At 57.0% G+C, this 46,922-nt stretch carries 37 protein-coding genes; 24 read left to right on the top strand and 13 right to left on the bottom strand.

Annotation, left to right across the window (positions count from 1 at the left end; all coding sequences use genetic code 11):
* Positions 1-252 precede the first annotated feature (252 nt).
* From GBB18_RS10115 to GBB18_RS10015, 21 genes are all read left to right on the top strand, one after another.
* The gene (locus tag GBB18_RS10115) at positions 253-696 is read left to right on the top strand and encodes a hypothetical protein (RefSeq protein ID WP_151550487.1); all 444 of its coding nucleotides are present in this window, start codon (positions 253-255) and stop codon (positions 694-696) included.
* A gap of 20 nt (positions 697-716) precedes the next feature.
* A complete protein-coding gene (locus GBB18_RS10895; RefSeq protein ID WP_151550175.1) occupies positions 717-1,169 on the top strand; it encodes a WhiB family transcriptional regulator in 453 nt (150 codons plus the stop codon).
* 219 nt (positions 1,170-1,388) lie between these two features.
* Positions 1,389-2,447 carry a hypothetical protein gene (locus GBB18_RS10105; RefSeq protein WP_151550176.1) on the top strand — a complete coding sequence of 353 codons (1,059 nt, stop codon included), beginning with the start codon at positions 1,389-1,391 and terminating at the stop codon, positions 2,445-2,447.
* Positions 2,448-2,824: 377 nt separating this feature from the next.
* Entirely contained in the window at positions 2,825-3,229 is a 405-nt protein-coding gene (locus tag GBB18_RS10100; RefSeq protein WP_151550177.1) for a hypothetical protein, read from the top strand.
* Positions 3,230-3,266: 37 nt separating this feature from the next.
* Positions 3,267-5,150, top strand: coding sequence for a cutinase family protein (locus GBB18_RS10095; RefSeq protein ID WP_151550178.1), 1,884 nt, complete (start codon positions 3,267-3,269; stop codon positions 5,148-5,150).
* A gap of 7 nt (positions 5,151-5,157) precedes the next feature.
* A complete protein-coding gene (locus GBB18_RS10090) occupies positions 5,158-5,793 on the top strand; it encodes a DUF6668 family protein (protein ID WP_151550179.1) in 636 nt (211 codons plus the stop codon).
* Between the two features lie 14 nt (positions 5,794-5,807).
* The gene (locus GBB18_RS10085; protein ID WP_151550180.1) at positions 5,808-6,107 is read left to right on the top strand and encodes a TrbC/VirB2 family protein; all 300 of its coding nucleotides are present in this window, start codon (positions 5,808-5,810) and stop codon (positions 6,105-6,107) included.
* An 83-nt stretch (positions 6,108-6,190) separates the two neighbouring features.
* The gene (locus tag GBB18_RS10080) at positions 6,191-6,376 is read left to right on the top strand and encodes a hypothetical protein (RefSeq protein ID WP_225979280.1); all 186 of its coding nucleotides are present in this window, start codon (positions 6,191-6,193) and stop codon (positions 6,374-6,376) included.
* Positions 6,377-6,463: 87 nt separating this feature from the next.
* Positions 6,464-7,087: a hypothetical protein gene (locus GBB18_RS10075; protein WP_151550181.1), complete on the top strand. Its 624-nt coding sequence runs from the start codon at positions 6,464-6,466 to the stop codon at positions 7,085-7,087.
* Positions 7,080-7,856 carry a hypothetical protein gene (locus GBB18_RS10070; protein ID WP_151641578.1) on the top strand — a complete coding sequence of 259 codons (777 nt, stop codon included), beginning with the start codon at positions 7,080-7,082 and terminating at the stop codon, positions 7,854-7,856. The genes GBB18_RS10075 and GBB18_RS10070 overlap by 8 nt, the downstream gene beginning before the upstream one ends.
* Entirely contained in the window at positions 7,844-9,520 is a 1,677-nt protein-coding gene (locus tag GBB18_RS10065; RefSeq protein ID WP_151641577.1) for a hypothetical protein, read from the top strand. The genes GBB18_RS10070 and GBB18_RS10065 overlap by 13 nt, the downstream gene beginning before the upstream one ends.
* A 3-nt stretch (positions 9,521-9,523) precedes the next feature.
* Complete coding sequence (locus GBB18_RS10060; protein WP_151550184.1) at positions 9,524-10,996, top strand: SCO6880 family protein; 1,473 nt, start codon at positions 9,524-9,526, stop codon at positions 10,994-10,996.
* Positions 10,997-11,025: 29 nt separating this feature from the next.
* On the top strand, positions 11,026-11,892 hold the full coding sequence (locus GBB18_RS10055; protein WP_151550185.1) for a hypothetical protein: 867 nt from the start codon (positions 11,026-11,028) through the stop codon (positions 11,890-11,892).
* Entirely contained in the window at positions 11,893-13,596 is a 1,704-nt protein-coding gene (locus GBB18_RS10050; RefSeq protein ID WP_225979283.1) for an ATP/GTP-binding protein, read from the top strand. It abuts the gene before it with no gap.
* Positions 13,593-13,865: a transposase gene (locus GBB18_RS10890; RefSeq protein WP_151550186.1), complete on the top strand. Its 273-nt coding sequence runs from the start codon at positions 13,593-13,595 to the stop codon at positions 13,863-13,865. The genes GBB18_RS10050 and GBB18_RS10890 overlap by 4 nt, the downstream gene beginning before the upstream one ends.
* Positions 13,865-15,499 (top strand): peptidoglycan DD-metalloendopeptidase family protein, encoded by a 1,635-nt coding sequence (locus tag GBB18_RS10040; protein WP_151550187.1) that lies wholly within the window; start codon positions 13,865-13,867, stop codon positions 15,497-15,499. Before GBB18_RS10890 ends, GBB18_RS10040 begins: the two co-directional genes overlap by 1 nt.
* A gap of 18 nt (positions 15,500-15,517) precedes the next feature.
* Positions 15,518-16,066: a hypothetical protein gene (locus tag GBB18_RS10035; protein ID WP_151550188.1), complete on the top strand. Its 549-nt coding sequence runs from the start codon at positions 15,518-15,520 to the stop codon at positions 16,064-16,066.
* Complete coding sequence (locus tag GBB18_RS10030; protein ID WP_151550189.1) at positions 16,063-17,070, top strand: permease; 1,008 nt, start codon at positions 16,063-16,065, stop codon at positions 17,068-17,070. Before GBB18_RS10035 ends, GBB18_RS10030 begins: the two co-directional genes overlap by 4 nt.
* Before the next feature lie 721 nt (positions 17,071-17,791).
* Positions 17,792-18,463, top strand: coding sequence for a hypothetical protein (locus GBB18_RS10025; protein WP_151550191.1), 672 nt, complete (start codon positions 17,792-17,794; stop codon positions 18,461-18,463).
* Positions 18,464-20,209, top strand: a complete 1,746-nt coding sequence (locus GBB18_RS10020) for a type IV secretory system conjugative DNA transfer family protein (protein WP_225979285.1) — start codon at positions 18,464-18,466, stop codon at positions 20,207-20,209.
* The gene (locus GBB18_RS10015; protein ID WP_151550192.1) at positions 20,206-20,652 is read left to right on the top strand and encodes a DUF4913 domain-containing protein; all 447 of its coding nucleotides are present in this window, start codon (positions 20,206-20,208) and stop codon (positions 20,650-20,652) included. Before GBB18_RS10020 ends, GBB18_RS10015 begins: the two co-directional genes overlap by 4 nt.
* Before the next feature lie 659 nt (positions 20,653-21,311).
* Here the strand turns inward: GBB18_RS10015 and mobF are convergent.
* Entirely contained in the window at positions 21,312-24,842 is a 3,531-nt protein-coding gene (mobF, locus tag GBB18_RS10010) for a MobF family relaxase (RefSeq protein ID WP_151550490.1), read from the bottom strand.
* Positions 24,843-25,018: 176 nt separating this feature from the next.
* On the opposite strand from mobF, the gene GBB18_RS10005 reads away from it, so the two are divergent.
* Positions 25,019-25,342, top strand: a complete 324-nt coding sequence (locus GBB18_RS10005) for a hypothetical protein (protein WP_151550491.1) — start codon at positions 25,019-25,021, stop codon at positions 25,340-25,342.
* 2,149 nt (positions 25,343-27,491) lie between these two features.
* On the opposite strand, the gene GBB18_RS10705 is transcribed toward GBB18_RS10005, so the two are convergent.
* From GBB18_RS10705 to GBB18_RS09980, 6 genes are all read right to left on the bottom strand, one after another.
* Positions 27,492-27,632: a hypothetical protein gene (locus GBB18_RS10705; protein ID WP_192796020.1), complete on the bottom strand. Its 141-nt coding sequence runs from the start codon at positions 27,630-27,632 to the stop codon at positions 27,492-27,494.
* Positions 27,633-27,780: 148 nt separating this feature from the next.
* Positions 27,781-33,252, bottom strand: a complete 5,472-nt coding sequence (locus GBB18_RS10000) for a helicase-related protein (RefSeq protein ID WP_151641576.1) — start codon at positions 33,250-33,252, stop codon at positions 27,781-27,783.
* Between the two features lie 41 nt (positions 33,253-33,293).
* Positions 33,294-33,716 (bottom strand): hypothetical protein, encoded by a 423-nt coding sequence (locus GBB18_RS09995; protein ID WP_151550493.1) that lies wholly within the window; start codon positions 33,714-33,716, stop codon positions 33,294-33,296.
* A 267-nt stretch (positions 33,717-33,983) separates the two neighbouring features.
* On the bottom strand, positions 33,984-34,202 hold the full coding sequence (locus GBB18_RS09990) for a ribbon-helix-helix protein, CopG family (RefSeq protein ID WP_151550198.1): 219 nt from the start codon (positions 34,200-34,202) through the stop codon (positions 33,984-33,986).
* Positions 34,202-34,795, bottom strand: a complete 594-nt coding sequence (locus GBB18_RS09985) for a ParA family protein (protein ID WP_151550199.1) — start codon at positions 34,793-34,795, stop codon at positions 34,202-34,204. Before GBB18_RS09985 ends, GBB18_RS09990 begins: the two co-directional genes overlap by 1 nt.
* Positions 34,764-35,654: a site-specific integrase gene (locus tag GBB18_RS09980; RefSeq protein WP_151550494.1), complete on the bottom strand. Its 891-nt coding sequence runs from the start codon at positions 35,652-35,654 to the stop codon at positions 34,764-34,766. The genes GBB18_RS09985 and GBB18_RS09980 overlap by 32 nt, the downstream gene beginning before the upstream one ends.
* Positions 35,655-37,321: 1,667 nt before the next feature.
* Here GBB18_RS09980 and GBB18_RS09975 point away from each other — a divergent pair.
* Positions 37,322-38,212, top strand: coding sequence for a CPBP family intramembrane glutamic endopeptidase (locus GBB18_RS09975; RefSeq protein WP_192796019.1), 891 nt, complete (start codon positions 37,322-37,324; stop codon positions 38,210-38,212).
* 254 nt (positions 38,213-38,466) lie between these two features.
* Here GBB18_RS09975 and GBB18_RS09970 read toward each other — a convergent pair whose 3' ends face one another.
* From GBB18_RS09970 to GBB18_RS09945, 6 genes are all read right to left on the bottom strand, one after another.
* The gene (locus tag GBB18_RS09970; protein WP_370513278.1) at positions 38,467-40,152 is read right to left on the bottom strand and encodes an ABC transporter ATP-binding protein; all 1,686 of its coding nucleotides are present in this window, start codon (positions 40,150-40,152) and stop codon (positions 38,467-38,469) included.
* An 86-nt stretch (positions 40,153-40,238) separates the two neighbouring features.
* A complete protein-coding gene (locus GBB18_RS09965; RefSeq protein WP_151641574.1) occupies positions 40,239-41,951 on the bottom strand; it encodes an ABC transporter ATP-binding protein in 1,713 nt (570 codons plus the stop codon).
* Positions 41,944-43,374, bottom strand: a complete 1,431-nt coding sequence (locus GBB18_RS09960) for an ABC transporter ATP-binding protein (protein ID WP_151641573.1) — start codon at positions 43,372-43,374, stop codon at positions 41,944-41,946. Before GBB18_RS09960 ends, GBB18_RS09965 begins: the two co-directional genes overlap by 8 nt.
* Positions 43,371-44,096 carry an energy-coupling factor transporter transmembrane component T gene (locus GBB18_RS09955; protein ID WP_151641572.1) on the bottom strand — a complete coding sequence of 242 codons (726 nt, stop codon included), beginning with the start codon at positions 44,094-44,096 and terminating at the stop codon, positions 43,371-43,373. The genes GBB18_RS09960 and GBB18_RS09955 overlap by 4 nt, the downstream gene beginning before the upstream one ends.
* Entirely contained in the window at positions 44,093-44,650 is a 558-nt protein-coding gene (locus GBB18_RS09950) for an MptD family putative ECF transporter S component (RefSeq protein ID WP_151641571.1), read from the bottom strand. Before GBB18_RS09950 ends, GBB18_RS09955 begins: the two co-directional genes overlap by 4 nt.
* Entirely contained in the window at positions 44,650-45,207 is a 558-nt protein-coding gene (locus tag GBB18_RS09945; RefSeq protein WP_192796018.1) for an MptD family putative ECF transporter S component, read from the bottom strand. The genes GBB18_RS09950 and GBB18_RS09945 overlap by 1 nt, the downstream gene beginning before the upstream one ends.
* 541 nt (positions 45,208-45,748) lie before the next feature.
* Here GBB18_RS09945 and GBB18_RS09940 point away from each other — a divergent pair.
* Positions 45,749-46,351 (top strand): nitroreductase family protein, encoded by a 603-nt coding sequence (locus GBB18_RS09940; RefSeq protein WP_151641569.1) that lies wholly within the window; start codon positions 45,749-45,751, stop codon positions 46,349-46,351.
* The last annotated feature ends 571 nt before the right edge of the window (positions 46,352-46,922 follow it).

The following is a 46,922-nucleotide window of genomic DNA, read 5'->3' as shown; positions in this document are numbered from 1 at the left end:
GGCGGGGCTGGCGCCCCTGAGGGGGTTGATCCTTCGTCGTTTTCCGGCGAGGCTTCGCCTGCCGAGGGTGGACCCGCTGAGGCGCCGTCTGGCGTGTCGTCTGGCCCTGGCGGGGCTTCACTCGTCGACGGCCGACCCGCTGAGGCGCCGTCTGGCGCGTCGAGCTACCCGCTTGAGGGTTCGGGTACGGAAAGTGTGCGTTCGTCCGCTGAAGGCGCACCTGGACGCATTTTAGGGTCTGTTTCGCGGCCTGTGGCCGATGAAGCGGATTGGGATGTGGTTTTTGAGTGTCTGCCGTCCCGTATGGCGGAGCAGTTGCCGCCGAGCAAGATTTCCCAGATCGCGGGATATCTGGGTGAGCGTTTAGCGGCTGGGTGGCAGCCGGGTCGGATCCGGGAGGTGTTGGATGGTCGGGCTCTGCCGGATCAGGTGAGCAACATGACTGGGCTGGTGATCGCTCGTTTGCGTGATGATGTGCCGGTTGATGCCGCCCCGCCTAGTAGGGATGAGCTGCGCAAACGTCGTCTAGAGCGTCGTGATGCTTTGCTCTCGGAGCGAGAGCAGGAAAGCGAGGTGGTGGCTGCGGAAAGCGAGCGTTCCGCAGAAGAACGGCTAGCGGCAGCTAAGCGCCGTCGTGAGTTGCTTGCCGAGCATGGGATTGTTCTCGGTTCTAAGACTCGACGAGGTGGGCGATGAGCGCGGTCAGTGTTGTCTGAATGTTGGTTTTCACTAGGTCGGAAGTGAGAAAAATGAAGTATCAAAATAGCCCGGGGTCGGATGTGCGGCTGCTACGTACCGTGTATCTCGCGTTGACGGTCGGGATGTGTGCTAGCGGGGATTATCCGCCGTATCTGTGGGATGCGGCCTCAGCCGCTGAGACGAGGAAGCAAGCGCGTGCACGACAAGCTAGGGCGGTTGCCATATGCGAAAAGTGTCCCGTGCGGGATTTGTGTGGGTTGTTTGCTGACATGCTGCCAGAAACTTCAGGTGTTTGGGGTGGCGAGGTCTATGAGGATGCTTCAAAGCGTCCGTATGAGTCTCGACGTGTTTTGCATGAACGAATGTCCGTGGCGCGCCCTGAATTGAAGCGGTTGGTGCGACAGGCAGTTGGGACGAAGGGACCCGCTGCTTTCGCGGTCGGGCAAGAGCAGCGGGTCCACGCTGAATGATACATCGTTCGGTTGAGTCCCCTCCATCGGGGGCGTCGCCTTAATAGTTTCTTAGATCGATCGTTGAATAACAGCGTCGTCATTTGACGGTGAAAACCCCGCCCTCAGCAGGGGTTGCAGTCCATCGCTGAGGGCGGGGCCCTTATCAGGGGATGGTCTGTATGGGCTGGATAGCCGGTACGGACCGTCTCCATCCTTTCATGAAATGGAGATTTGTAGATGAAAATGCCTAAGCGTGTCAGTGGAGTGGTAGCGGGTATCACAATCGGGCTGTTTGTGGGGGCGCCGCTAGCGATGGCGGAAGATGCTGCTTCTGAGCCTGTTGTTCAGCCGGGTACGGAGACTTCGGTGGCACAGCCCGGCACTGAAACCGAGGCCCCGGAGGCCGAGGCCGACAGTGACGCTGTTCAGCCTGGTACTGAAACTGAGGTGCCGGAGCCGTCGGCTGGGAATGTTGAGCCGGTGGCACAGCCCGGCACTGAAACCGAGGCCCCGGAGGCCGAGGCCGACAGTGACGCTGTTCAGCCTGGTACTGAAACTGAGGTGCCGGAGCCGTCGGCTGAGAATGTTGAGCCGGTGGCACAGCCCGGCACGGAGACTGCAGCGCCAGCACCGTCGGTGGAAAATACTGAGCTGACTGAGGGGGTGGCGCCGGTTGCTCAGGAGACGCAACCGGCTGTTGAGCCTTCGGCGCCGGTAGCTCCGGTGACGGAGGTTTCCGAGGAGACTGTAACTGACCCTGAGGCCCCCGCTGTCGCTGACGAGGGGGATGTGGCTGAGATCGAGGTTGCTGCCCCTGCCCCTGCTCCTGTTGAGGCTGTTGAGAAGCCTGTGGGGTTGACTGGAAAGGTTTCGGCTGCGGCTGCTGCCGGTCAGGGGCGTGCTGAAGTGAGCGTTGACCCGAATTGGAATGTGCGGAAGGCCTCTGCCGAGGTAGGGGATAGCTCTGTGGTGGTCGATGTTCCTGCTGAGTCGCTGCACGTTCGTGGCAAAGGTTTTGACGTGGCTGTAAGTGGCCGTGATTTTGAACCGGTTGTTCAGGCGCGGGCGGCTTTTGATTCGGAAGTTGCCCGCATCACTGGACACATCGCTGGGATGGTCCCTGCGGAGGTTCGTGAACTGAATAGCGTGGCTGCTGGTGTTGATCAGCAGGTGCGGTCTCAGGCGTTCGATGCTGCTGTTGCGGCTGCACCTGGTTCGGGGCAGGCGGACGTTGCTGGGGTCAGTGTGGACGCTTCCTTTGATGTGGATACCGCGTCTGAAGGCTCGCAGGTGTAGCGCGCATGGGGGATAACTGGCTTGAACAGGCATCGAAGCGTAAAAGCTCTGCCGTTGAAGATCATGATGACGATCGTGATCCCGTTGAGGGGTCTAAGGCTGAGGATGCGGAATCGACGACACCGCTGAGGCCAGTCACCGATGATGGTGAGCCGGTATCCCCACGGGCACTGCCTCCGAAAAAGGATAAGAAGCGGGCTGGTAAGCCTAAGAAACGCAAAACGGAAACTTCGGATCATGATCGTCGTTGGGCGTCGTTGAGAACGTTAGCTCTAGTAATCGGTGGACTCTCATTAGGTACTGCGGCCGTGGTGGGTTCGGTGATAGCGCTGACTACTCGTGGTGGTGACACTGAGCTTCCGCCCACTGCGACTTCGATGACGCAACCTAGCTTAGATACCGCCGATGAGGTGGGGTATGCGGGCCAGTGCTCTTCAGGTGAGGAGGGCACGGTTGTTAAGGCGTCTCGTGAGGGACTGCGGGAGACGATCGTTGCTTTCGAGACTGCCTATTACGAGCGTGATGTTGATGCGCTTTTGGCGACCGTGTCTGCGAATTCTGGGCTTGCGGCTACTGAGTGGGAAGAAGTTCTGCCCGAGGCTGCCCCTGATGACACTTCGTGGTGCGTGGTTATGCAGCCGGAGGTTGATGGGGTGGTCGATATCGATTTGGAGGTGACTTCGCCGGACGGTGAGGTCACTACCTTCCGTCAGAGAGTCGCTGGCGAGAAAGTCCCAGGGTCCTCGCAGTGGCGGATCAAGAAAATAGATGCCCAGCCCTAGCGGGCGGGGCTTGGAATTTAAGTAAGGCGTAAAGAGTATGAGAGCTTTTTCAACGCTGGTCGCGAGCTTATCTGCGACTGCCTTGGTCACAGCTGTGACGCCGCTGGCGGCGGCGGAGCCGGATGTGACGGTATCAAAGAATGATGTTGCTGCGAGCGAGCAGTGTCCTGCAATTCAGATGGTCCTAATCAACTCAAGTTTCGATTCTGTTGCTGATGCGGACACGGATACTGGATTCTTCTCCGGCGTGTCGGAGAAAGTGATGGCTTCGAACGACGGTGATGTGAAGGATAAATCCGCTGGGTTTGGGGCTTTTCTTTCTGATGACTCGGTTGAGCCTACCGAGGAGAGTGGTTCCTCGACTGGCAGTGGTCTTGATAGCGACAGCTTGTGGACCTCTGGGCAGGATGGATCAGATGATGCAGTGAAGGACTCTTCCTCGTCGTTGAGTCGTGCTGGTGATTCACTATGGGGTGAGAGTGCATCTGAATCTGAGACTTTGGCATCGGAGGAAGGGGAGGAAGTAACCGCCGAGAATTCTCGGCAGACTACGTTAGCAGCGGAGTCGTCGGTGTCTTCTTCTCCTTCTTCTGCTCAAGATGCAGGTGACAGTGCTCAGAAGGTTGGGCGTATCTATGTGAATTTTGATGATTCGGGTGGGTATATCCCGGGTGTGAACGGCGAAGAGCGGGCTGAATACTCGGAGGCTGTCAGTGTCGCTGTTGACCGCGTGAACAGTGTCCTCGGTGAGATTCATCAGCAGTGTCCTAGTACACGCGTTGTGTTGATGGGGTACTCGGAGGGCGCGCAGGTTGGAAACGAGGTTGCGAAGCAGATTGGTTCGGGGTCCTCGAGTTTCCCGGCTGATCGAGTAGCTGGTGTGGCTCTTTTCTCAGATCCAACTCGTGGTGAGGATCAGCCTTTGGTGGCTGGAGGCGGGGCGTCTCCTGCTGCTGCTCCGGGGACCAGTGGAGAGAATACTTCGAAGCTAGATGATGGTCTCGAAGTCAATGAATCGCTGACCGCGCCCGAGGGGGCGGGTGTAGCGACGTTGACTAACGCTGCTAACTCTGGCGGAAGCGTTGGCCCGGTTTCCTCTGGGTTTGGTGCTTTGAACGATCGTGTCATGTCGTTTTGTATGGAGGGTGATTCCACCTGTGCGATTCCGGCGAGCTCTCCGCTGCGTAAGATCATCGCGGCTTCGGCAGGGAATATCGATCTGAATGATCCTCAGCGTTCTCTGATGGCGGTGGCGGATACTCTTGGCCCGGCTGTGGTTCTCGGCGGGGTGGAGAGCTTGGCAGATGATTTGAGCTTTGGTCCTAACGGCTTTGAGATTGCTCGTGCTGAGAGCACGGATCAAACGATGATTGCGCGTATCGCTAATGAAACGGACCGTTCGCATGACCTTGGTGACATGGGTCAACGACTGGTGCAGTCTGGTCTCCAGCTTGGTGGTATGGCGCTTGCGGCGGGTGTCACGTTTGCGAAAGAGGTAGTTACTCCGACGAATCTCGCGCAGATTGCTGCTGCTGGTGCAGCAGATCCGGTTGCGGCTGTGCCGGTGGTTGCGGCGAAGCTCGCGGCGGCGTCGTTGAAGATCATCACTCCGGTGACTGCTACTGGTGTTGCTTTGCGGGTGTTCGATGAGATCAAAGCTGCGGGTTTGGGGGATGCCCAGGTGGCCGAGATCGCGACGCAGGCCGCGACGTGGAAGTCGATCGGTTCTGGGGCTTACCAGACGACACCGGTAACCAATGACGGGCGTTCGGCGACGGATTTTGCGGCGGATTGGGTGCGTGCCGCTGTCGGGGATGCGTCTGGTAGCACGGTGCCTGATCTTGGCGGTGCTACTGCTCAAGCTGCAACGTTGTTTGACTCCGGCGCTGTGAATTCGGCGCTGTCGATGATTGGAGGCTAGGACGAGCATGGGAGCGGTCGCTATCGCTGGAGCTGATGATTTCAGGAAGGTCTACTTGCGAGACGGGGCAATGCTGCCGGTCGCTGCGGAGTCTTTGCATGACGTTGCAAGTAGCGAACCGGCTCCTGCGGTGTGGCTGGTGGGCGCTCATGGTGGGGCAGGGGTATCTACTCTTGCCGCCGCTATGGCTCCTATGGGTGATGCAGGCAAAGTGTGGCCTGCTGGGGAAGAGAACCCGTACTGCGTTGTGGTGTGTCGATCGACTCAGCAGGGACTGGAGCGAGCACACCAGGCGGCTCTTCAAGCTCGGGCTGGCAAAGCTGGTGATGTTTTCCTTATCGGCATTGTGGTTGTCGCGGATGCGCCCGGTAAAACGCCTAAGCAGCTGGAGCGCAAGATCCGTGTGATCGAGGAGCATTTTCGTGTGTGGACTGTTCCGTATATCGAGGATTTCCGGCTGAGTGAGACCGAGGCTCTTGCGGAGTGGAGACCTGGTATGGAGCTTGCTGAGAGCTCTCGGACCAAGCTGGGAAAGAAAAAGTCGTTGACAGCGACGCAAGCACCGCCACCGCCGGTGGTGACGGTGGCAGAAGAATTATTCGCCTCCGCGTTGGAGGCGTACGAGATGGCCCAGCAGGGCTAGAGAAAGTGGTCACCATGATTGAACATTTAGTAGCTGCTTACGACATGGCGAATGTCGTATTGGCTCAGATGCCGGGAGAGAATCTGAATCCTCAAGCTCCAGGGGATTTCGGAACGAAATTCGATCGCGGTTTGAATTTTGCGCAGTACATCGGAATCGGCGTTGCGATCATCGGAGTGATTGTGGCGGGCGCATCGATGGCGTTGTCGCGTCGTGAGGGCACGAGCGAGGAGGCAACAGGAATGGCTCTGCGCATTGGTATCGGTGCGACCTTGATCGGTGGAGCCTCGGGTCTCATTGCGGCGTTTCTGTGAGTGCTCGCGTCATGGCACGGCCGCCGTCTTCTCCTTGGTCTCTTCCGCAAGAGATCACGCAAGAGGTATGGCGCTGGCTGGAGATGACACTGTATGTCACGCTTGCTGGCTCTGTGGCAGCGGTGATCATTTTCGGCGCGATGCTGGCGATGGACCGTGACCGCGGTGAGCCAGTGAGCGCGACGTCTCCGAGTGTTCGTGCATTTCGCTTGGCTCTAGGAGTGCTCGTCATGACCTCGGCGGTCACTCTCGCGAAGTGGTTTGTGTAGACCCATAAGTCCCAGTCCCTGCTGTGTAGGGGGCTGGGACACATAAAAACCTAAGACTGAACGATGACAAAGATAGGAGTATTGGAAATGGGTATTGGTAAAGCCGGTGCGAAGTGGGCTGTGTGTGCAGTTGCCACGGCGTTGTTGCTCGGCGGGTGTGCAGGCAGTGATGAGGGAGTGGCTGCCTCGGAGTTCGATACGAAGGTGGCCCCCGCGTCGGCGCGCTGGTCGAGCGAGGCTACAAGAGGAATTGCGGTCCCTGAGGCAGATCAGGGTCCGGAGAAGGTTGATCCAGTGCCGCATGGATGGGATGAGTCGCCTCAAGGGGCCGTGCTGGCTGCGATTAATGCGCAGACCTATATGGCTACGGCAGGGGAACAGACTTGGCCAGAGGTGTCGAGGCACATGCTTGCCGACGGTCAGGGGCGTGATCAGTGGGTGCAGGCGCGCTCGTTGATGGATATCGACGGACAGGTGGATAACCCGCCGGTATTTAAGGGTTTTCGTTTCTCGGAGTTTTCCGGTGAAAAGGCCGTGGTGGTTCTCGCCGCTGACTATCCCTCGCAGGGCCTTTTGGGATATCCAGTTCAACTTGACCGTTCGAGTGGGGACTGGCGTGTTGTTCTGCCCGTTCAAGGGGAGGAACCAGATCTACAAGCAATCACCGATGAGCAGTTCGATGATTTTGTGAGGTTCTCTCCTGATGAGTAAAAAAGCGCAGTTCACTGTGGTCTCGGGTATTGCCCTGCTCGTAGTAGTGCTTGTCGTAGTCGTGGTGGCGACCACCCGTGGCGGCAAGGACGACAGTAACCAGGTGCAAGAAACTACTGCTACGGCTAGCAGTGAGACTGAGGCTGCTCGGCAAGATGAAGTCACCAGTGATATCTGGGGGCGACAGGTCATCACTAACGGCGAGACTGGGCAGCCTCTGGGGGAGTTGAAGCCAGTCGAGGACCGCTGCACCATCCAGCCCGATGTGACGATTCAAACCTCCTACGGTGGCCAGGCCATGTGGTCAAACGGTAATGGTCCAGCGCGTATCGAAAACGGAATCCCAGTGGGCTATGCCAACAATGTGACAGGCGCGGCTCTGGCTGGATGGAACTACCGGATGCTGATGTTCGGTGACTATGAGCTGGGTGCCGCCGCAGCTGAGCACGTGGACTTCAGTGGTGGTTCGGAATGGGAAGGCCTTGGTGAGGAAGTGCGCGATACCTCTACAGAGGGGTGGGATTTGTTCTTTGACGCCTTGGTACCAGAAGCGGTACGGGTACTCAGCTGCAAGGATAACTTCGCTGTAGTGGAGATGGCCCACAAGATGGCTGGTGACGAGCACGGAAAACTCGAAGAGCCTAGGTGGGATATCCACCGTTTCACGATGCTCTGGCGCGATGGTGACTGGGTGTATCAAGCCAGTTCGCTCGAACATATTGGTGAACAAATCAGTGACATAGATGGTTGGGACAAATGGCGATACTAGCGAAAAAACGGATCGTCATAGCGCTTGTTCTGTTGATGTCCTGTCTGTTCGCATCGCCCGCGTACGGGCAGGATCTCGATGACAAAAACGCTTATGAGGCTGCTTACGAAGAATGTTTAGAGAACCATGATTTCACTAAAGGGTGGTTGAATCGTGCCGTAAGCGGGGTTCCTGAGAATGTTTCAAAACCGGTAAAACAAGCGTTTTGTATGGACAAGGCTTCGTCTGAGCATCCTGGTGCGGCTGCTGCTACTGCTGCGGGGGCGGCCGCTTCGAAGTTTTGGGGTGATCCTATCGGGGATTTCGTTAAGGCTTTGATGGAAGGCAATACTCAGACGCTGCAAATGGTGATGACGTTCTGGTTTGATTTTTCCACGGTGCAGACACGGTCGATCGACGCGAGTATTCAGGGTGTGAAGAATATCGTCGCGGGATTAGCGGGTCTAGCGTTGATCGCTAGCTTCGTTATCGGTGGTTACCGTATCGCTGCATCGCGTCGTATGGGTCTGCAGGATGGTGTGGAAGAAACCGCTGGGGTGGTGGTGAAGTACATCGTGTTCAGCTTTGGTGTGGTCGCTGCAGTGCCTGGCGCGTTGATTGCTACTGACATTCTGGCGAACGAGATTATGGATAGCTTCGGTGTGCAGGATCCGGGGCAGGTCGTGGATATGGCCTCGCTGGATGAGTCTATGGCTGGGCCAGTGATCATCATGCTGTTGGCAATTGTCTCGCTTTTGGGCGGGATCATGCAGATCATTGCTTTGGTGGTGCGCACCCTTGTTTTGCCGATTGTTGTGGGTTTGACGCCGCTGGCGGCGGCGGCCAGCTTCTCGGAGACTGGGCGTGGGATGTTGAGCTCGTTGATGAGCTACATGATTGCTGCTGTGGTTTATAAGCCTATTGCTGCTTTGTTGTATGCGGTGGTGATGTGGAATGCTGCCACTCCGTCGGAGGGCGATGTCATCGCCGCCGCGGTGAACGTGCTCATGATTGCTTTAGCTGGGTTTTGTGCTCCTGCTCTGGTCCGCATTATCGCGCCGATGACTCAGTCGGTGGGTGGCGGTGGTGCTGCACCGTTGGTGTCTGCGGCTGGGGCTGGTGTGTCGGGAGCACTGGGGGCTACGGCCATGATGGCTAGCGGTGGTGCTGCGATGTTAGCGGGTTCGGCTGCGAAGGCAGCACCTGCTGCGGCTGGGGGAGGGGCTTCTCAGTCGGTTGTGGGGGGTGCTCCGGTGGCGTCGACGTCTCGTGGTGCCGGTAGTGGGGGTACGAGTGCGTCTGCTTCTGTGCCTGCGGGCTCTTCGGGGGCTTCGGCTGGTGGCTCCTCTGCTTCTGTGCCTGCAGGGGCGTCTGGGGCTACAGGCGGTGGTGCTGTTTCCGCTGGTGCTCGAGGCGGTGGGGGCCGTCCTACTCAGCAACCTCGATCGTCTGGCATGGCTGGCGCATTGGGTGTGTCAAGGCAGGCGGCTACGGGAGCTGGGCGAGGCGTTGGGCGTGGTATTTCGGTTGCAGAGCGAGTTGGTGCTGCGGGTCTTTCAGGGGCTGGCCAGGGGCTTCGTGGTGCTGCGTCTGTGGCACGGTCGTCCACGGCCGGGGCTTCTCATGCGCAGAGGGTGTTGGACGACTCGGTGGGGGTCGGCGGTTATCAGGGAGTGAGGCACTAGGTTATGGATGAGCCAATTCAGTATTCCTTGGGGCAGCCACCCCAGCGCACGGGTCTTGGTGGCTTTTCGTTGAAGGCGACGATTGTGGTCGCCACGGGTTTTCTGGGTTTTCTTCTGCTGCAGCTGATGGGGCTCGGCAAAATCGGCTTCACTGTTGTGTTGCCGGTGACTGGCGTTGTGGCTGTATTGATATCGGTGCGTTGGTCCTCGCGCACTGTGGCGGAGATGTCACAGATCCTGGTTGCGGATGCTAGGCGTAAGCGGCGCAAGGAGGCATCGTATTTCGCGGGTGGTTTGTCGCGCGTTCCTGGGGGAAGGTATCGACTACCTGGGCTTTTAGCTCGTACTGAAAGCATGCATGGTGTTGATGCCGATGGCCGTGAGTTTGTGGCTGTGCTGGATCGTCCCCGCCGTGAAGCGACGGTGTTTCTTGATTGTCAGTTGACCGGACAGACTGCGATGACTCAAACCGAGCGTAATGCGATGACAGCGGAGTGGTCGCGTTGGTTGGCGATGTTGAGCTTGTCGGGAGATATTGTCTCGGCTGCCGTGGTGGTGAGTACTCGACCCGGATCGGGCCAACTCGTGGAGAAAGAGGTCAACTCAATCGTCGTGGATTCGGCTGCCCCTATTGCTCGAAGAGTTATGGCTGAAGCAGCGGAATACCTTGGTGTCCAGGTTCCTGAGGTAGAGGCTCATATCGCTATCACGGTGAAGTTTGATAGTGAGGTCGTAGCGGATGGCTCGTTCATCTCTCAGCTGTCGACGCGGTTGCCGGGCTGGTACACCTCGCTCGGCTGGGCTGGAGTTATTGCTGAACCGATGGATGAGGACACGCTAGTGTCACGGATTCACGGATTTTACAATCCTGATTCTGAATATCCTTTCGAGTCTTTGCGTGTCGCTGGCGAACCGCATGGCATGGAGTGGGATGATGCGGGGCCCGCTGCAGCGTTCACCTCTAGGAATGCCTATTTGCATGACGGCTGGCATTCGGTGACGTGGGAGATGAGGGAAGCTCCTCGGTCGACTTTCGAGGATCAATTGTTGACTGGGTTGATTGCTCCGCATCCCCGTGTCGAACGTAAACGTGTGTGCTTGGTCTATCGGCCTTTTGAGGCGGGGGCTGGAGCGTCGAGAGTGGAGCAGGAGCACCGTGACGCGATGGTGGCGGCGAACTCGTCAAAGAAGATCACATCGGCGAAGGCCGAGATGCGTCTTGAGCACACTGAAGCGGCACGGCGAGCGCAGGCTCGCGGTGCGCAGCTTGGCCGCTACTCACTGTTTGTCACCGCGACAACGAAGGATGAGCACGTGCTCGCCCGGATTAGGCACGACGTTGAGCAGCTTGGAGCTGGCGCATCGATTCGTCTTGCATCAATGGACCGGCAGCAGGACACCGGTTTCGCAGTTTCGTGTGGAGCGGGACAAGTTCCGTGGGGCAAGGAAACAACCTCGCAAATGGCATCGGCATAGACGACGGATACAGGGCGGAGTGTAGGAACATGTTTAAGAAGAAGACAGCAGTAGCGTCGAAAAGCCCAGCGGCTTTGAGGAACACACGCATCGTAGAGAGTATCGATGCGGCAGGGTTTCCGTTCGCAGCTGTAATTGATAGGCGCATGGCGCAAGCATCAATGGGGCTGGTTATCGACCAGCACATGGTGCCTAGTGAGCTCATCGCTGAGGTTGAGCATCGGCTCGGTGACATCGATGGGTTGGTGGCAACAACATTCGTTGTCGGGGGCGGGTCGGTACGGCAAGCGGGGAGAATGTGGGCGACTTTTCGTGCTCGTTCAAAGACTCAGCGAAAAGACGATGAGGAGTTCGTGACTGAGCTCGCTCGGCGATCGACGCAGCTTTTCAACGCGGCTGCAGATGCTGGAATGGATGCCGTACCAATGGATGGTCGCTGTGTCGAAGAGCTTGGTGCGCAGTCGTGGTCGCCAAGCCACGATCCTCAATGGCCCCCAGTGGCGGAGGAGGTAGAAGAGGATGCTCAGTTCGCGACGATTGATGGTATTACTCACGTCGGTTTGGGGCTGGATCTTGATATTGCAGGTGTGGAGGAGCAGGTAGTAGAGGCGACCTGCGCGATCGAGGTGGGTCCTCGGGTAATGCTGGCGCGGCATTTCAGGCCAAGTGCTGATGATTCGGGAGATGGCCGAAGAACAGGGGTGTGGACGATTGCTGGGGCTGATGAACCAGCTGCTGTGAAAGAGCTTGCTGGGGTGGTGGTACAGACACTTGATCCTCGTGTGCAGCTGCGGGTCCACGCTCTTACAGGGCGGCACGGGCTGGCTGTCGCGACGATGTGTGGTGGCGGGGTGCTGGGCTGGCAGCATCTATCGGAGATGAAGGTGGCGTCGTAGATGACGATGAGTGACATTGACTGGCAGCACTTTCACGAGTCTGTTGTGAAGGGAGATATGAGTGCTCCCCCTGGGTGGTCCAAGCGTGGTATTGAGTATCGTCGCTGGATGAAAAAGCAGCGCAGGCAGCAGCAGCAGCTTGAAAAGGTACGCAAAGCATCAAGGGGTGCTGTTCCGGTCCGATTTGAAGAGGCCTATGCTTCTCCGCGGTCGACGGGGTTTAGCGGTGTGGGCGGCGGTGCTGCTCGAGTGGTGTCTGGTCCGCAGGAGTGGCAAACGACTACGAATTTGGGGGCTGGGTTTAACCCGAACGTGGTGGGGGCGCCTGCGCCGGTGATTGGCACTCCACTGGGTAGACACGTCACCACTCAAGCGGAGGTGGCTTGTGATCCCTTGGGCTGGTTCCGCGAGGGGATTATTGCTAACCCGAGCTGCTTTGTTTTGTCTTTGCCGGGGCTTGGGAAGTCGACGCTGATTCGCAAGATGTTGATGGGAGATGTAGCCCAAGGCCATATACCGATCATTGCTGGCGATATTAAGGGCGAGTACGTCGGTTTCGTCCATCAGGTTGGTGGCCAGGTCATCACGATTGGTCACGGCTTGGGGCATCTTAACCCGCTAGATGTGGGGGCTTTGGGGCGTGTGATTCCCAAGCTGGAGGAGGCTAGGGCTGATCTGGAACAACGTGGCCAAGAAGAACTAATTGATCGAGCCAAAGAGCAGGTTCACGGTCGACAAGTGACGATGGTTGCCACCCTTGTGGGATTAGGGCGTGGAGAGAAGATCGCGGACTTCGAATCGATGTTGATATCGGTAGCGCTGCGCGAGATCTATCAGAAAGCAGAGATTGATTGGGCTAATCCACCGGAGTTGAAAGACTTGATTGCGCATCTTGAAGCGGGATCAGAGACGTTGATGAAGAAGGGGCGTGCTCGCACCCGTGAAGAGTGGGATAAGAGGATTGACTCGCTCATCTTGTCTTTGAATTCTCTTCTCGATGGCGCAACAGGCCAGATTTTCTCAGGCCAAACGACGAATCCGATCGATGTGGACTCGGCGGCAGTATGTATCGATGTCTCCGCCATTGATCGGGGAGACGCGGCTATGAAAGCGGCGGTGATGATGGCGTGCTGGTCCGCGGCATTCGGTGCGATCGAGGCCTCCCACATGCTCGCAGACGCGGGTCTAGGAGTTCAGAAGTACTTCTCTGCCACCTTGGATGAGATGTGGCAGGTGCTCTCATCGGCGCCCGGGATGGTGGGGCAGGTCGATGGGCTGACTCGCTTGAACCGCACGGATGCCACGGTACTGAACATGATTACTCACACCTTCAAGGATCTCGAAGCTTTGCCGACCGAGGAGGACCGTAAGACCGCAATGGGCTTCATTGAACGTGCTGGGATGGTCATTTGTGGAGGGCTTCCGAACTCTGAGCTGGATATTCTCTCTACGCGTTTGGAGTTTTCTCCTGCCGAGGCGCAGATGATTACGTCGTGGTCTAAGGGCGCACCCCCGAAGCGTTCGCGTACGAAGGGTTCACGAGCGACCCCGCCGGGGCGTGGGCGATTCATGATTAAACCGTCCAAAGATGGTTCTCCGGGGATCCCTGTGCAGACAATTCTGTTTCCAGCAGAGAGAGAACTACGCCTGCATGACACCAATGTTCGTTTCGAGGACTTCTTCCAAGCGGGTGATCTGGCATGAGCAAAGGGTGGTCGTTTCCTCCGACGGTGCGGACTCAGGTCGTGGACGAGTTCGTCACCACTTGGAAAAGCTATGGATCGCCATCTGCTGCAGCTGCGTCGATAGGCAAGACTCATGGTGTGTCGAAGACGACGGTGTATTCCTGGGTTGCGGATGCGGGACAATGGCCAGTTACAAGAGCGGCACGGGTACTGAAGCTGGAAGCTGAGAATGCGCAGCTGCGTGAGGAGATTAGGCGTCTTCGTGCTTGCTGCGAGCGGGTGGAGTGATGCGTAATCTGCTCGCAGGGATTCTCGCCTTGGTTTTGTTCATTGTTTTGTTCGTGACTGTGTTGCACGGCGGTGATGATGAGCAGAGATGCCTACCGGGTAGTAGTGACGCGGCATCGGAGTCGGGTCTTGTTCCTGAGGGAGCCTATGCTCTGCCGGAGAAACAGGGGATGGAGCACATTACTTCGGGGTGGAGGACAGCAGATCGTCCTACTCACAGGGGCGTCGATATTGCACAGGGTGCTGGCACCCCGATTTATGCCTTCGCCGATGGAGTGGTTTCTAAGGCAGGAGCTGCTGGTGGGTTTGGCCAGTGGGTTGTGATCGATCACCAGATTGATGGGAAGCTGTATTCGACGGTGTATGGCCATATGTTTCCGGATAGTATCCGTGTCAAGGCGGGGCAGGAAGTCAAAGCTGGGTACCACATCGCTGACGAGGGATATAACGGTGAGGTTTTCCCGCCTGGGCCTGGGGGCTCTCACGTGCACTTTGAGGTATGGGACGGCGGGCGTGATGCCGGTCAGGATATCGATCCGGTGCCGTGGCTAGAAAAGGCAGTGGAGCCAGGATCTGGCGATAGTAGCTCTGAATCGAAGTCCGATACTAGCGATGAGCAAGAGACGTCGCGTCCGTCCAACAGTAGCCCCGGTGGAGAGATGCCGGATACAGATGTTCTGCTGGCAAAGGAACACCTACAGATCGATACTATTCGCGTTGCTAGAGCTGTAGCTCAGCGCTTTCCCCAGATCCAAACGATTGGCGGTTGGCGCCCCTATGATCCATATCCCGACCATCCGTCGGGTCGTGCTGCGGACATTATGATCCCGAACTGGGATACCGCTGAAGGCAAGCAACTAGGTGATGACATTCTCGCCTACCTCTGGGGTAATCGTGACTACTTCCAGGTGGAGTATTTCATTTGGCGTCAGACCTATATCCCAGCTCAGGGTGAGTCGAATGTGATGGAGGATCGAGGCTCTTCAACAGCGAATCACTATGACCACATTCACGTGACGACGGTAGGCCACGGGTTCCCGCAACCTGGACAGAAGTACGGCCCAGCTCCAGAGGGTGGGTCGGCTGTGCCTGGAGATCCTTCTGGAACCTTGGGTGATGGGTGCGACCCGATTGTTGGTGTGGATGCAGGTCTTGATGCTGGTGAGATTCCAGCGGAGTTTGTGAAGTGGATTGAACTGGCGGGTGGTCTCTGTGAGGAAATATCCGCACCGCTGGTAGCGGGACTGATCTATCAGGAGTCGCAGTTTTCCACCACTGCTGTGAGCTCTGCTGGAGCTACTGGCCCTGCGCAGTTCATGCCGGGCACGTGGGCGAGTAGCGGTGCAAAGGTTGATGAGACCGGCCAAGTTGTTGGTCCACCTGGTTCAGGTAGTCCAAACGATATCGCTGATGCCGTAATGGCCGCAGGCCGCTACCTGTGTGGCTCGGCTAAGCAGGTGAAGCAATGGAAGGCAGAAGGCAAGGTCAGTGGCGATGACACTGAGCTGATTCTCGCAACCTATAACGCCGGTGGGGGCAATGTGCTTACCTACGGCGGCGTACCGCCGTTTGCAGAAACGCAGCAGTACGTCAAAGTGATCCCAGAACACGCGGAAAAATTCGCGAAAAAATAGTGCAAGGAGATGTTAACGATGAAGGACTTTATTGGCCGGTACTGGTTGTGGTGTGTGGCCGCTGTCGTAGCGGTAGCGGTACTCATGCTGGGAGTAATGATTGGTACGCGCGGGAACGTCGATGCCTCGGATCCAGATGTAGATGCGGCGGATCCGATTACCCAAGATGTGGCGGTAGCGGCAGCGAGCACTGTGGCTGCTGTGAATTCGTATGAACCTGCGGTTGATGATTCACCAGCGGATGCGACTAAGCGTGTCGCTGACAGGGTGTCTGGCAAGTACAAAAAGCTGGCTGAATCCGATCAACCGGCTCCGCTGCCTGATCAATGGGACGTGTGGGCTCGGAGCAACGATCGAGTCCATGCTGTAGCCCAAGCTGACAGCGACTATCAGCCTCCCGCTGAAGACGCGACAGAAGCGGTAGTACCGCTCGAACTTGAAATCTTCGTCTGGCATGCAGACGGGGATAAGACTCCTCTGTCGAAAGCTGATGTGGAGGCGACGATGGTACGTGAGGCTGGGATATGGAAGCTGGCGGATCTTGAGTACGTTCGTACGAGGCAATGATGGCCACATACGTTAAAGGGCGTGTTGCCCCATCAGCCTCTGCGGCGGTACTGCTCGCCATTGGAGTTGCGGTACTAGCTCCAGAGGTTGTGGCACCGGGATCGAAAATTGTGTTCGATCATTCACCCCAACTACACGTGGCGATGACCACGTTCGCGGCGATGTGTGTTCAGGCGCTGCCGCTGGTTATAGCGGGGGCGCTCGTCTCTGCGAGCATCACGCGGTGGATGAATCCATCGCGATGGGCGAAAGTAATCCCGAGATCGCGTTTAGGAGGCGTGCTAGTAGGGGCTTTCGCGGGAGTATTTGTACCCACCTGTGAGTGCTCTTCGGTGGCTGTGGCTCGGCGAATGGTTGCCTCAGGGGTTCGTCCAGGATCTGCCCTGACATTCATGGTTGCTGCGCCTTCGCTAAATCCGTTGATCGTGGTCTCTACGTTCATCGCTTTTGGACAGATGGAAATGGCGATAGCGCGCTGGTTGGCCGCACTCTTTGCAGTTGTCTTTGTAGGGCTAGTGGTTTCTGTCTACAACTCTCAGATTATCGATGAGATACAGAACCGAATCGAGGAGACAGAATCTCACGGTTGTGGTTGTTGCTCATCGCATAGGTGGCTGGACACGGCAAAGTCAGACGTGATCGCGTCCACCACCTACATCATCGTGGGTGCTGGTATCGCGGCAGGGGTGTCAGCGTTCCTCCCGGCTGAGGCTCTTGCGGCGATTAGCAGCAATTTGTGGGTTTCTATGGCCCTGATGATTGTCATAGCGGTCATCGCATCGTTGTGCTCTTTAGGGGATGCGTTCGTGGCCGCGTCGTTTGTCGGCCTGAGCCCAGTGAGTTTGCTGGTATTCCTCGTGGTTGGACCGATCATTGATTTGAAGCTGGCCGCAATGATGGAGGGCATGATGGGCCCGCTGACGACGAAGGTTGTGGCGACAGCGGGCATCATCTCAGCGATATTGACTAGTACTGCAGTGTCCGTCCTAATGGGGTGGATCTGATGCGGTACTGGAGCACTGCGGTATTGCTCTTCGCTCTCGGACTAGGTCTAGTGAGGGTGGCACTACAAGGGGTTTACCGGAACTGGGTTGCTATGCCTGGATGGCTAGTCGGCCTTGTCGGCTTGGCATTCCTCGTGTTGGCTGTAATCACCCTCTCTTCGAGTAGCGAGGCTGTGGAGAGTCCTCGGATGACTCCTTGGGCGCTGGCTGTGATGGTGGCGGTGATCGCTGTGATCACTCCATCGGCGGTATCGCCCCAGCAGGTGACGATTGCTAATCGTAGTGCTGCCGTAGCGTCCGGTGCTCCGTCCTCTTGGCCGCCGCTGGAAAACACTACGCCGGAACTACCTCTCAACGAAGTCGTAGCCCGCTCGGCAACTCCTGCTGACCAGCGCATTCAGGGGCATCGCGTCGTAGTGAAGGGGACTATCGACCGTGAAGAGAACAGCCTGCGCCTCGGAAGGGTCACAATTACCTGCTGTGCGGCTGATGCGCGGGCATATTTCATTGAGGTCAACGACCCTACGGGGCAGTTGTCTCATGTTGAGGAGGGGACATGGATTGAAGCAGTCGTTCAACTTATGCCTGGGACAGGACGGAAAGAACGGGACTATGTGCCTCGCGTAGGACTAGTAGAGGCTCACGAAATTGAAGACGCTGGGTACTCCTTCGCTGGAGTACTCAATACCGGGTACCACACCCCATTGAAGGAGAAGTGATCATGAGTAACGATAAGCAGCGATGGGCCGAGATTGATTCCATCATCGCTGAGAATAAGGCAGAATTAAAGGCTGCGAAAGACCATGACGAGTTGAAGAGTTTTGCCTCTAGTCAGGGTTGGATGAATGCGAATGACTTTCCAAAGTTCAAGCACTCACTTGCCAAAATTGGCGTGTTCTATGAGGAGTTGAGGGCTGCGGCGTTCGCTGCACGAGACGCAGAGAAGGCAGAAACTCTGGCAGCTCTCGGCGATGATGCTCCTTGTGTTCGACTGTGGGTTGCAGCTAGTGAGGCAGAGGACTCCTCGTCTGCAAGTTTTGCCGTAGTCAGTGATGATCACGATGCTGTGTGGTACGGCTCATTCTTTGATTCTGACCGAGTGCGAGTGCCAGGAGATCTCGTCAGCGCGGAGCAATCCGTGGCAGGTAAAGCCGTGTGGTTAGTTGGAAAAGCACTCGAAGCTGCAGGCCACGAGCTCGGCCGAGCTGAGATTGTCACGACTTGTCCAGATCTCGATGTGGCAGCGCTGAAAACGTCTGGTGCACGGTTTGGAGTCGCTGTCGATATCGTGGTCGATGATGATGAGCGTGCCATCATCATGTCTGAAACTCCCGGGTTCAGCCGTTGGCAGGACTACGATTTGACGAGCCTTGTCGAGGTCGAGGAGGACTAAGTGTCTGGCAAGAACGTGCGGCATTCAGGCAGCACCGTCGGACCCCAACCGTCGACGCTGTTCTTACTGGGCCTTTTGATCGTGGCGATGTGCGGAGTTGTGGCTCTACAGCTCGTCTCCACGGTCACAGACGTTGGGAGGACGAGCTGGAATCCGATCACGGCATTGGTCCTCATTATCCGCGGTGAAGCGAAGCTCACGGCTGCGACGGGACTGGTTTTCTTGATGCTTGTTAGCGCTGCTGGCGGGCTGGCATGGCTAGTGCGAGGGAAGGTAAAGGGAACAGGAAGAAAAAGAGTCCAGATCGATGACGCTCAACGATATCTAGGAGGATCGGAGGAGCGCTCAACTTTGAGCAAAGCTCACGTCCAGAAACACGCACGTGGCTGGTTCGATGACGAGAAAGCAATCACGCAACCGGGGCTGATGTTCGGCCACGTTCCAGGCAAGCCGAAGCAAGAGTTTTGGGGCTCATGGGAAGACCTGTTTTTGATCGTATTCGGCCCGCGTATGGGTAAGACTACCTCCCAGGTAATTCCAGCGATTGTTGATGCCCCTGGTGCGGTGGTAACCACGTCGAATAAGCGTGACATCGTAGATGACACCATCGCTCTCACATCTGATCGTGGACAGGCGTGGGTGTTTGATCCCCAGAAGATAGCACGCGGGTTTGAACAGGAAAAATGGTTCTTTGACCCTCTGGATTCAATCCGTCGTGATCCCGAGATGATGGACGCAAGTGCCGAGGCTCTAGCTGATATCTTCCGCTGTGCAGCGCTTGGTGATTCCAGCGGCGGTGAAAACGCCTACTGGGTGAATGCAGGCCGCGAGCTTCTTGCATCGCTACTGCTGGCAGCCGCACTCGACGACAGGCCGATCACCGATGTGTACCGGTGGGTGACCGATCCTGATGATCCCACTCCTCGCCAGATACTGTCCGAACATCCTGAGTGGGTAGCGCAAAACGATTCGTTGCACGCTACCTCCGCCCTACCGGAAGTGACTAAAGGGGGCGTGTATGGCCAGGCCAAAACGATGGCTGCTCCGCTGGGAAGGCGTGCTGTAGCACAATGGGTCACACCGACAATCGGAGCGCAGAAGTTCTCAGCTGAAGAATTTGTTCGTGCACCCCACCCCACGATGTACGTGTTGTCTAAAGACGGTGCCGATAACGCAGCGGCACTAACGACAGCGCTCGTGGCGGCTATCATGCAGGCAGCTGAGCGCTACGGAGAAGAAAACGGCGGACGGTTGCCGGTGCCGTTGATTGCAGCCCTCGATGAGGCAGCGAATGTCGTGAAGTGGCCTGAACTACCAAACCTCTACTCACACTACGGCTCACGCTCGATTATCTTGATGACGATTCTTCAGAGCTACTCCCAAGGTGTGAGCGTGTGGGGAGAACAAGGTATGGAGGCCCTGTGGTCGGCCGCTAGCATCCTGCTCTATGGTGGCGCTGTCAAAGATGACGTGATGCTGCGCAAGATGGAAGACCTCATCGGAGAAGCCACTATGCGCACCACCTCTGTAAGCCGCTCCTCAGATGGGCGCAGCACCTCTACCTCCTACCAGGAGAGAAAGATTCTCACCAAAGCGGAACTAGCAGCACTGCCGCAGTGGCGCGCGGTGGTCTTTTCCTCCAAACGTCGCCCTGTCATCGCGCAGCTTGTTCCTTTCTGGGAACGGTCGTGGCCACGACGCATTAAAGAGTTACTTCCCAGTAAGAAAAAGGAGGTCAAAAAGTGAATGATACGGACTTCGATCCTGATGCGGAATTCGATGCCGACGTTGAGCCAGTCCCTGGGTCACAGATTGATGCTGTCTCTGACGATGAGGTAGTAGAGCCACTTTTCCCTGATGTCTACACTTTCGTATCGGATTTTCTATCTCACATTTACCCCGCGGTAGCGCATCGGCAGCGTGAGGTGAATTGGAATTCGAAATGGTGGAGCTATGAGCATGCGGTGATCCGACTAGAGGCGCTGTGGCAGCGCTTCGAGCAGCTTCGCCGTGATGAACCAGCAACCTATTTAGAGACATTCCTTCGCGTTCACGCCGACTACCACATGAATCAACTCATGGCTGAGCAGGGCGTTTTCGCAGACACTAAGCGGCAGGATTTTCCGGCGCACCCACTGGAGTGTGCCTCACCCTATGTAGGAGAGATAGACGATGCACACCTCGGTTAGTCGAGCTGATGGCCGTATAGTCAAAATGTTGCATGAACTAAGGGCGCTGAAGGCCCGCACGGCCACAAGAGTTGTCCGGCCCGGCCCGAGGCAGCTACAACGACTGAGTACGCGTGAACTTGTACACGAGACTGTACGTCGCCAGCAGGAGTCAGGACTTCGATGGGATAGACGGGACCGTGATCGCTTTGCAGCTGAGTACCGGCGTAGGGATCTTCCAACGACGGCAGACCTTGTCGCGGGAGTGGTGACGGGGGCTGCCGCTGTGGCCATGATTGGTGACTATTTGGATCAGCCGGAAGTTCAGTCGCCCGCAGATGTAGACGCGGTGTTTGCCGAGTCGCGTGAAGACTTCAAGGGAGTCGACGAGGTAGTTGAATCCACACCTTTGACGTTCGAAGAGCGTATAGCCGATGCTCAAGACATGGGCGTGGATCCAAGCCTAGTGTCCGCAAGGGAAACTTTGGACACCTTAGAGCTAGGTGGAGTGTCCCCAGCTCCTTCTGCAGTTAGCACTCCGGAGGTATCGAGCGCCCCCAGTCCCGATATGACACCTGCTCCAAGCCTAGGGATGTAACGCAAAACTCTCTACGCTGAATCTAAGAACTGAGCTCGATGTGACACGCTGCGGTAACAGCGGTCAGGTCGAGCTTATTCTTTTAGAGACCCGGGCTGAAGCCTTGCTCGTTTTGAACGGCTTGCTGCGTATCGGTGCTACTGCCCGGTGGGGTGGTACCGCGCTGCTGCTTTCTCGCCCCGGCTACAGGAGCGAGTTTATCCATCAGGCTGCGTGCCTTTTGCACCTCATGGCCTAGCTCCGTTTTCGACCGCTCAACAGGAGCAGGTGCAGGATGAAGGACCTCTCGTACTGCCTTGCGGTTATGACCCAGCCACACTCTTAGCTGTGTGTCTTGACCAGCGTATACCGGCGGCAGCGCTAATTCATCCACGCGGTTAGATACATTCTGTCGAAGTTGATAAGTCAAGGCATGTTGGATACTCCTACATCCATCACAGTGACGAATCGCATCACCCATGACATCACGGGGATCGACTCCTGAGCGTATTAGCTCTCGCCATGCCTGGCGGATGGGTGCATCCCCGCCTTCTGCATGGGTAATTTCCGTGCTCCAAGCTGTGGGGAGTGAATCCAGCCAGGTTGGCAGGTGATCATCAATGAAGCGCTGGGTGGCGATATCCTTTCCGGCCATCCATCGGTGGACTAGCGTTTCCGGATCAGTGATCCCAGATTGCCATAGCTGCTCGGTTGCGGAGCGTTGACGGTCGTCCTTGGCGATACAACGCGACAGAACATCGCGGGCAGTAGGGGCATCTCGATCCCCCTGGTGGTAGTAGTGAACATCTTCAGCCTGCTCATCGAGAGCAGTTTCGGTAACGACGTAGGCATGATTAGCGTGCTTGCCGCGCGTAAGAGCAACGTAGAGCCCTGCACGGTTAACGGACTCGTCGATCACCGCACGGCAGACATCTACTGTCGCACCTTGCGCGCGGTGCACCGTCTGGGCGTAGCCGAGATGTACATGCTCATCTACATACTTCTTCGGTAGTGTCTTGCGCTCACGTGTGGATGTATCGATGACGTGAATATCGCCGCTGGGGTCAATATCGGTGATTGTGAGCAGATCACCATTGGTCACTTTGAACGCGCCGTGGCCGTCGGCATTGGTGAAGCGATGATTCTTTCTGGTGACGATACGGTCACCAATGCCTGCCTGTTCACCCCGCGCTAGGGTAGTGGTCCTATCAAGCACGACGACACCACGGGCGATTCGGTCGGCCTGGATAGCGGTGTTGAGCTGGTCGACGTCGGCGTTAGTGGATGCGATGATGAGCGACTTCCGACCAGCCTTTTCGTCCGCAAGGTAATCAGCGACAGCTGTGTCCAGGATGTGGTGGCGTGCTCCATTGTGGATCCAACCGCGATTCTCGTAGACATCGATTGCTGAGGTATTGCCATCGCGCAGTTTGAGTGATGCTTCGGCCTGTTCGCTATCGTCGCCGAATCGTTGCACGTTAGTGAGTTGCACCGTGTTTGCAACCGTCGTCATAGTGCCGAAAAGACCGCCAGTTTCCACGGCATCGAGTTGCTTGTGATCGCCAATTAGGCGAACAACGGCACCTGTAGCCTGTGCAATCTCGGTCAGTGAGGCAAGGTTTTCCGTTGAACTCATTCCGGCCTCATCCACCAGGATCATGTCTCCACGAGAGATTGCGACTGGAAGATCTTCAATAGCATTGCGTTTACGCCACGCCCGGGTGAGCGAGTCAATCGTTCTACCTGAGACACCGATATCATCACCGAGTACGGTTGCTGCGGCGGCTGAAGGCGCAACCGCGATTACATTGCGACCCTGGCTATGCCAGACGTTGGTGAGAACCTGCATGCTTGCGGTTTTGCCAGTTCCAGCAGCTCCCACACCTGTCGCTGCGAGTGTGCCAGCATTGGCGAGGTGGTTCACTAGCTCTGCTTGTTGAGAATTCAGTGCCCAGCCGTGTTCCTCCTCGTGGGCAGCTAAGGCGTCATCGATAGTGCTTTCCGATACGAAAACTGCAACAGGTGTAGTTACCGCGTCGAGAGCCACTTGTTCAGCATCAAGTATGGCTTGAGTTGTGAATTGCTCACTATTGTCGCGGTAATCAATAGCTTTCCCGTCGCTACGACGTAGCGCATCAGGCAAGCTAACACCGTCATCTGGGTTGAGATTGATCCCAACGTTGTCGAGAATTTGATCAGTTAGACGCTGGCTAACCGTCTCAAGTTGCCCCTCCTCGAGCGTATAGGCGTTAAGTTTCGCGAGCACAGCGGTAAGCACATGGGAGCGTTTAAACGTCGCGCGGCGGCGGGAAACCGTCTCGACTGCCTCGCCAATGATCATTTCATCGTGCGACTCAGGCATGTAGAGGGGCCGCCTATCGCCGTCTGGAAACTCTACTGCATGTTCTAACCGGGCGAACAACGCTTCGGCATGTGGAAGATTCTCCATCACTTCTGCACGCCACTCGTCACGAAGCTCCGCTAGAGATTTCGCTGGCTGCTTCGCATTACGCGTCTCTAGAATGGCTTTCTGCCACAGTGCACGCGTGGTTTGATAGCTCGGAGAGTAACCAAACTGGTCCACATACTCGGCAACTAGACGCTCGTAAACAGGCCGTGCGAGCTGCTGCCTCTTGGTGAAAAGCTCACTCACATCATCAGGCACACAGTCGAGTTCGTAGACCGCTTCTTTCGTCTCGCCGCGCGATTGGGCATGAAAACTCAACCCCATCTCTCGTGAAAGAAGATCAGTCAGCGTCGCTGTGTAACGAAAATCGAGCACGTGATGCTGCTGAAAAATAGCTTGCCCGTCCAAGGAACGCCACACACCGTCCTCTCCTTGCGCCTTGTTCGAGACCACAACATGCGAGTGAAGGTCCGGATCTCCGGCACGAGTATCGAAGTGAGTGAACTCAGCCGCGATCATTCCCTTAGTTTTAATCTGCTCAATTCCGCCCGCTCCACGGCGTGAAAACACCACGTTCTCGTTCGCCCAAGCAAGTGTCTCGGATACTGCCCGGTGATGAAGCTCGGCAATTTTTGCGGCCGTTTCCTCATCAGCGAGAGCCCACAGCACCGACACCGACTTCTGAGGTGAGAACGTAAAGTCGTATCCTGCGACCGCTTGGCGCACCCGAGCTTGCTTAGCATTGACCCAATTGAGGACTTCGCGCTGCGATTCCGGCTCCACACCTGTCTCTGCAATGAACGCGGGAATGGCAATTTCTGCAGCGAGATCAGAACGTTCACGCTTGGTTGGTAGTCGCCCAGAGTCACGCTTGAATGCCTTCTCGGCCTCACGAATCGCCTCTAAAACTTCATCCCCGCCGGTGTAAATCGCGAAAGGTCGGCCAATCTTGATCTGCTCATAGCTCGCGCCATCGGCGATCATGGCGTCAGCATCCGGGTGTAGACCCTCACCATAAAGCGCCCACATCTGCTCATCGGTGATCTCATCACCCGCAGAAATTGAGCCGAAACAGCTGAGACCTGCGCCAATCCAGCGCCCGGGGGGAGTGCCCTTAGCGGCGTAGTAATCAGAGAGTTTCGTAGGCCTTTGATCCTCGTCATTGCGTGCGACAGAGCGCAACAGGTACTCATACCCGTTGCCAGCACTCACCTTACGCAACGACATCACGATTACTACTGTAGCCGAAACCTACCGTCGATACTAAGAGTGCATAAGGTGTATTGAGTCGGAGCGCGTCAGAGCTCTGAAGAGCGGCACGAAGTGGCGTTTGGGTGTGCTGTGACAGAGTGGCTTAGAGGGTTGGCCTTGTGCGGGGTCAGACGGTGGGGGATGATGAGCGCATGACTGATCAAAAGACACGAGACATAGCAGCTAGGCGTCGTTCTCGGACACGGGAAATCACCACCTCCCTCCAGCGGCGTCTAGACCTCCACAAGAAGCTAGACGCCTGGTTCGACAAGCAGCATCAACGAGACAAAGAGCTAGGAGCGTTGCTTTCTGAACTAGTGGAGTTAGGCGAGAAGCCCACCCAGCTCGCGTCGGTTCTTGGAATGCCTCGATCCAAGGTGAAGCAAATTATCAATGAAGCGACAGAGTCCGCGTCATCTAGCGACCAGCAAGATGATCACGTGGATGCACGTCCAGGTGATGTGCTGGAAGAGTAAGGCCTATACACCAGTGACAAGCTCTCAACTAGGTGAGGAGGTGCCGCTGCCCGGGATGCCGCCTCTACTGGTGCGCGCCCATGTGCCAGCGCTCGCACTAACCCAGAAATCTATCGACGCCTTCCAAGGCAATATTTCGAGTGCCGCTGATAGAGGACGACACAAGGGCAAGCGTCCAGTGAACGACTCCAGCTGTAGATACCAACGTTCACTACGCATACGAACAGCGTTGAAGGATGGTTGGGATGAGCAAGTGTTTGTTAGCGCTACGCTCCACGTCACTTAGGACCCAGCCCTCCCTCTGGATGTTCAGTTGGAGAAATAATCTGAATGAACCCCCAAAGGATATGGAGTACTCACCGGCCTACCGGTATCAAGCCGACGACCGTAACCACTGTTCGAAAGGATAGTCAGCCGAAATCACCGTGGAGTCTTAGGCAAGCTAGCCTGAAGGGGTAGTGCGGTAGCTCCTCGTCCGTTCGCGGGCGCTACGATCTGGTGAGCTTGGCTACCTCTGCAACGAGGTCTTCGGGCAAGGCTCAGTAACCCGGCCGTCGCGGCGAGCGGACGACGCGGTCTTTGGCATCCTGATCAGACTTCATGGGCATGACTTCAGATTTTCGCATCTATTCAGGCGGATCAAAGCCTGCGACACTTCAGGGCGTGCGTTTCATCACTCTCTCGAGGGGTGCTCGTCACATGTCTATGATTCTGGTTAGAATGCTTGGTGAGGGAACGGAAGTTGTTTTCTCAGACATGTTCGCTTTGAGGTAGGGGATACGAAAGAACAGGTTTGCCCCTACCTCGTCGGCTTAGTTGGCAGTGGGCATGCTTATGCTTGGGGCAGGTGCTCGCAATGGCAGCAGTTAATCCTGCCATCGCACTATTGGCTGCTCTAGGTGAAGGTGCATTCTGGGTATGGGTATCTACCCACTGCTAAACTGGAGTTACCAATGTCGCTGTTTTTGATTGGAGTTGCGGTGTTTGCGGCTGGGAGTTTTGGCTATGCCCGGGGCCTGCGGCAACGCATGAAGTCAAATCCGGACCTCCAAGGAAAAGGCCTTAAAGCTCTATTTAAGAAGCACTAGCAGATAAACCTGCTACTGACATTTCGCTCTTAGGTGTTAGCGAGGATGGTTCGTGCGGCTATGTTACGGCCATGAACATTTTCGGCTCGGGGTCGGAGATGTTTGTGGACTTTTCCAATGCGACCTATTTCTTTTTTCCGACGGTTCCCCCTCGCTGATGGCACCGCTCAGCTCCGCAACGGGGCCGACCGCCTCGGTACTGGGCTCGCCGATACCAGGTCCGATACCGACACCCTGGTCAACGGCATGGCCCAGCTGCAGAGCGGAACGGGAGAGCTGGGCGCGGATGCTACCCATGTTTCCAGAGGCGTCGAACAGATCGCCATGATGGCCGAGGAACTGGTTGGGCAGCCCCAACTACGTTTGATGTCCATCCGTTGAGGAATGATGTGGCGAATCCACGGTGTACTCGAGTGGTTCAATGCCTCTTGGAGGTCCACGAGCACTTTCGTGCCCAGCTGGGCACTCGTTAGAAGAACGGTGCATGCTGTCTTGGAAGCTTCAGCAAGCTCGACAGTGGACCACATCCTATCGACCTCGATCGCCGATGGACAGGTGGGGATGAGAACGAGGTCGGCGGCTTCAATAGCAGCGGAAATTATGTTACCGCCTCCCGGAGGGCAATCGATTAGGACTACGTTCTCGCCGCGGCAGCTCCTCGCCCACCCGCGGGCGCTACGATCTGGTGAGCTTGGTGGTCTCGATGACGTCTTGGTGCGCGTCCGGTCGCAAAAGCGGCCGTGGCCGATTGACCTAACTGCGATGCCCTAGCCACGCACTGATCGGACCCTTCTCCATAGGTTGAAGTAAAGGCTTCCTTCTCGTGGGCGTACCGGCTGTACTACCGGGTACCGGAGTTCACCGAGCCTATAACGAGAATATTCGCAATCTGGGTGTTGCGTTGCAATCTGGGTGTTGCGTTGCAACCTAGGTGTTGCGTTGCAACTTGGATGGGGCCTATACTTGTTGTCAACAGCGGTGGTTAGTTCCACCGCCCTGTTGATATCTAAAAACACCCCCTCAGCGTTCGCATCGCTGAGAGGGTGACGGGTACAAGACCCTTAGATGAAGACCTCTGCCAAGGCCTTCACTATTACGGTCAAAATTTCTAGAACCTTGGTGGCCAGCATAACCTTCTCAGAGGGGCTGGCGCCAAGGTTTTCTTCGTCTCGACCGGGTGTGCTTCGTGTCTTTTTGGACATGTCGCACCTCCTTCCAATCGCTATGGTCCTCTCGCCAGTCAATACTGCGCGAGGTACACACGATCGCGCGCGAGTACAACGCGCAGCGACGAAAGAAGCCGACCCCTAGGGGGCGGAACCGGATCTGATTCTACCCTTTTTTACATCTTCATTCGAGTGGGTTATGCCGTTGCTGGGAGGCTTGGTTTGGTGCGTGTGGCTGCGTCCACGAGGAGGTGCCCTCACCTTTCCTGCCTCTGTGTTGAGCTGTAGGGGTTTTGGCATTGATTTTGTCGAGGAGGAGTCTGGCGCTATATAGGGCCTTCTCATCTGTGGATTGGACTGGGAACTCACGTTGGTATTGTGCTACCCGGAAATCGTGCTGTTTCTTGGATATTTCGCCAGCCGCCTGCAGACAATCGGCTTCTCTCGTCTTGGCTTCAAGCACTACTTCGTTGACAGTAGCTTTCCCCCGTTCCTCAACGTAGGCTTTTGTGGGGTTAAGCTCCAGTGACCATTCCTTCCCCCGCCCTCGCACGGCGCACCGCTGCTTGTAGTCGATTTCGTCCTGGATCGCTGCGCCGGATTTCTCTTTCGCCACCAGCTCTGATCGGAGCTCACCAATGTTGCTTTCAAGCTCGGCTAGTTCTTCGGTGTGAGCGAAGTTCGGGGCAGATTTCTGTTCTAACTCAGAAAGCTCTTGGGCTGCATGTGCTCGATCCACGTAGTGGCGCTCTAAGGTGCTGGGCATTGACTCGATTTTATTTTCCAGACGTTTCAGCGCTCCAGACCTCTTGGCGGTATTCTCGTCAAACTCGGCGATGTCTTGGAAGCTGAAGCGACTAACCGCGGCCATGTCTTGCGGGCCGTTCTTTGCATATACCTCGTAACAGGTATTAGCTACGCTATAGCGCCCTTCAAACTCCACACCAGCAATGACGGCGATAGTCTGGGGTTCCTGTTGACGAAAGCGAAGACCTCGCGCAATAGAGCTTGTGATAGAGGTTGCAGCCTCAATACGGGTAGTAAATACCTCGCCCCTTCCATTGGCCCAGGCACGATGCTCACTACTAAGCCAGTCGTGCGCACTGTCGATGTGTCGTGAGTAAAAGCCGATTGCGCTGTCATGAGTCGCGACTGTTGACCGTAGGTAGGTGATAGAGGATTGATTCGATTGGCGTGCGGCCTGCCACTCTTGACGTTTGCTGACTAGCTCGTCGCGGCGCTGCTCAAGGCGGTGGAGTGTGACGTAGCGTTGATCGCCGGTCGCGATAGCTTTGTGCATGGCAGCGACCTCCTCCGAGGAATCTTCTATTGGCTCTAACTGATCGATGACACGTCCAGTGCGGAAGAAATCATTGATGAATCCGAGTTTCCTCGTGAAGGCCTGCCAACTCACCGCGTCTGCGGTTCCCTCGGCGATATAGTGGTACTCATCCATTTCTAGGTTTTGGTTACCTTTACGGATACCGCGTCCATTGCGCTGCTCTAGATCTGCTGGCCGCCACGGTAGATCCACATGGTGGATCGCGGTGACACGATCTTGGATATTGACCCCCGTTCCCAACAGTCTCGTGGAACCAATAAGAAGATCAACCTCCCCATTGCGACAACGCTTATACAACGCTTCACGCTGTTTAACGTGATCCTGCGCAAACTCGATCCGGTCAGGATTCATACCTTGTTCCACAAGCAGGTCCTTTATCTCCTGGTAGAGGCTGTAGGAGCCATCTCCAGTTGGAACAGCGGAGTCAAGGAAAGCGATTTGAAGCCCGCCCGGATTAGGATGTGGATTGCCGTTGACGTCCAAATAACGGTCATCCTTGTGGGCGTGGTAGGTGGCGAGCACATTCTCTGCTACGGCCTTAGCCCGTGGTGAAGCTCCCTCAATATCGAGATGGACTAGGCGCGGTGAGATAGCAACCTTGCGTCCATCCGTCAGTATCTTTAACACGGAGTCGCGTGCTGGGTTGAACTCTTGCTGTGGTGAAAGTCGGTCTTTGAAGTCGCGCATAAAGTCGCGTGCTTCTTGCCCAACCGAGAACGACACCGTGATAGGCCGCCCATCATTGCTTAACATGGGTAGCCTATGCTCAATTTGTTCTTGGTACACAGTATCTGTGAATTGATGCGCGATAGCTTGCAGGTCCGCGACGTTGCTGTAGCCCCTGGTGCGGTTTTTAGACACAAGCTCGTTTTGGGCATTGATCTCGAACTCAGTGCTCTGGCTGCTGAACATTGCAGCCCACTGATCAATGCTAGCGACGGACATAGATCGGGCGAGGTCAGGGCGGAGGTAGTGCTGCATCACCCATATTTCTGCGACATTGTTCGCGATTGGGGTACCGGTCGCGAGGGTGCACACGGGAGTCGTCTCCACATTTTTACCTGCGGTGTTGTTCGCCTGACGGAGATAGCTCAGCTTCATATCAAGGTCTGTGGCCTTCTGGGAGCCGATGATGCTCATGTCCGCGATAGCAGACTGCCGATCAAGGTTCTTGTACTCGTGTGCTTCGTCGATAAACAGATAATCTGCAGGGGTAGCGTCGAAGTCTAGCCCCTCGATTCTGCTGGAAGATTTCAACGCTGTGAGCCGTTTATCAATGTTTTTCCGCGCTGATCGAGCACGCTTGGCCAGGGGTGAGTCGACACCATGCTCAAGGGCTATGGCCTGATACGCTTGGTCGAGCTCGTCGTATCGTTCCTGCAGGTACTGCTGCTGGAAGGTTGTAGACATGTCAATCGACTTGAAGATCGTGTCAGAGACGATCACAAAGTCCCAGTCCTCGGCCATAGCCTGTGAGACGAATTGGATTTTATCTTCACGGCTGGCGTTCTCCGGTGGGGTAAGCACTTTCGCTTCTGGGTACCACTGCTGCGACTCAGCCACCACTTGGGACGCAATATGGTTTGGTACCACGATCCATGGTTGCTGCGCTTTCCCGAGACGTTTCAGTTCCATGGCAGCCATGAACATCGTGCCGGTTTTACCAGCACCAACACAGTGGTTGAGGAGTGTTCCGGGCTCGTTGATGATGCGTTCAACGGCGTTTTTCTGATAGGCGTACGGGGTTGTGACGGCGCATCCCGGCAGTTTGCGGCCTGATCCATCATATTTCGGCGCGGCATGGCTTCTGAATTTCTCGTTGTAGAGTTTGAGGAGCTCTTGATAGCGGTCGGGGTCGCTAAGGAGCCAATTCGAGAAGTCAGCTTGGATATCGTGCCACTTCCGGGTTGCGAACCGTGTCGCCTCACCAGACACCTTGTCTGATGGGTGGTTAGTGGCCCACGAGGTTCCATAGCGAACTTCCGGGGTGCGCAGATTTAGCGCATTCTGGAACATTCTGAAGGCGGGGATAACGACTCCGTCGCCTCGCGTGCATGCCAAGCCTTGGTTGGCGTAGCGCTGTAGCTCCGCCCGCTGTGAGCGGTAATTGAAACGGGGGCTTCCACCAGCAGCTACCAAGCCGAAATCTAGGTCGGCTTTTCCACCGTAGTTCCATTGCCTCTCGCCGAAATCAATCGTCCACGAACCACCAGCTCGGACTACCTTGGTGGTCTTCGGCGCGCCTAGGCGCTCGATGAGGTACTGCTCGTAGTAGCGCTTGTCGACCCAGCCGGTACCGGGGCGGATAGTGGGCAGCTGCTCGGCCTGTTCAGGTATGACCTCTTTGAGAGCATCCACGTTTGCCTGCAGGCGAGGATCCTCGCTGACAGCGGCTCTTGCTTCCTCAAGCTTGGTGCGCACATTGCCAGAAAGATACGTCTCACGACGCATCAGCCGCTCGGGATCGGCAGGATCACGGTAAACCTGCCCGGAAGACACCAGCTCCTCCACGACATCCTCTGGATCCCGACCAAGGGCGTCGGCAACACCCGCCGGATCGATAACCCCGTATTCGCTAATGCTGACCGCGATAGCATCCTCGAGCGTGGAAACCTGTACTTTATTCCGGCTACTGCTCGCCTGTTTACCGAGCAACAGGCCCTTTTTCGCAACTTCCCCAGTAGACGCGTCGACCTCATCCAGGCCAAGCAACATTATTGAGCGCGGGTCCTTGTCAAAAGGATCGATGTAGGGCAACTTCTTCTTCGTGTAAGGCTGCTTTTCAGTAACCTCGGAGCGAAGCTGCTGCTCGACGTTCTCAGGTAGTGGCTCGGAAGGTACGAGCATATGCTCTTTACGCCACTGCTGCTCACGCTCCTTAAAAAGCAACTCCTGCTGCTTTTTCGATGGGGCCCGCATGGTGGTCTTTTCCTCGACAGTGTTCAATGCGCCCCAGCGCTCAACGAACGTTTCATGCTGAGCCACCAGCTGCTGGTAGTAGACCTCGGCACCAGATTCATCGCCTTCGCGTCGTGCCTCTTGAAGTCTTTTAGCGGTCTCCATGAGGTCGATGGTCGCAGTCCAGCGAGGGATAGCAGCTTTTGCCGGTGGCTTTACCTCAACCCACGCCTGATTCTTGTGTGAGTAACGCTGGAACTGCACAGAGTTTTCATCAGCGATATAGCGAATAGTGCCTGGCGTGGGCTGTTCGAATACCTGAGCATCGACGACGGCCTGAAGATCGAAGTCGGCAACTACCTGCGGAGGCGCTGTCGATGCAGCCTCGTCGATAAAACGAGAAAAGCTTGCCTTAAGCTCCTCGGCAACATCCTCACTATCAGGCGCTATATGCAGGCTGGGCTTACCGAATTGATTACGAGTAAGGCTTGGGGTACCTGCAATCGCCCATGGCCTATCGACGAACACACCGTTGACTCGTAGTTCCTCGCCTTCACCGACCGACATCCGTTTTGTTTCGATGAAAGCGTCGGACAAGGCACTTGGGGCTTGATCACTGGGCCGTTTTCGGAATAGGAGTATGTCACTGGTGACACCCGTGCCAGCGTTCGCTTGGAACGCACCGGAAGGAAGCCGGACCGCGCCTATAAGATCGGCCTGGTTGATCATTGCTTCGCGTGCGGTGGTATTTGCCGCATCGGCCGTATAGGTGCTGGTTATGACCGCAAAAACACCACCGTCGTCCATCATCTCCAGAGTCTTGGTGATGAAATGGTTGTGAATTGATAGTTGACCGCGGTTGTACTTCGGGTCGTTCAAAGAGCGGTTCTCGAACGGGACGTTGCCAATAGCCGCTTGGAACGTACCCTTCGGCAGGTCAACATTTTCATACCCCAGCTCCATGATCGTCGCTGTCGGATAGAGCTGGCGGGCGATACCTGCAGAGATCGGGTCTTGCTCCACCCCAATCATGTTCTCTTGGCGTGAAGCATTGCTGATAAAGTTGCCGGTTCCAGCACCGGGTTCGAGGACTCGGTGTTCCTCGGTGATACCAGCTTGGGCTAGAACGTCCCACATGGGGCGCACTAGCTCTTCGGGAGTGAAAAAAGCGGTGGTGGTACTCGAATCAAGAATTCGATATGTGCGATCATCTACCGTTTTCCGTAGCCGGTCTCTCAGTTCAGCCCATTCGGCGCTACGACGATCAAACAGTGCCGATACTCCACCCCATGACGAGTACTTCGCCAGCACTTGCTGTTCTTCTGGTGTTGCCCACCGTTGTTGTTCATGAAGCGAATACAGTAGCTCGATAGCGGCGATATTATCCTCAGCACGCTGACGTGGATCACGCGCCACCGGCTCGCGACGGCGCGGATCAAACGTCGAAGGAGTTCCTTCTAGTACATCTTTCCCGCCCCAGACTTGCCGTAGCGGGCGTCCACCAGTCGGTAGTACTCCTCCCAGCTGTCGGCGTCCATCGGAGACTTGTCCGGATCGAACTCCTCTGCTTCTTCCTCCTGCATCTGCTGCATCCGGAGAGCCCTGATCGGCTCGAGGTACATCTCCTCGAGAACTAGTTCGCTCCCGATGTAGTGCGCCTGTTCGTGAATCTTCATCCACTCGTCGATGTTCTCGTCCAGCCGTTGCCCCGGATTCTGCTTCGCCCAGTTCGCCTTCGCGTTCTCGGTCGCTTCGTAGATTGCTTCTCCGGTCCTGTCCAGCAGCTCCTGCCAGGCTTCCTCGATCGAGTCCTCGTCGGTCGGAAGGCCCAAGATCTCGTGCCACTCTTTCAGCATCTCCGGCTCTGCGTATGTCGCCATTGTTACTCTCTTCCTTTTCTGCCTCTGGTGTCGGTTGGAGGGCGCCGTCGAGTATGTCGAAGAGCCCCAATTGATTCTCGTCGCTACGTGTCTGTCTACGCCTTGCCATGTGCTCTACTCCTTCATGTAAATCAACCCGACAAATGGTTAATCGTACTGGAGCAAGCAGGCGCAAAATAGCGTTTAAACTGCGTCTTTACGGCAACAAATAGCTTTGTTGCTTTGTTGCCATAGAGAGGCGGCAACAAGTTGCCATGTTGCCAGATTCTACCGTTCTAGGCGTTTCAGATAGGTGGTTATGGCCTCCTCAAGAAGATCGTTGATCGATCGATTCTCCATAGCGGCCGTTGCTTTGAACTTGCCGTGTAGTTCAGCATCGACCCTTGCCACCAGTCGTTTGCGATTGTCGTTCGGGCGTTGGAACGCATCCTTTACAGTCGACACCGGCTGCTGAGAGTGTTTACGCCTCTGCATGGGATTGGTCATTACTTCTTCCCTCCAGCGATATCGAAAACGTCTGCGGTCGCGAAGTCGTAGCCGTGAGCTTTCATCGGAATTCCTCCCCAGCTGCGTTTAATCTCCATTCTCTGAGGGATGATATGTCGAATCCACGGAGTATCGGAGTCGTCAAGAGCAGACCTAAGCTCCTCCAGGGCCTTGGTGCCGAGTTGCGCGCTCGTTAGGAGTACCGCGTAGGAGGTCTTAGAGGCTTCAGCAAGCTCGACAGTGGACCACATTCTGTCGACCTCTATTGCCGAGGGGCAGGTGGGAATGAGTACCAGATCGGCAGCCTCGACGGCGGCGGTGATGATGTTTCCGCCTCCTGGAGGACAATCGATTATCACTACATCCTCTCTACGCGGTCTTGCGAGCACACGAGCGTTCGCGGGGACCACTTCAAAGGGAAGCGGCTCGTTCTCAGCGGCAATGTCCGCCCATGCTGTGGCAGACCCTTGAGGATCCGCATCAAGTACAACGACACGGTGTCCCCAGTTAGCGATGATCGTAGCCATGTAGATGGCAGTAGTGGTTTTACCCGTGCCGCCTTTAAGGTTGCATAGGGCGATGGTTGTTGTCATAGTCAGGTCCTTTCGATAGAGAAGTAGCTTTGACGACGTGAGTTAACGCGTTAGCGTGGTGCTTTGCGTAGCGCTGGGTTGTGCTGACTTGGTTGTGCCCCAGTGCGTGCTGGACAGCGATGAGATCGTGTCCAGTGCCGCTATAAGCAACGGTGGCGAACCGGTGCCTCAACGTGTGAAGTGACCATGGGGAGGGGAGAGCTTTACTAGCGAGCTTGCCTACATGGCGTGGTGATAGGTGCCCGTCTACGCGCCCTGGAAACAAAAAACCGGTGATCCTGGAGCGTTCCTCGATGGTCTTGCCGAGACTGTGCGGTACGGGAAGCGTGCGTTTAGCACCGCCTTTTCCGTGCACCGTCAGAATGTAGGCCCCCTCGCTGTAGAGCAGGTCTTGATGGTGCACCAGTGCGATTTCACCGCGTCTAAGCCCGAGTTCCGCTGCGAGCCTAAGAATGAGTGCTGTGCGGGGATCAGTGCCATGAATAGCCTCAACGATGATCTTATCCGGAGCTGGACGTGGCGGCGGAATACGGCGAGACGCCCTGTATAGATTCTTGATACTGGCAAGAATGTCTTTTTCGTCGACAACTCGATAAAACGCAAGCAACGACATGTAGTAGGAATGCCGAGTTTCGGTTGCCCAGCGCTGCGAACCGCTCCAAGCAATGAGTTGCTCCTGTGTAACCTTGTTAGGGCTATCGCAGCCGATCTCACGCGCAAAACGGCGGACATGCCGTACGCGGGTGTCCACCGATGACTCCCGCAATCCTCTCGCGCGTAGCAATAGCTCGAAACTACGTAGCGCGTCTTCCCAACCTGTTGGTATCGCCAACAAATACTGACTGTCGTTGATAAGCACAGAAACAATTTGAGACAGGAAGAATACTCACGGCGCCTTGCGACACGCCACTGGTTCCTCGGGAACGTCACCAACGGTGACCCAGCTCTATTTAAAGGCAAGCCACCCGCAGGGTGGCGCGGCAGCCCGAAGGGGTTCCCAAACATTAGAGCACTCGAAGAAACCCCACCCTCGTTCTTGGCATCGTGGCAACAAATCCACTTGGCAACAAATCCACCTGTTGCCTTGTCCACTCGGCAACAAAGCAACAAAGCTATTTGTTGCCAGTAGCGGTAAAAAAAGAGGCGAGCTACATCGCGCCTGCGCAAGGCTCCTAACCCAGAGGTCGTAGGTTCGAATCCTGCCCCCGCTACCACTTTCCGAGAACCCTCGGCTTCCGATTGGAAGTCGGGGGTTTTTGCTGTGTAGATATCTTGTAGGGCATATTTCCATAGCCGATTCACTGTGAGGCATGCTGCGGGGCTGGCGCGTCTTCTAATACATTCGTGGTCCGCGAGAGTCGCCGTACCGGGCATCCGCCAGCCGGCAGTACTCCTCTCGGCTGGCGGATGCCATCGGAGGTTTGTCCAGATCGAGCTCCTCCGCGTCCTCCTCCTGCATCTGCCGCATCCGCATCGACTTGATCGACCCCAGATTACATTTCCTCGATCGCGATCTCGCTGCCGTGAAGATGGCTCTGCTCGTGCTTCTTCATCCAGTACTCTGTCTGATCACACAGCCGTTGCCCCAGATGCGTCTTCTGCTAGGCTTCCTCGATCGAGTCCTCGTCGGTCGGAGGCCCCAAGATCTCGTGCCACTCGTACAGTATCTCTGGCTCTGCATAGGTCGCCATTGTTGCTGTCTCTTCTTTCCGCTCTGGGTTTTCGTTGAAGTGCATGGTTGAACGTGTCGCACAGCTTCAGTGATTCTGTCACTGTCTGCTCGCCTATGGCAGGCCATGTGAGCTACCCTCTCGGTGAATCCGCCTCCATGGTGGACGGCAATGCTCGGCCGATGTCGAGCATGGGCACAGGACTAGCTTTTCGGCTGAGGACATGGGGTATCACGGTGCTGTGCGTCGCCGTCAGATTCTGTCGGTGGGACCGTATCGCCGAGTGATGATGGCCTTCCTCCAGAGCCTCGTGGATGATTCACGCGTTCGCTGCGATGGGGGCTCATAGTGTGCGCTACGTCGCCGCTCTGGCTGCCACGGCCGCGTGCACAGAGCTGGGCACCCCAGTGTTATGACTAGAGCGCTTCACATCCCACTGGATCGCCGACTCACAGTAGCTCTCATCGCCTCGATGGGAGTGTCTTATACACGAGATTATTCTCACTTTTGGGGTGCGAATAACGTAATGGGGAGGGGCCGTAGCGAGGAGATGCTGGAGATTTCCTGCTGCGCCTTACATAAGCCCGCCGAGCGGAACCGTTGATCACCGTTCTGCATGTGTAGCGTAGTGGGTAGTAGGACGTCACTTTCTTCCTCGAGGTCATAGACCCAGTAGTGCGCCTACCCAGTAGCTAGGCCTATCGCTTCCATTGCATTTCGGTGAGAGCGCTAGGTGTTTACCGCGGCTCTTTCCCTCAGAGAATGGACATTTCCCTTGTCGTCGACAACAGAACCACACGACTCCAATTCGGTACGGCATGCACTGCCGAAAAATAGGACACCCCTCATACCGGCGGTGGATTTCGATGAACACGTAGCCCCGTGGCGCACACGGAACCTCATCATCAGTGTCATTGTTCCCACGATTCTCGTCCTGGTCTTGGTTTTCTGTAGCGACATCCTCGTCGGGATCATGGGTGATCTTTTTGCCAGTGTCTCCTCCTTAGCTGCGATGTCCCCGATCAACATAGGCTCCACCCTCGGGCGCATGCTGGCTGTCCTCCTGTGCCTCCTGCTGTTCACCAAGGTGTTTCGGTTGCGGTTACCCGATCTGGGCATGGTCCGAGAGAACCGCTTCGGCACCTGGATCACGGGTGCCGGTTTCGGCTTCGCCGCGGTGACCATCGTCTACCTGCTCAACGTGATCGTCGGGGCCCTCGACGTCACGTTCACCCTGAAGGCGAGCGAACTGTGGATTCTTCTGCTCGCGGCTGTCTTCTTTGCGTTCCAAGGATTCTTCGAGGAACTGCTCTTTCGTTTCTTCCTCATCCCCGCCTATGCCGCGCGGCTCACCGTGGCAGGCGCCATCGGCCTCTCGTCGATCCTCTTCGCATTTATCCACCTGAACAATCCGAACCTGACCATCTTTGGTCTGGTGAACTTGGTGCTCTACGGCGTCGTATTCGGCACGATGTACTGGCGCACAGGTAACGCCTGGTTCGTCGCCGGCTGGCACAGCGGCTGGAACTTCGTTCTCGCCATGCTCTACGGCTCGCACGTCTCCGGCAACGCACTACCTGGCTCCATCTTGTCCTCGGCTCCGAGCGGCAGTGCACTGCTCAACGGCGGTGAGTTCGGGCTGGAGGGTTCCGTGCTCTCCACGGCCCTCGGCGTCGCGATCATTGCATGGTGCATCAAGACAAAGGAGAAGGACGCCAACGCAGTGGTGTCCAAGCGGGTGCGCTGAGCGCCCTCAGATCATCATTGATAGCTTGTTGCCGACTAGGGGATCCCGTGGGGATACCCTGATGATGTGTGAAGTGGATAGCGCGCACAGCAGGGAATTCGCCCGTGACGTGCACGTCGGACGCTATGCGAGGCCGTCTTGTCCGAGAGGGTGGTGTGGTTAATCCCGCGGCGCGAGTGTAACGCTCGTGCGTCGATAATGCCGAGAACTGGATTGCCCAGTGCGCCCCGCCTGGGGAACGCACTGGGCGCTGTTTAGCTTTGAGTGGTGATGCTCCAGCCGGAGGCTGCTTCGCGGCGGTTCCAGAAGCGGCGGTAGGGGCCGTTAGCGGCGTAGAGTTCGGCGTGGGTGCCGTGTTCGGCTATGTGGCCGTCGTCGCTGAGTACGATGATGTGGTCTGCTTCGCGTACGGTGTCGAGTTTGTGTGCGATGACGAGTACTGTTGCTTCGTCGCGGAGCTTGTCGACGCTGGCAACAATGTTGGCTTCGTTTTCTGCGTCTAGGGCGCTGGTTGCTTCGTCGAGAAGCACGATGGGTGCTTTCTTGAGCAGGGCGCGGGCGACGGATACCCGTTGCCGTTCGCCACCGGAGAGGGACCGGCCGCCCTCACCGACGCGAGCATTCCACCCATCGGGCAGTCGCTCGGCGATAGATGTCACCCCAGTGAGAGCAGCTGCTTGTTTCACCTCATCGTCGCTCGCTCCTTCCCGGCCAACCCGGATATTTTCCATCAGGGTGTCATCGAAGAGGTAGACGTCCTGGAACACCATGGAGATCTGTCGCATGAGTTGTTCCACGGTTTGTTCACGAACATCGACGCCACCGACGCGAACGGCACCGGAATCAACATCCCAGAAGCGAGAGATCAGTCGGGCAACAGTGGTTTTACCAGAACCCGAAGGCCCCACTAGGGCCACCATGGTGCGCGGCGGGACGTTAAAGGACACGTCGTGGATGACCGGGCTCTCGGCGTCGTAGCCAAAACTGACGTTGTCGAACTCGATCTCCCCGGGGGAGGGGAGCTCGGCTTCTGCGGATGGCTCAGAGAGAACCTCGGCATCGAGAATCTCCATTGCTTGATCCAATGGTGCTCGCGCCATGTCCATACCGATGAGCGTGTCCATCAGCGCATTGAGTACCTGGCTGTATCGCAGGGTAAGGCCGATAATGGCAATGGTCTGCAATGGGCCTAGGGTGTCGTTGATCGCGAGGCTCGCGGTCGCTGAGATCATCACCACCAGGACCATCTGCACGACACCTCCTGCCAGCGCAATCGGCACCAGTGACATCCACAAATCCCGCAGCCGGGCCTTGTCTTCGGCCTCGGTGGCCTGACGCAGCGGGGCGAATTCACTCGATCGGCCCGCCGCGCGCAATGCGGGCTGGCAGGCAGAAAATTCCACAATGCGGTGGGATACCTCGCGTGTCTTCGGCACGACATTGGCCGTGGACTTCGCTTTTAGCCACTGGGCTAGTCCATTGACGAGGAGGACCACGGGGATGAAGGCGGTGAGGGCCAGCCCTAATGTGGGGTCCCAGAACCATGCGCCGATGACGATGACGAGCATCGTTGCAGCATTGCTTAAGATGGTGGCCATCATGTGTGCCAGTGTTTGGCCAATGGACATGAATCCATCGGTGACCAGCTGGGATAGCCCGCCGGTGCGCTCCGAGCGGAACCAGCCAAGCGGCAGGGCAGCTAAGCGGTCGCCGAGGCGGTGGTGCAGGCTCGTAATCAAATCGAGGGCGACGTCATAGCCCACGACGGCCGATCGATAGCGCAGTACCGCGCTGATGAGTGCAAGGCCCGCCAGGATAAATAACCACGCGGTGAGGTCGAAGCCCCAACTCGTGCCGCCGACGGCCATCGTCATTGCCGTAGGCAGCAGCGCCAGCATGGCGAGACCATCGACCACGCCCATCGCGGTGGTGAGGGCCATGTGGCGGATGTTCTGGGACCGACCACGGTCGGTGAGGAGGCGGCGGATTGGTCCGATGAGGAGAGGACTGCGGATAACGGAGACGCTCACGAGACTGCTCCTTGCATGAGTTCGGTGACGGCGTCGGTAGTGACATCCGCGCCGCGAAGGATGGTGTGGATACGGCCGCCGACAAGGTGCACCACCATATCGGCTCCGACAACCGACTCCGGCTTATGTGCGATAACCAATACAGTGCGGCCGACGACGAGTCGGTTCAATGCTGCTTGAATCTCCGCTTCGCAGTCGGTGTCTGTTGCTGCTGTCGCCTCGTCCAAAACGAGGATCGGGGCGTCGGCAAGCAATGCCCGCGCGATGGCAATGCGCTGGCGCTGGCCGCCAGAAAGATCAGTGGTGATGGTGTCCAAGCCCAAAGGCAGGGAGCGAATATCCTCGGCAATCTGGGCGTCAGCAGCGGCCTGCCAGACATCCTCGAGGGAGGCATCGGGGCAGGCGAGAGCGATATTGTCGCGCACGGACATCTCCGGCAATTGTGGGTCTTGGAGCACGAAGGACACGCGCTCATAGAGCTCTGCGGTAGGAATATTCCGTACGTCTGCACCACCAATTGTCACCGTGCCAGAGGTGGGATCTTGGAAGCGTGCCACCATTGTGGCCAGCGTTGACTTACCGGAGCCCGACGGGCCGATGAGCGCAGTGACAGTGCTTGGGGTCAGCGTCAGGGAGACGTCGGAAAGCGCCGTATTCTCGCCATAAGAGAAGGAAACATTGTGGAACTCCACGGTGTTATCGCGCGGATGTTCCGGCTCGTCTGGCGGAGTCAGAGAGGGACTGTTTAACACGTCCTTGACGCGTAGCGCGGCGTTGCCTGCCATCTGATAGGCCCACATGGAGGTGCTCATCGTGGTGATGGCCAAAGGAACCATCAGGGCGATAAGGCTGGTCGCAATCACATCGGCCGGATTGACGTAGCCCTGGGAAACCAGCCAAGCGCCACCGCCGAGGTTGATCAACACGAGCACCGACACACTGATCGTGGACTCAGCCAAGCCGGAGATGCGCAGCATCGGCCCCACCCAGTCGAGATAAAACTTGCTGAAGGTGTTGGCGGCATCCCGGTAGCGGCGGTGCGCCTGGCCGACCCTGCCGAAGGTTTTCACCACGGCGATGCCATCGGCGAATTCGGTGGCAGTCGCCGAGACGTTGCCGAGGTGGTCGTCCATGCGGGCGGTCTTTTCTCCCATGGACGACATCATCCAGGCTTGTACCGCGATGTAGATCGGCAGCGTCGCGATAGACAGCAACCCCAACCGCCAATCGACGATAAAGGCATAAACGACCAGTGCGATGGGGGCGATAACAGCTGCGGTGCTTTCCGCGGGGGCATGTGCGACGAGCATGTGCAAGGTTTTGACATCGTCCTGCACGGCCTTGCGTACTCGGCCAGAGTTTTTATCGCTGAACCACGCCAGTGGGGCGTGCGAAATGTGTTCAATGATGCGGTCGCGCAGAATTCGGTTGAGCTTAAGATCCGCGAAGTGGGTGACCGCCAATCCCAAGGTGAACAGCAGGATCTGCAGAATGAACGTGCCGATCAAGAAGTAGACGATGGTACGCACCCGGTCGGGGTCGGTAGTAGGTGAAAGAAGCTCCTCGCCGAGCCGGACCAGTGCGACATAGGGCGCGACCCGCAGTATTGCGGATAGTGCTGAGAGAATCCGGGCAATCCAGATCTGCTTCTGGATTGGGGAGAGGAATTCGTTGAGAGCGGCTTTTCCCGCCTGATATTTATTATCCATGTGTCTTCCTGTTGATATCTGGAAGGTGAACGACGTAATCCGCGCACTCCTCGATAAGTTCCTCGTCGTGGGTGATAACGATGACCACCGCACCAGCGTCGGCAAGCTGCCGCATCCGCTCAGCGATAGCGACCAGATGAGCCTGGCCGACACCCGAGGTGGGCTCATCGAGGATGTGTACCTGTTTGTTCTGGGCCATTGCTGAGGCAATGACGAGGCGCTGCCGCTGCCCGCCGGAGAACGACTGGGGGTGGCGATCCTCCAACCCGTCGAGATCGAGCTGGGCGAGAAGCGTGGCGACGTCGATAGCCTCACGCTCATTGGCGGTGTGGCCGAGGGTGATCTCGTCCTCCACGGCCGCGGCGAAGAGCTGACGGCTCACGTCCTGCATGACGATGTAGCTGGCCTTGGTGCGGGCGCCACTGCGCATGGGGGTGCCGTTGATGCTGATGGTGCCGCCGCGCGCCGGCGAACTCAGGCCGCACAAGAGGCGCGCCAGCGTGGTTTTACCGCAGCCATTTGGCCCGTTCAGGGCGGTGATAGCGCCGGCTGGGAAGGATGCCTCAGGGATATCGAGAATCTGCTTCGAGAGATAACTGAAGCGGATATTCTCCAGCTGCAGGCCAGTGCTGCCCTTCGGTGGCGCTGGGGGATGCGTGCCCTCCGGTGGGGTGATCCGGCGCAGCCCCAATTCGCGGCGCTGAGCGTCGGAAAGCGCAAAGAACTCTGCGCCGGTGAAGCGGTGTGCCAACCGGCCATCGCGGAAATAGAGCACCTGGTCCGCGAGGTCGCGGAGGAAGTAGAGGCGGTGCTCAGCGACGACGATGGTGCGCCCAGTGGCTTTTTGGTGGGCGAGGATATCGTGCAAATCGTCGATGGCATCCGGGGAGAGATTGGATGAGGGTTCGTCGAAAAGAAGTACCGGTGCGTGGCTGGCGATTGCGGCGGCGCAGGCAACTCGCTGAGTTTGACCGCCAGACAGTTCGTTGAGTTTACAGCCAATGAGGTGCTCTGTATTGGTTTCTTTCACCGCCGCGCGAATGCGGGCGATGGTGTCCTCGGCCGGAATCCCGAGGTTTTCATTGCCGAAGGCCAGCTCGCTGGTGACCTCGTCGGTGAAGAACTGGGTGCGGGGATTCTGAAACACCGTGGCGGAGGTGAGCAGCGCATCGTGCAGCGGCTGGTTGGGGACATCGGTACCACCCACCGTGACCGTGCCGGTGAGTGTGCCGAGATGGAAATTGGGTACCAGCCCATTAAGAAGGCGTAACCCGGTGGTTTTTCCCGAACCAGAGGCCCCGCATAGCACTGTGAGCGTGCCAGCTTCGGCGCTGAAGGTGATATCGCTCAGGCCATGCTCGGTGAGTTCACCGTTGGTGCCGAAGGTGTAGCGGAAATGAACGTCCGCGACGCTGATAGTCATAGCGGCAGCTCCCAATCGCTTTGAGCAAGGACGATGAGGGCAATAACGGCGACGATGAGGACAGCGTCGACGGGGCGGAAGCGCGGTTGCATGATGGAGGTCGGCTTGCGCGGCCCGCCGAGGCCACGAATCATAGCCGCGGCCGCGAGCTCATCGCCGGCGCGGACCACAGTGGTCAGCAGGGGGATGACAATAAGTTCAGCGGTGCGTAGAGGGTGGGCCATCATGGACCAGCCGGTGGGGCGGATGCCGCGCAGTGTCATTGCATCGACGACGGCGCGCGCCTCGGTGGCGATAACGGGGAACATACGAAAGACCACCGCCAGCGGCACCACCAAGAAATTCGGTGCGTGTAGCCGCTTGAGCGCATCGATGAGCTCGGTGGGGCGGATAGAAGAGACAGCCCAGTAGGCGGCGGCGATGACCAACCCAAACCGCGATAACCAGTATCCGATACCGGAGAGCAGCGCCAGGGTGGTGGAGGCGCCGGCGTTGATGATGAGCTCGTAGCCGAACACGAAGAAGAGCCAGAAGATGAGGAACTCGAAGAAGGGTGTCGGTCGCCGCAGTGTCGCCAGTGCCGTAAACACGATGATTGCGGCGGCGATCTCTACTGTTCTCGTCGTCGCCCCCAGCGCCAGTGCGTTGATCGTGATGAGCGTCAGCAGCACCGTTCGGGGGTCGGGGCGAGACAGCGGACGCGGTTCGGGTATGGGTGTCATGCCAGACCAGCGCGCTGGAAATTACGGTGGCTCAGGCGCTGCCCAAGTAAGCCACCGAGGACACCGACGATGAACATGCCGATAGCCCAGATGAGTAGCACGGGGCCGTTGAGCACAGCGGAGATGGAGTCGGCGTACTCCGGGTTCATCCGCTCTGCGACATCAGCCCAGAATTCGTCGCTGTTGAAGATGACGGGTAGCCAGCCGATGACCAGCCAGATGCTGAACACGCCGTAGGCCAGGGGGAAATTCTTCATGGCCTTGAGGATTGCATCGGCGGCGAGGCCCAGCAGCGGGGCGAGGATGAGCATGGCCCACCAGTTGCCGAATGCGACAAAAAGGATACTGGTGATGAGCGCCAGCAGGGTCAGCGCACCGAATTTCGGGACGCGGGAGGCGTAGAGAGCCACAACCACACCGTTGGCCAGAATGCCAATGAGGATGCCGACGAACATGAAGGCCGGACCGGCTAATTCGACCATGCCGGTGAGCATGACGACCGCGATATACAACGCGGTGAATATGCCGACGTTGATGAAGTCTCTGGTGGTCATTAGGCGAGTCCTGCTCGTTGGAAGTTGCGTTCGTTGAGCTTCTTGCCCAACAGTCCCCCGATGTAGCCGAGGATGAACAGGGTGATGGACCACATACCGATGATCCAGTTGGAGAACAGCTCGCGCATCTGATCGATGTACTCGGGCCCCATCTGTTCAGCGAGGTCCGCGTAGTACTCGTCGGCGTTGAGGATTGCGGGTACCAAGGGGCCGATAAACCACAGAGTGAAGATGGCGTAGGCCAGCGGGAAGCTCCTGCTTTTGATGAAGTCAGCAGCTAAACCCAACAGAACACTGATGATGATAATGCCCCACCAGTGGGCAGTGATGACGAAGAGCAGACTGATGATGAGGCCGACAAGCGCAAGTGCCCCCACCTTTGGTACTCGAGTGGCGTACAGAGCGATGACAGCACCGTTGATCAGGATGGCCAGTGTCCAGCCGACGAACATAAAAGCAGGGCCTAGGAAACCCACCAAGCCGACCACGAAGAGGACGGTGTAATACAGGGCGGCGAAAACACCGACATTGATGAAATCACGAGTTGTGAGGGTCACGAGCCCTACCTTAGCCACTAGTTAGTGAAGCCTAGCCTATCATATATGTTCTCGATGGGCATTAAGTCTGGCCTGGGTCCTTTGGGTGGGTCGTGGACGTCCAAGGAGGATCCGCACGTGTATATGGGCTCGCTAAGGTGTGCCGCATCCTATGAGCAGAGGGGATAGCGTGATCAGGACATGTTGTGTGCCGAGGGTGTGCGAGCGTTCACGAGTCGAGCGAAGCCCCTATGGCGGGATGTGAATAGATGGAAGGCGAGCCCGTCCCACTGCGGGCCTAATGCTTCCTCAAGGAAGCGCAGCCTGTGCGTGGTTTACCGATGAGAGGTTCCGCTGGGAGATGCTGGCGAAGGAATAAAAAGCGACAAGCCGGCGGTTTCGATCTGTGAGCAATGTGATTGGGCCGGTTCGCAAGGCTAGTTCAGTAGAGGTGATGGGCTGTGCGGGAAACGTGCTTGCGGGGTGGGGCGGCCACGCAGGCGGCCACTGTGACCTCAGTGCCTTGAAGGAATAAAAGCTGTGTCTCACTGTTGTAGCAGGCATGGATAACACGTCTTCTCTCGTTCACAATTTGATTGCACAACGCCGCACCATTCGCGCCTACGCGGACACACCAATCCCAGATGTGGTGCTGGATCGGGTTGTTTCCTCGGCGCTGGAGGCACCGAGTGCTTTCAACCTGCAGTTGCGTGATGTCGTGGTGGTTACTGATCCCGAGCTGCGTCAGGCGCTCACGGATTCCTCGGGGCAGCAACAATTTGCGGATGCCTCGGCGGTGCTCATCTTTGTGGGCCGCATGGAGATGTGGCCAGAGGATGCCGAGGAGATTCTCGGAGCTAAAGCGGACTATGTTCGCGGCTACAAGCAACAACAATCGGCAGGGCAACGTCGACAAGCCGCGATTATCGACGCCACGCTCGCAGCCGGCACCGCTTTGCTGGCGGCGCAGGCGGAAGGATTGGCCACTAATCCCACCACTGGGTGGAACGACGATGCGGTCAAGGAGATCATCGGCCTTGGTGGGCGAGACGATCGCAGCGTTGCCGTGATCGTGGCGATGGGGTATCCCGATCCACAGGTGGAGGTGCCGGCTCATCCTGGGCGCAAGGCGGACCGGCGGGTGGATAATAGCTACGCTGGCTAGCGCGCGCTCGGGAGGTCGCCCGTGCTCTATCGCTTGGTGGGTGGGAAGGCGTAGTTCTTGGGGCTGGGGTGTCTTTCCTGTTGAATTTCTCGATTAAAACGCATAGTTAGTTTTTCACTGCCTCTCTCTAGTGTCATGTATTTCGCTATAGAAGGTGGTGTTTTTATTCTCTGTACCTGCTTGAACTCTTCGCGGTAGTGTCTACGTGCTACGGGTGTCAAATAGTTTTTAGGCTGCATACTCTTCGCTCTATGATCCCTACGTTCCGTTCCTGCGGGGGGCCGGAGAGGGGCGCAGGCACCTGTAAATGCGGGCGTGTCAGAAAAAATTCCATAGCGAGGCTAACGCTGAATCTGAGGTAACCCTTTCTTGCTGCGATAGGGGACGCGACAGCAAAGGGGGTTTCGAATATCTAGTGACTTATAGGTAGGAATGCGCAGCTGAGGGCCGTGATAGTAGCGCCTTGGGTCGCTAGGGAGAGGGGGATTGATTCAAGAGGTGGGCCCGTGAAGGCAGTGCGTGGCGGAGTTAGTGGCGGCTCCAGAGGGGGTTCCCGAGTGGGGTCTGGGGG

The sequence above is a fragment of the Corynebacterium sp. 11A genome (genome assembly GCF_008930935.1).
In the GTDB taxonomy this organism is placed as follows: domain Bacteria; phylum Actinomycetota; class Actinomycetes; order Mycobacteriales; family Mycobacteriaceae; genus Corynebacterium; species Corynebacterium megadyptis.
Note: the sequence above shows the minus strand (reverse complement) of the source record. Positions and strands in the feature narration are given on the sequence as shown.

Excerpts from the sequence above, each read along its gene's own strand:
- GBB18_RS10070 (WP_151641578.1), top strand. The coding sequence starts at position 7,080 with ATGAGTAAAAAAGCGCAGTTCACTGTGGTCTCGGGTATTGCCCTGCTC.
- GBB18_RS09960 (WP_151641573.1), bottom strand. The coding sequence starts at position 43,374 with ATGACTATCAGCGTCGCGGACGTTCATTTCCGCTACACCTTCGGCACC.
- GBB18_RS10035 (WP_151550188.1), top strand. The coding sequence starts at position 15,518 with ATGAAGGACTTTATTGGCCGGTACTGGTTGTGGTGTGTGGCCGCTGTC.
- GBB18_RS10055 (WP_151550185.1), top strand. The coding sequence starts at position 11,026 with ATGTTTAAGAAGAAGACAGCAGTAGCGTCGAAAAGCCCAGCGGCTTTG.
- GBB18_RS10030 (WP_151550189.1), top strand. The coding sequence starts at position 16,063 with ATGATGGCCACATACGTTAAAGGGCGTGTTGCCCCATCAGCCTCTGCG.
- GBB18_RS10890 (WP_151550186.1), top strand. The coding sequence starts at position 13,593 with ATGAGCAAAGGGTGGTCGTTTCCTCCGACGGTGCGGACTCAGGTCGTG.
- GBB18_RS10080 (WP_225979280.1), top strand. The coding sequence starts at position 6,191 with ATGACACTGTATGTCACGCTTGCTGGCTCTGTGGCAGCGGTGATCATT.
- GBB18_RS10065 (WP_151641577.1), top strand. The coding sequence starts at position 7,844 with ATGGCGATACTAGCGAAAAAACGGATCGTCATAGCGCTTGTTCTGTTG.
- GBB18_RS10060 (WP_151550184.1), top strand. The coding sequence starts at position 9,524 with ATGGATGAGCCAATTCAGTATTCCTTGGGGCAGCCACCCCAGCGCACG.
- GBB18_RS09985 (WP_151550199.1), bottom strand. The coding sequence starts at position 34,795 with ATGACAACAACCATCGCCCTATGCAACCTTAAAGGCGGCACGGGTAAA.
- GBB18_RS09970 (WP_370513278.1), bottom strand. The coding sequence starts at position 40,152 with ATGGCCCTCACCACCGCGATGGGCGTGGTCGATGGTCTCGCCATGCTG.
- GBB18_RS09965 (WP_151641574.1), bottom strand. The coding sequence starts at position 41,951 with ATGGATAATAAATATCAGGCGGGAAAAGCCGCTCTCAACGAATTCCTC.
- GBB18_RS10105 (WP_151550176.1), top strand. The coding sequence starts at position 1,389 with ATGAAAATGCCTAAGCGTGTCAGTGGAGTGGTAGCGGGTATCACAATC.
- GBB18_RS09955 (WP_151641572.1), bottom strand. The coding sequence starts at position 44,096 with ATGACACCCATACCCGAACCGCGTCCGCTGTCTCGCCCCGACCCCCGA.
- GBB18_RS10095 (WP_151550178.1), top strand. The coding sequence starts at position 3,267 with ATGAGAGCTTTTTCAACGCTGGTCGCGAGCTTATCTGCGACTGCCTTG.
- GBB18_RS10100 (WP_151550177.1), top strand. The coding sequence starts at position 2,825 with ATGACGCAACCTAGCTTAGATACCGCCGATGAGGTGGGGTATGCGGGC.
- mobF (WP_151550490.1), bottom strand. The coding sequence starts at position 24,842 with ATGTCGTTGCGTAAGGTGAGTGCTGGCAACGGGTATGAGTACCTGTTG.
- GBB18_RS10895 (WP_151550175.1), top strand. The coding sequence starts at position 717 with ATGTTGGTTTTCACTAGGTCGGAAGTGAGAAAAATGAAGTATCAAAAT.
- GBB18_RS10025 (WP_151550191.1), top strand. The coding sequence starts at position 17,792 with ATGAGTAACGATAAGCAGCGATGGGCCGAGATTGATTCCATCATCGCT.
- GBB18_RS10090 (WP_151550179.1), top strand. The coding sequence starts at position 5,158 with ATGGGAGCGGTCGCTATCGCTGGAGCTGATGATTTCAGGAAGGTCTAC.
- GBB18_RS10040 (WP_151550187.1), top strand. The coding sequence starts at position 13,865 with ATGCGTAATCTGCTCGCAGGGATTCTCGCCTTGGTTTTGTTCATTGTT.
- GBB18_RS09950 (WP_151641571.1), bottom strand. The coding sequence starts at position 44,650 with ATGACCACCAGAGACTTCATCAACGTCGGCATATTCACCGCGTTGTAT.
- GBB18_RS09995 (WP_151550493.1), bottom strand. The coding sequence starts at position 33,716 with ATGGCGACATACGCAGAGCCGGAGATGCTGAAAGAGTGGCACGAGATC.
- GBB18_RS10705 (WP_192796020.1), bottom strand. The coding sequence starts at position 27,632 with ATGTCCAAAAAGACACGAAGCACACCCGGTCGAGACGAAGAAAACCTT.
- GBB18_RS10005 (WP_151550491.1), top strand. The coding sequence starts at position 25,019 with ATGACTGATCAAAAGACACGAGACATAGCAGCTAGGCGTCGTTCTCGG.
- GBB18_RS10050 (WP_225979283.1), top strand. The coding sequence starts at position 11,893 with ATGACGATGAGTGACATTGACTGGCAGCACTTTCACGAGTCTGTTGTG.
- GBB18_RS09940 (WP_151641569.1), top strand. The coding sequence starts at position 45,749 with ATGGATAACACGTCTTCTCTCGTTCACAATTTGATTGCACAACGCCGC.
- GBB18_RS10075 (WP_151550181.1), top strand. The coding sequence starts at position 6,464 with ATGGGTATTGGTAAAGCCGGTGCGAAGTGGGCTGTGTGTGCAGTTGCC.
- GBB18_RS10085 (WP_151550180.1), top strand. The coding sequence starts at position 5,808 with ATGATTGAACATTTAGTAGCTGCTTACGACATGGCGAATGTCGTATTG.
- GBB18_RS09990 (WP_151550198.1), bottom strand. The coding sequence starts at position 34,202 with ATGACCAATCCCATGCAGAGGCGTAAACACTCTCAGCAGCCGGTGTCG.